Annotated in this window: 58 protein-coding genes, 1 pseudogene and 1 riboswitch (1 of these 60 running past the window's edge); of the genes and pseudogenes, 40 read left to right on the top strand and 19 right to left on the bottom strand. The window is 38.6% G+C overall.

The window, feature by feature from the left end:
- Together sat and cysC are read left to right on the top strand one after the other, a co-directional pair.
- A protein-coding gene (gene sat, locus EP737_RS14940) for a sulfate adenylyltransferase (RefSeq protein ID WP_129728777.1) crosses the window boundary here: on the top strand, positions 1 to 951 show its 3' portion. Its footprint begins 204 nt before the window's first position; only the last 951 of its 1,155 coding nucleotides appear in the window; the start codon falls outside the window, past its left edge; the stop codon is at positions 949 to 951.
- 21 nt (positions 952 to 972) lie between these two features.
- The gene (gene cysC / locus EP737_RS14935; RefSeq protein ID WP_129728776.1) at positions 973 to 1,563 is read left to right on the top strand and encodes an adenylyl-sulfate kinase; all 591 of its coding nucleotides are present in this window, start codon (positions 973 to 975) and stop codon (positions 1,561 to 1,563) included.
- An 11-nt stretch (positions 1,564 to 1,574) separates the two neighbouring features.
- Here cysC and EP737_RS14930 read toward each other — a convergent pair whose 3' ends face one another.
- The 4 genes and pseudogenes from EP737_RS14930 to EP737_RS14915 all read right to left on the bottom strand — a co-directional run bounded on the left by EP737_RS14930 (position 1,575) and on the right by EP737_RS14915 (position 4,329).
- Complete coding sequence (locus EP737_RS14930; protein WP_129728775.1) at positions 1,575 to 2,192, bottom strand: YitT family protein; 618 nt, start codon at positions 2,190 to 2,192, stop codon at positions 1,575 to 1,577.
- A 134-nt stretch (positions 2,193 to 2,326) separates the two neighbouring features.
- Positions 2,327 to 2,533, bottom strand: a complete 207-nt coding sequence (locus EP737_RS14925; RefSeq protein ID WP_129728774.1) for a capping complex subunit for YIEGIA — start codon at positions 2,531 to 2,533, stop codon at positions 2,327 to 2,329.
- A gap of 97 nt (positions 2,534 to 2,630) precedes the next feature.
- Positions 2,631 to 4,126, bottom strand: a pseudogene (locus tag EP737_RS14920) (sodium:solute symporter family protein); the annotation flags it as partial.
- Positions 4,126 to 4,329 (bottom strand): DUF3311 domain-containing protein, encoded by a 204-nt coding sequence (locus EP737_RS14915; protein WP_129728772.1) that lies wholly within the window; start codon positions 4,327 to 4,329, stop codon positions 4,126 to 4,128. The pseudogene EP737_RS14920 and the gene EP737_RS14915, both read right to left, overlap by 1 nt.
- Positions 4,330 to 4,800: 471 nt before the next feature.
- Here EP737_RS14915 and EP737_RS14910 point away from each other — a divergent pair, with 471 nt between their 5' ends.
- The 8 genes from EP737_RS14910 to EP737_RS14875 all read left to right on the top strand — a co-directional run bounded on the left by EP737_RS14910 (position 4,801) and on the right by EP737_RS14875 (position 13,356).
- Positions 4,801 to 5,724 (top strand): DMT family transporter, encoded by a 924-nt coding sequence (locus EP737_RS14910; RefSeq protein ID WP_129728771.1) that lies wholly within the window; start codon positions 4,801 to 4,803, stop codon positions 5,722 to 5,724.
- A 387-nt stretch (positions 5,725 to 6,111) separates the two neighbouring features.
- Entirely contained in the window at positions 6,112 to 6,750 is a 639-nt protein-coding gene (locus EP737_RS14905; protein WP_129728770.1) for a response regulator transcription factor, read from the top strand.
- 14 nt (positions 6,751 to 6,764) lie between these two features.
- Positions 6,765 to 7,865 carry a sensor histidine kinase gene (locus EP737_RS14900; RefSeq protein WP_129728769.1) on the top strand — a complete coding sequence of 367 codons (1,101 nt, stop codon included), beginning with the start codon at positions 6,765 to 6,767 and terminating at the stop codon, positions 7,863 to 7,865.
- A 121-nt stretch (positions 7,866 to 7,986) separates the two neighbouring features.
- Positions 7,987 to 8,922: an ABC transporter ATP-binding protein gene (locus EP737_RS14895; RefSeq protein WP_129728768.1), complete on the top strand. Its 936-nt coding sequence runs from the start codon at positions 7,987 to 7,989 to the stop codon at positions 8,920 to 8,922.
- Positions 8,923 to 8,994: 72 nt separating this feature from the next.
- A complete protein-coding gene (locus tag EP737_RS14890) occupies positions 8,995 to 10,119 on the top strand; it encodes an ABC transporter permease (protein WP_129728767.1) in 1,125 nt (374 codons plus the stop codon).
- Position 10,120: 1 nt separating this feature from the next.
- The gene (locus EP737_RS14885; RefSeq protein ID WP_129728766.1) at positions 10,121 to 11,266 is read left to right on the top strand and encodes an ABC transporter permease; all 1,146 of its coding nucleotides are present in this window, start codon (positions 10,121 to 10,123) and stop codon (positions 11,264 to 11,266) included.
- Between the two features lie 232 nt (positions 11,267 to 11,498).
- Positions 11,499 to 12,416: an ABC transporter ATP-binding protein gene (locus tag EP737_RS14880; protein ID WP_246040267.1), complete on the top strand. Its 918-nt coding sequence runs from the start codon at positions 11,499 to 11,501 to the stop codon at positions 12,414 to 12,416.
- The gene (locus EP737_RS14875) at positions 12,409 to 13,356 is read left to right on the top strand and encodes an ABC transporter permease (protein ID WP_165350812.1); all 948 of its coding nucleotides are present in this window, start codon (positions 12,409 to 12,411) and stop codon (positions 13,354 to 13,356) included. The genes EP737_RS14880 and EP737_RS14875 overlap by 8 nt, the downstream gene beginning before the upstream one ends.
- A 603-nt stretch (positions 13,357 to 13,959) precedes the next feature.
- Here EP737_RS14875 and EP737_RS14865 read toward each other — a convergent pair.
- The 4 genes from EP737_RS14865 to EP737_RS14850 all read right to left on the bottom strand — a co-directional run bounded on the left by EP737_RS14865 (position 13,960) and on the right by EP737_RS14850 (position 16,935).
- The gene (locus EP737_RS14865; RefSeq protein ID WP_129728763.1) at positions 13,960 to 14,253 is read right to left on the bottom strand and encodes a hypothetical protein; all 294 of its coding nucleotides are present in this window, start codon (positions 14,251 to 14,253) and stop codon (positions 13,960 to 13,962) included.
- A gap of 70 nt (positions 14,254 to 14,323) precedes the next feature.
- The gene (locus tag EP737_RS14860; protein WP_129728762.1) at positions 14,324 to 15,436 is read right to left on the bottom strand and encodes a citrate synthase/methylcitrate synthase; all 1,113 of its coding nucleotides are present in this window, start codon (positions 15,434 to 15,436) and stop codon (positions 14,324 to 14,326) included.
- 75 nt (positions 15,437 to 15,511) lie between these two features.
- Positions 15,512 to 16,165, bottom strand: coding sequence for a CoA transferase subunit B (locus EP737_RS14855; protein ID WP_129728761.1), 654 nt, complete (start codon positions 16,163 to 16,165; stop codon positions 15,512 to 15,514).
- 68 nt (positions 16,166 to 16,233) lie between these two features.
- Positions 16,234 to 16,935 (bottom strand): CoA transferase subunit A, encoded by a 702-nt coding sequence (locus tag EP737_RS14850; protein ID WP_129728760.1) that lies wholly within the window; start codon positions 16,933 to 16,935, stop codon positions 16,234 to 16,236.
- 293 nt (positions 16,936 to 17,228) lie between these two features.
- Here EP737_RS14850 and EP737_RS14845 point away from each other — a divergent pair, with 293 nt between their 5' ends.
- The 3 genes from EP737_RS14845 to EP737_RS26570 all read left to right on the top strand — a co-directional run bounded on the left by EP737_RS14845 (position 17,229) and on the right by EP737_RS26570 (position 19,910).
- Positions 17,229 to 18,155 carry a LysR family transcriptional regulator gene (locus EP737_RS14845; RefSeq protein WP_129728759.1) on the top strand — a complete coding sequence of 309 codons (927 nt, stop codon included), beginning with the start codon at positions 17,229 to 17,231 and terminating at the stop codon, positions 18,153 to 18,155.
- Positions 18,156 to 18,963: 808 nt separating this feature from the next.
- Complete coding sequence (locus EP737_RS14840) at positions 18,964 to 19,200, top strand: aspartyl-phosphate phosphatase Spo0E family protein (RefSeq protein ID WP_246040266.1); 237 nt, start codon at positions 18,964 to 18,966, stop codon at positions 19,198 to 19,200.
- Between the two features lie 584 nt (positions 19,201 to 19,784).
- Positions 19,785 to 19,910, top strand: a complete 126-nt coding sequence (locus EP737_RS26570; protein WP_281278899.1) for a hypothetical protein — start codon at positions 19,785 to 19,787, stop codon at positions 19,908 to 19,910.
- Between the two features lie 151 nt (positions 19,911 to 20,061).
- On the opposite strand, the gene EP737_RS14835 is transcribed toward EP737_RS26570, so the two are convergent.
- The gene (locus EP737_RS14835) at positions 20,062 to 20,643 is read right to left on the bottom strand and encodes a TetR/AcrR family transcriptional regulator (RefSeq protein WP_129728757.1); all 582 of its coding nucleotides are present in this window, start codon (positions 20,641 to 20,643) and stop codon (positions 20,062 to 20,064) included.
- Positions 20,644 to 20,863: 220 nt separating this feature from the next.
- Positions 20,864 to 20,942, top strand: a riboswitch (ZMP/ZTP riboswitch).
- Between the two features lie 182 nt (positions 20,943 to 21,124).
- Here EP737_RS14835 and EP737_RS14830 point away from each other — a divergent pair.
- The gene (locus tag EP737_RS14830) at positions 21,125 to 22,321 is read left to right on the top strand and encodes a phosphoglycerate dehydrogenase (RefSeq protein WP_129728756.1); all 1,197 of its coding nucleotides are present in this window, start codon (positions 21,125 to 21,127) and stop codon (positions 22,319 to 22,321) included.
- A 157-nt stretch (positions 22,322 to 22,478) separates the two neighbouring features.
- Here the strand turns inward: EP737_RS14830 and EP737_RS14825 are convergent, their stop codons facing one another.
- Positions 22,479 to 22,727, bottom strand: coding sequence for an HPr family phosphocarrier protein (locus tag EP737_RS14825; protein ID WP_129728755.1), 249 nt, complete (start codon positions 22,725 to 22,727; stop codon positions 22,479 to 22,481).
- A gap of 266 nt (positions 22,728 to 22,993) precedes the next feature.
- Between EP737_RS14825 and EP737_RS14820 the strand changes: the two genes are divergently transcribed.
- On the top strand, positions 22,994 to 23,776 hold the full coding sequence (locus tag EP737_RS14820) for a TIM barrel protein (RefSeq protein ID WP_129728754.1): 783 nt from the start codon (positions 22,994 to 22,996) through the stop codon (positions 23,774 to 23,776).
- Between the two features lie 221 nt (positions 23,777 to 23,997).
- On the opposite strand, the gene EP737_RS14815 is transcribed toward EP737_RS14820, so the two are convergent.
- Positions 23,998 to 24,582 (bottom strand): cysteine dioxygenase family protein, encoded by a 585-nt coding sequence (locus EP737_RS14815; protein WP_129728753.1) that lies wholly within the window; start codon positions 24,580 to 24,582, stop codon positions 23,998 to 24,000.
- 138 nt (positions 24,583 to 24,720) lie between these two features.
- Positions 24,721 to 25,839, bottom strand: a complete 1,119-nt coding sequence (locus EP737_RS14810) for an LLM class flavin-dependent oxidoreductase (protein WP_129728752.1) — start codon at positions 25,837 to 25,839, stop codon at positions 24,721 to 24,723.
- 410 nt (positions 25,840 to 26,249) lie between these two features.
- Here EP737_RS14810 and EP737_RS14805 point away from each other — a divergent pair, with 410 nt between their 5' ends.
- The 12 genes from EP737_RS14805 to EP737_RS14750 all read left to right on the top strand — a co-directional run bounded on the left by EP737_RS14805 (position 26,250) and on the right by EP737_RS14750 (position 37,525).
- Complete coding sequence (locus tag EP737_RS14805) at positions 26,250 to 27,137, top strand: LysR family transcriptional regulator (protein WP_129728751.1); 888 nt, start codon at positions 26,250 to 26,252, stop codon at positions 27,135 to 27,137.
- A 172-nt stretch (positions 27,138 to 27,309) separates the two neighbouring features.
- The gene (locus EP737_RS14800) at positions 27,310 to 28,497 is read left to right on the top strand and encodes a CaiB/BaiF CoA transferase family protein (RefSeq protein ID WP_129728750.1); all 1,188 of its coding nucleotides are present in this window, start codon (positions 27,310 to 27,312) and stop codon (positions 28,495 to 28,497) included.
- Positions 28,498 to 28,581: 84 nt separating this feature from the next.
- Positions 28,582 to 29,667, top strand: a complete 1,086-nt coding sequence (locus tag EP737_RS14795; RefSeq protein WP_129728749.1) for an LLM class flavin-dependent oxidoreductase — start codon at positions 28,582 to 28,584, stop codon at positions 29,665 to 29,667.
- A 42-nt stretch (positions 29,668 to 29,709) separates the two neighbouring features.
- Positions 29,710 to 30,492: an aliphatic sulfonate ABC transporter permease SsuC gene (gene ssuC, locus EP737_RS14790; protein ID WP_129728748.1), complete on the top strand. Its 783-nt coding sequence runs from the start codon at positions 29,710 to 29,712 to the stop codon at positions 30,490 to 30,492.
- A gap of 17 nt (positions 30,493 to 30,509) precedes the next feature.
- A complete protein-coding gene (locus EP737_RS14785) occupies positions 30,510 to 31,280 on the top strand; it encodes an ATP-binding cassette domain-containing protein (RefSeq protein ID WP_129728747.1) in 771 nt (256 codons plus the stop codon).
- Positions 31,281 to 31,316: 36 nt separating this feature from the next.
- Positions 31,317 to 31,700 carry a NifB/NifX family molybdenum-iron cluster-binding protein gene (locus tag EP737_RS14780; RefSeq protein ID WP_129728746.1) on the top strand — a complete coding sequence of 128 codons (384 nt, stop codon included), beginning with the start codon at positions 31,317 to 31,319 and terminating at the stop codon, positions 31,698 to 31,700.
- Positions 31,701 to 31,749: 49 nt separating this feature from the next.
- Positions 31,750 to 32,505, top strand: a complete 756-nt coding sequence (locus EP737_RS14775; RefSeq protein WP_129728745.1) for an enoyl-CoA hydratase/isomerase family protein — start codon at positions 31,750 to 31,752, stop codon at positions 32,503 to 32,505.
- Between the two features lie 13 nt (positions 32,506 to 32,518).
- Positions 32,519 to 33,493 (top strand): aliphatic sulfonate ABC transporter substrate-binding protein, encoded by a 975-nt coding sequence (locus EP737_RS14770; protein WP_129728744.1) that lies wholly within the window; start codon positions 32,519 to 32,521, stop codon positions 33,491 to 33,493.
- Between the two features lie 315 nt (positions 33,494 to 33,808).
- Positions 33,809 to 34,576, top strand: a complete 768-nt coding sequence (locus tag EP737_RS14765) for a class II aldolase/adducin family protein (protein ID WP_129728743.1) — start codon at positions 33,809 to 33,811, stop codon at positions 34,574 to 34,576.
- A 121-nt stretch (positions 34,577 to 34,697) separates the two neighbouring features.
- On the top strand, positions 34,698 to 35,726 hold the full coding sequence (locus tag EP737_RS14760; protein WP_129728742.1) for an ABC transporter substrate-binding protein: 1,029 nt from the start codon (positions 34,698 to 34,700) through the stop codon (positions 35,724 to 35,726).
- 33 nt (positions 35,727 to 35,759) lie between these two features.
- A complete protein-coding gene (locus EP737_RS14755) occupies positions 35,760 to 36,707 on the top strand; it encodes a ketopantoate reductase family protein (protein ID WP_129728741.1) in 948 nt (315 codons plus the stop codon).
- 293 nt (positions 36,708 to 37,000) lie between these two features.
- The gene (locus EP737_RS14750) at positions 37,001 to 37,525 is read left to right on the top strand and encodes a KdsC family phosphatase (RefSeq protein ID WP_129728740.1); all 525 of its coding nucleotides are present in this window, start codon (positions 37,001 to 37,003) and stop codon (positions 37,523 to 37,525) included.
- 103 nt (positions 37,526 to 37,628) lie between these two features.
- Here EP737_RS14750 and EP737_RS14745 read toward each other — a convergent pair whose 3' ends face one another.
- On the bottom strand, positions 37,629 to 37,835 hold the full coding sequence (locus EP737_RS14745) for an ion channel (RefSeq protein WP_129728739.1): 207 nt from the start codon (positions 37,833 to 37,835) through the stop codon (positions 37,629 to 37,631).
- 179 nt (positions 37,836 to 38,014) lie between these two features.
- Here EP737_RS14745 and EP737_RS14740 point away from each other — a divergent pair, with 179 nt between their 5' ends.
- Positions 38,015 to 38,488 (top strand): hypothetical protein, encoded by a 474-nt coding sequence (locus EP737_RS14740; RefSeq protein ID WP_129728738.1) that lies wholly within the window; start codon positions 38,015 to 38,017, stop codon positions 38,486 to 38,488.
- A 303-nt stretch (positions 38,489 to 38,791) separates the two neighbouring features.
- On the opposite strand, the gene EP737_RS14735 is transcribed toward EP737_RS14740, so the two are convergent.
- Positions 38,792 to 39,034: a hypothetical protein gene (locus EP737_RS14735; RefSeq protein ID WP_129728737.1), complete on the bottom strand. Its 243-nt coding sequence runs from the start codon at positions 39,032 to 39,034 to the stop codon at positions 38,792 to 38,794.
- Between the two features lie 245 nt (positions 39,035 to 39,279).
- On the opposite strand from EP737_RS14735, the gene EP737_RS14730 reads away from it, so the two are divergent.
- Entirely contained in the window at positions 39,280 to 39,489 is a 210-nt protein-coding gene (locus EP737_RS14730; RefSeq protein WP_129728736.1) for a hypothetical protein, read from the top strand.
- The gene (locus tag EP737_RS14725; protein ID WP_129728735.1) at positions 39,489 to 40,097 is read left to right on the top strand and encodes a GH25 family lysozyme; all 609 of its coding nucleotides are present in this window, start codon (positions 39,489 to 39,491) and stop codon (positions 40,095 to 40,097) included. Before EP737_RS14730 ends, EP737_RS14725 begins: the two co-directional genes overlap by 1 nt.
- Before the next feature lie 378 nt (positions 40,098 to 40,475).
- Here EP737_RS14725 and EP737_RS14720 read toward each other — a convergent pair whose 3' ends face one another.
- Positions 40,476 to 41,309: a TetR/AcrR family transcriptional regulator gene (locus EP737_RS14720; RefSeq protein WP_129728734.1), complete on the bottom strand. Its 834-nt coding sequence runs from the start codon at positions 41,307 to 41,309 to the stop codon at positions 40,476 to 40,478.
- Positions 41,310 to 41,403: 94 nt separating this feature from the next.
- Here EP737_RS14720 and EP737_RS14715 point away from each other — a divergent pair, with 94 nt between their 5' ends.
- The 4 genes from EP737_RS14715 (at position 41,404) to EP737_RS14700 (ending at position 47,866) form a co-directional block, all read left to right on the top strand.
- Positions 41,404 to 44,490: an efflux RND transporter permease subunit gene (locus tag EP737_RS14715; RefSeq protein ID WP_129728733.1), complete on the top strand. Its 3,087-nt coding sequence runs from the start codon at positions 41,404 to 41,406 to the stop codon at positions 44,488 to 44,490.
- A 275-nt stretch (positions 44,491 to 44,765) separates the two neighbouring features.
- On the top strand, positions 44,766 to 46,043 hold the full coding sequence (locus tag EP737_RS14710) for a glycoside hydrolase family 18 protein (protein WP_129728732.1): 1,278 nt from the start codon (positions 44,766 to 44,768) through the stop codon (positions 46,041 to 46,043).
- Positions 46,044 to 46,407: 364 nt separating this feature from the next.
- Positions 46,408 to 47,208: an N-acetylmuramoyl-L-alanine amidase family protein gene (locus EP737_RS14705; RefSeq protein ID WP_129728731.1), complete on the top strand. Its 801-nt coding sequence runs from the start codon at positions 46,408 to 46,410 to the stop codon at positions 47,206 to 47,208.
- A gap of 382 nt (positions 47,209 to 47,590) precedes the next feature.
- Positions 47,591 to 47,866 (top strand): ArsR/SmtB family transcription factor, encoded by a 276-nt coding sequence (locus tag EP737_RS14700; protein ID WP_129728730.1) that lies wholly within the window; start codon positions 47,591 to 47,593, stop codon positions 47,864 to 47,866.
- Between the two features lie 161 nt (positions 47,867 to 48,027).
- Here EP737_RS14700 and EP737_RS14695 read toward each other — a convergent pair whose 3' ends face one another.
- Entirely contained in the window at positions 48,028 to 48,432 is a 405-nt protein-coding gene (locus tag EP737_RS14695; RefSeq protein WP_129728729.1) for a hypothetical protein, read from the bottom strand.
- Between the two features lie 589 nt (positions 48,433 to 49,021).
- Complete coding sequence (locus EP737_RS14690) at positions 49,022 to 49,543, bottom strand: CBO0543 family protein (protein WP_129728728.1); 522 nt, start codon at positions 49,541 to 49,543, stop codon at positions 49,022 to 49,024.
- A gap of 174 nt (positions 49,544 to 49,717) precedes the next feature.
- Here EP737_RS14690 and EP737_RS14685 point away from each other — a divergent pair, with 174 nt between their 5' ends.
- From EP737_RS14685 to EP737_RS14665, 5 genes are all read left to right on the top strand, one after another.
- Positions 49,718 to 49,927 (top strand): hypothetical protein, encoded by a 210-nt coding sequence (locus EP737_RS14685; protein WP_129728727.1) that lies wholly within the window; start codon positions 49,718 to 49,720, stop codon positions 49,925 to 49,927.
- Entirely contained in the window at positions 49,927 to 50,778 is an 852-nt protein-coding gene (locus EP737_RS14680) for a GH25 family lysozyme (RefSeq protein ID WP_129728726.1), read from the top strand. Before EP737_RS14685 ends, EP737_RS14680 begins: the two co-directional genes overlap by 1 nt.
- A gap of 153 nt (positions 50,779 to 50,931) precedes the next feature.
- Complete coding sequence (locus EP737_RS14675; RefSeq protein ID WP_129728725.1) at positions 50,932 to 52,011, top strand: nitric oxide synthase oxygenase; 1,080 nt, start codon at positions 50,932 to 50,934, stop codon at positions 52,009 to 52,011.
- Positions 52,012 to 52,369: 358 nt separating this feature from the next.
- The gene (locus tag EP737_RS14670; protein ID WP_129728724.1) at positions 52,370 to 53,722 is read left to right on the top strand and encodes an FAD-binding oxidoreductase; all 1,353 of its coding nucleotides are present in this window, start codon (positions 52,370 to 52,372) and stop codon (positions 53,720 to 53,722) included.
- Between the two features lie 649 nt (positions 53,723 to 54,371).
- A complete protein-coding gene (locus EP737_RS14665; RefSeq protein ID WP_129728723.1) occupies positions 54,372 to 54,836 on the top strand; it encodes a VanZ family protein in 465 nt (154 codons plus the stop codon).
- Positions 54,837 to 55,381: 545 nt separating this feature from the next.
- Here the strand turns inward: EP737_RS14665 and EP737_RS14660 are convergent.
- Both EP737_RS14660 and EP737_RS25650 read right to left on the bottom strand, forming a co-directional pair.
- Positions 55,382 to 55,903, bottom strand: coding sequence for a hypothetical protein (locus EP737_RS14660; protein WP_129728722.1), 522 nt, complete (start codon positions 55,901 to 55,903; stop codon positions 55,382 to 55,384).
- 600 nt (positions 55,904 to 56,503) lie between these two features.
- Entirely contained in the window at positions 56,504 to 56,659 is a 156-nt protein-coding gene (locus tag EP737_RS25650; protein WP_165350811.1) for a hypothetical protein, read from the bottom strand.
- Positions 56,660 to 57,375: 716 nt separating this feature from the next.
- On the opposite strand from EP737_RS25650, the gene EP737_RS14655 reads away from it, so the two are divergent.
- Positions 57,376 to 57,671: helix-turn-helix domain-containing protein (locus EP737_RS14655; protein WP_165350810.1), on the top strand; the 296-nt coding region annotated here is incomplete at its 3' end.

Raw genomic sequence — 57,671 nt, 5'->3', positions numbered from 1 at the left:
CTGGCAAATGGACTTCCTTGGTCTTTACCGATTACATTGGCGGTCGATCATGAGAAAGCGACAGAACTTAATATAGGTGAAACGATCAATCTTGTTCACAAAGGTAAAATCTATGGTGTAATGGATGTACAGGAAAAGTTTTTGCCTGATAAGCGTGTAGAAGCTGAGATGGTGTATAGAACGATGGATATGGACCACGCAGGTGTAAGCAAGCTATTTGGCCGATCTGATGTGTATGTAGCCGGCCCTATTACTCTTGTAAAAAGACCCAAAAAAAGCAAGTTTGCCTCTTATTACTTAGATCCTCATGAAACAAGGGAAATGTTTAAAACATTAGGTTGGAGTACAATCGTTGGTTTCCAAACTCGCAATCCTGTTCATCGGGCACATGAATATATTCAAAAAGCAGCCCTAGAAATTGTAGACGGTTTGTTTTTAAATCCGCTCGTAGGAGAAACAAAATCAGATGATATTCCAAGTGACATTCGAATGAAAAGCTATCAGGCCTTGCTTAAAAATTACTATCCGCAGGACCGCGTATTTTTATCTGTTTTTCCAGCAGCCATGCGCTATGCGGGACCTAGGGAGGCTATTTTCCATGCAATCGTACGTAAAAATTTTGGGTGTACGCACTTTATTGTCGGAAGGGACCATGCGGGAGTAGGCGATTATTACGGAACTTATGATGCACAAAAAATCTTTGACAATTTTACAGAAGATGAATTAGGAATTAAACCATTATTTTTTGAACATAGCTTTTATTGTAACAAGTGCGAAAATATGGCATCCTCCAAAACGTGTCCTCATGATTCGGAGGATCATGTTATTTTATCAGGAACAAAAGTGAGAGAAATGTTGAAAAACGGAGAACAGCCTCCTAAAGAATTTAGTCGTCCAGAGGTAGTGGAAATTCTCATTCAAGGCATGAAAGAGACCGATACAAGCAACTAAAAGGATATAGGAAGTGGGGAAATGAGCAACATTATTTGGCATCATTCAACTATCACCAAAAAAAGCCGGCAGCTTATGAATGGCCATAAAAGCTGTGTGCTTTGGTTTACAGGGCTATCGGGATCAGGGAAATCAACCTTAGCAAATGCAGTAGACCATGAATTGTTTAAGCGAGGCTTTAGGAGTTATGTTTTAGATGGGGACAATATCCGCCATGGATTAAATAGCGATTTACGTTTTGGCGCCCAGGATCGAAAAGAAAATATCCGCAGAATCGGGGAAGTGGCAAAGTTATTTGTGGATAGCGGTCAAATTGTTTCCTCAGCTTTTATCTCTCCTTTTGTTGAGGATCGAGATCTAGTACGAAGCATGTTTGAAAAAGATGAATTTATTGAGATCTTTTTAAAATGTCCTATTCAAGTTTGTGAAAATCGAGACCCGAAAGGTTTATATAAAAAAGCAAGGAAAGGAGAAATTCCTGATTTTACGGGAATTGATTCTCCCTATGAGATTCCGCATAAACCAGAAGTAATCATTGAAACCCATAAAGTAACAATTGAGCAGTCTGTAACAAAAATAATATCCTTTCTAGAAGAAAAGAAGATCCTTTAATCAGGGTCTTCTCATTTTTTTCGTAAATTTGCAGATAAGGGACCGATTCTTTGAAATTTAAAGGCGTAAATAAAATCGATGATATTAGTCGATAACAGCTGGCAAATTATCGCATAAATCACAATTTTATAATCTATAACAAGGGCGGTTAATAGAAAAATCAAAAGATTGATGCCCATCATAACCTTTCCAGGACTCCAATTTTTATAGGAGGCAATCATGAGTGCCGGGATGACCATACCGCCGCTTGAGGCTCCCACCCGAATGAGTAAACCTACACCAATACCAAACAGAATGCTTCCTCCCAAAATATCTAGCGCAATATGTACATGGGGAAGAGCAATCATGGGAGTTAGGATACTAATAGTTGTTGAGGTAGTTGCAACTGAAATAATAGTGCGAATCGTCCAGGAATATCCAAAATAATTTAAAGCGAAAAATAAGAACACAATATTGGCTAACCATAACGAAAAACCAAGAGATAAATGAAACCAGTGATTCATCAGAAGTGCTAAGCCTGCTGCTCCTCCGGAAGGGATAGAGTGTGGAAACAAAAATAGGGACATGGACATGCCTTGTAAAAAGGCGCCAAATACTGTGCAAGCATAAGTTAATAAGGTTCTCTTCATAGTAAACTAAAACGATTCCTCAGCTGAGCATGTATACCCTCCACATTCATTCCTCCCTAAATGCTTGCCTTCCTTGTCCATTTTATGAGACAGGATACAAGAATATGTGGGCTTCTTTTTCTGAATCACCGCCCTCAAGCTTGGATAATCAAGTAGTCATTGTTTTTTAATTTAACGACATCAGCTTTTAATGCATGTGCAAGATCTGCAGTTGTTTCCTTAAGTTCTTCCTCATCCTTTAAAGTCATAAACAAGGGAGCTCCTGTAACCTTTCGATTTTCATTTGCTGTTAAGTAAGCCACAATTTTATAGTTTGGTGCAATGGAAGCTTCTCTTCCCATATGTATCCTTGCCCTCCTCACTTTTTGTATTATGTTTCCATTTATTTTCAACCTTATTCACGGAGGTGTCTATTAGAGGGAGCAAACACGTAGTTATGCTCCCTTTCCAATTTTGGTTTTCATGCTTTTTGATGTGCTAAAAAGATACTCTTTAACAGCATTCGTTTGATATTTTGCTTTTGCCACGAAGAAAGGGTTTAAAATAACAATCGTTAACATGTTTGCGGCTAATCCCCAGAAGCCTTCATAAATACCAAATGAACTGCCTGTTCCGTATACAGTAAATGTTGTTGTCAAGCCAATAAGCAGTCCAATTATTGTTGCTTCCTTCGTTTGGTTTTTCCAGAACAAGCTAACAACAATAGCAGGGAAAATCTGAACCATTCCTGACACACCTAAAAGCTGCAAGGATACTAGAGCTGAAGGGAATAATAGTCCAAACAATAACGCAAGTCCGATTACGACAAATACCATAGAACGAGTTACGAGCGTTAATTTAGTACCATTTACGCTTGGATTTATGAGATCACGATAAATGTTGTTTGCAAACAAGTTGGAAGCACCAATCGCCATAATGGAGCAAGGGATCAATGAGGCCAAAGCAATTGTTGCATAAGCTAACCCTTGTGCTACACCCCCGTAGGAAACTTGAATGAGATTTAATAACGCAAAACGTGGGTCGCTTCCTTGAGGCAATACATGGTAAGCTACGAATCCAAGGAAAATAACCAAAATTAGAACTATATTGTATAACGGCAGGAACATGGCATTTTTGCGAACTGCATCAGCACTTTTAGCTGTAAATACCCCTGTTGCTCCATGTGCCCACATAAATAATGCCAAGGCAGAAACAAGAGATGCTGTGATAAACCACGGAATACCTTTTGGACCCGATTCAGGGATCGTCAGCAATTGCGGTGATTCCTTAACAAATGTATCAATCATCGGACTCCAGCCGCCAAAATGGATAATCGGCAAAGAAATTACTAGGAATAACATAATCACCCAAACGAGAACATCTTTAATAATTGCTGTATAGGTAGGGCCTTTGATTCCACTGAAAAATGTATAAAGTGCAACTAACAGGAATGAAGTAATAACGACTACTTTTACATTAATATAACCTGTTCCAGCTACTTGAAGCGTATCTTGAATCCCGGCTAGCTGTAAATCAATATAAGGGATAAGCATTAATACACCGACAATAGCGACCAGAGAGGAAAGGAGTTTACTATCAAAACGTTCTCTCGCATAATCAGCCAGTGTTGTTAGTTTATATCGGTTAGCCACTTTCCATAGTTTCGGAAGGTAAAAGTAAGAAACAAAATAAGCGATGATGCAGTAAGGAATTGCAAAGAACGCAAGACTCCCACCTGCATAGGCTGAGCTTGTTAACCCTAAAAATGTATAAGCTGTATATAAATCAGCCCCTATCAAAAACCAAACTAGCAATCCGCCAAAGCGTCTTCCGCCGACAGACCATTCTTCTACAGAACTTCTCGCAGATTTATCTCGTCCTGCTAAAAATCCAATTAAAACGACCATCAGGACAATACATACAGTAATCAACAAAGCTGTCAAATTTCCTTGCATTAGTCAATGCTCCCTTCCGATTTTTGAATTCGATAAATTCCAAATGTGCATAAAGGTGTTAAAATAATCCATAAAAATAACCAAAATTGAAGAAAGGGTAATCCTAACACAATAGGATCGATCCGATTTACAAAGGGCAATACCACTAACTGGGAAATAAGGGGAATCATCGCCAATAGAAATACTGCAAATTTTTTACTCATTTCAAAACCTCCTGCTTGATAAATACTTGGACTTAATAATAAAATAATTATTCTAGTAGATTTATTATCTGAATAATTAATATTATTAAATAACTTTCAATGTTCAACATAATAACAATTATAGAATCTAATTACAAGTAAAATTTTGAAAATTTATAAGATTCATGCTTAAATAACGTGAAAAATCAGTCGATATGAACAAAAAGGGATAATATAGAGGGGGGGAGTTTGATATGAATAATCGATGAGTAGATTTTTAGAATAAGGTAATCTAGATTATGATATATTTAATAAACTTTATTAAAATTACATAATATGTTGCTTTTGGTTCATTTAGTTTGCTATCATGAGCATTGAGAAGTTGGAAAATAAGGGGAAATTTATGCTTTCCTATAGTGTAAAATGGACATCGGATTAGACTGAAGTAAGAGATTACAAGATAATAAAAGAAAAGAGGTTAACTTTATTTCTATGGCAACTATAGCAAAAACTAGATATGCATATTTCCTTTTGATTTTAGCGAATATGATATGGGGTGGTAATTTTGTAATAGGACGGATTGGAGCAGACTATTTTCCGCCATTTACATTTTCATTACTAAGATGGTTAGTTGCTTTCCTTATATTGACACCATTTATGGTGAAGCGTCTAAAAGCAGATTGGCACATTTTATGGAAATACAAGTGGATTCTGCTTCTTTTAACGGTTACAGGTATCGCGGGATATAATACTATCATTTATTTTTCTTTGCATTTTACAACGTCTATTAATGCAGCTGTTGTGAATTCAATCACTCCATTATTTATTGCTATTTTTTCGATTTTTGTTCTTAAGGAGCGACTTACACTTGTACAAGTAATAGGAATCAGTTTATCTATTACAGGTATTATTTTTATCCTATCAAAAGGATCTTTAGGAGCATTACAAGCTTTCTCGTTTAATATAGGAGACTTATTTGTCTTAATTGCTGTTGTTTGCTGGAGTTTGTACTCAGTTGTGGTTAAAAAATATGCAACGGTACTGCCAGCTCAGACAACATTGTATATTACCTCGTTTATGGGGGCTGTCATGTTGCTTCCATTCAGTATGTTCGAGTTAAATCGACCGGATGTCCATGTTGTCTTTACTCCGATGTCTATTTTTATTTTGTTCTATGTAGGGATTTTAGCTTCTATCATTGCTTTTCTATCATGGAATACAGGTGTACCGAGAGTGGGAGCGGCAAAGTCAGGCATTTTCTTAAATCTACTACCCGTCTTCGCGACTATCTTTGCTACAGTATTCACAAATGAGTCCTTATTATGGTACCAAATTATTGGTGGAATGATTGTTATTTTTGGTGTTTTACTTTCTTCAACAGCACCAAAAACGGTTCAACAAAGAGCTTTACGTTAATGTCCAAAACAAGCTTTGAATGCTATTTAAGTAACTAGATAATGGCAGACGGGGCAAAGATTGATACAAGAGCAGGTGTATTCCACCTGCCTTTTTGCGTGACTATTCTTCCCAAGATTTGAAATGTCTTGGAACAAACTGATAGCGTGCAAGTTCCACAGCAATCAGAAAGCCGCAAGGACTGATTAGAGAGGCTTTGCGACTGTTTGATTTTTATGTTTACAGAGGAAGTTCAGAAATCTTTTCAACAAAGGATAATAATGGAAAACTTGAATGTCTTTGGAATATATCATGTATAATATTTCTATAAAGGCATTATATAGCACGGAGAGACGGAAGGATGTGAACTCAGGTGAGGGAAATAGATTCTTTTCTCACTAAAGAAGCATGAAAATAAAAGTACTGATTGCCGATGATAATTCATTTATTAGGGAAGGTATGAAAATTATCTTGAGCACGTATGATGAATTTGAAGTATTGGAAACAGTAAGTGATGGAAAAGAAGCGTTTGATTATTGCAAACATTACGAGGTGGACGTAGTGCTTTTAGATGTGCGTATGCCGAACATGAACGGTGTCGAAGCAACGAAGCTTATATCCGAACAAACAAAGACAAAGCCGTTAATCTTAACAACGTTTGATGATGACGAATATGTTCTTGATGCAATCAAAAATGGAGCAAAAGGATATTTATTAAAAAACAATGACCCGGAACGAATACGAGATGCTATAAAAAGTGTATACAATGGGAACAATGTTATGCAGGATGTTGTAATGGATAAACTAAAATCAAACTTGAAAGAAAACAAAGCGATAGAAATGAAGATAGATACGAGTCGTTTCACAGAAAGAGAGCTTGACATCATGTCCTTCATTGCAAGAGGGTTTTCTAATAAAGAAATTTCAAAGCAACTTTTTATATCAGAAGGAACAATTGCCAACTATATTACTTCTATCTTAGGGAAGACAGGATTAGGGCACCGAACGCAAATAGCGATTTACTATTTAACGGGAAAAGTAAACTAAGTGGAGCGAAAGAGATGGAATCGTGGATTATCATAAATAAGCTTATTATACTAATCTATCTTGTGCTCCATTATGTTCATGGAAATATACATAAGCCCTGGATTGTATTCGCTCTTCTTTTATACCTTTGTCTGAATATTAGTATTTACATCGTGAAACAAGCTACAGCAAAAAAATCTGGTCTGCTTCTATCCATCATACTTACAATCCTTTTTTATTATGATGCCGATTCTTTATTCATCTTGTTTTTCCCCCTGAACCTGTATGAATTGGTTTCTTATTACATAGATAAAAAATGGCTAATATTTACTATGGCCTTTTTTCCTGTCCCATTCATCATGGAAAGCGTATATTCCTTATATATCTTAGTTGCTGCGTTTAGCTTTACCATTTTTACGATGGCAAGTATATACACGAGTAAGTTGAGGAAGCTTGAAAATCACATGGATGAAATGAGAAAGGATATCCAGAAACTAACAAGAAGCTTGAACGAAAACAACGAATACATGCGACAGTCCGAGTACACCTTTAAATTAGAGGAACGGAATCGGCTGTCGCAAACAATCCACGATCAAATTGGGCATTCCATGACAGGTGCATTCATTCAAATGGAAGCAGCAAAGCGATTGGTGGAAAAAGATACGGATAAAGCAAAGGAATTGCTGCAAAATTCCATTAATATCCTAAAAGAAGGAATAGAAAAAATAAGAGTCACTCTAAAAAACATCAAACCGCCAACAGAACAAATGGGTATGAACCGCATCAAATTACTGGTAGATGAGTTTGCTGCTAAACATGATATGAAAACTATTTTCCGACACAAAGGAAATTTAGAGGTGATTTCGCCTATCCATTGGACAATCATTCATCAGAATGTAACAGAAGCTCTGACCAATACGATGAAATATGCCAATGCAACTGTTGTTTCTATTGAAATACATGTACTAAACACATTTATTAAAGTCGAGGTAAAAGATAATGGAAAAGGCTCGCAAAGAATTAGAAAGGGGCTTGGAATTACCGGAATGGAGGAGCGAACAGCATCCATGAACGGTACAATTATCGCTGATGGCACAAATGGTTTTTCTGTTACAACGTTATTGCCGATACAATGAGTGAACGATCTCATGCGCAAAAAAATGAATATTCTCATGCAAAAAGGATGAACTTATGCACTAACAAAGTTCATCCTTTTTGCTTACAATAACGACATCAAGATAGTTTAGGGGTGAAACCATGAACGTATTAGAAATTAAAAACTTGACGAAGAAGTTTGGGGACTTTATCGCTGTAGATAATATCTCTTTATCCATTCAAGATGGAGAGATATTTGGATTTTTAGGGGCAAACGGTGCTGGCAAAAGCACGACTATTAATATAATTGCTGGACTTTTGCGGAGCAATGATGGTGAGATCAACATACTCGGCAAGAACAGTATCAAAAACAAAAGGTTTGCAAAAATGAATATTGGAATTGTTCCTCAAGATCTAGCAATATACGACGATTTAACAGCATATGAAAACGTGAAGTTCTTTGCGGGTCTATATGGGCTGCGTGGTACTAAGCTGAATGAACAAGTGGAAGAAGCGCTGCAGTTTGTCGGACTTGGTGATAAACATAAGAATTATCCAAGGGATTTTTCAGGTGGAATGAAAAGAAGATTAAATATCGCCTGTGCGATCGCGCATAGACCTAAGCTTATCATCATGGATGAACCGACAGTAGGAATCGATCCGCAGTCCAGAAACTATATCCTTACATCTGTTAGAAAGCTGAATGAAATGGGAAGCACTATCATTTATACGAGTCACTATATGGAGGAAGTCGAAGAAATTTGTTCTAGAATCGCTATTATGGACCATGGAAAAGTAATTGCAGAAGGCACAAAGGAAGAATTAAAATCCATCATCACAAACACGAAAGATATTTGGATTGAGGTCAAATCTACAGAGGATATTGAGATAAGCAAAATAAAAGAAATTAGTGGCGTGCAGGCCATTCATTTTGAAGATAACATAGTTAAAATCAACTCGGATACAGGGGTCAATAATCTAAATAAAGTGATTCATTATTTCATTTCCAATGATATTGAAATTCGTTCATTAGAGGAACAGGAGCCAAATTTAGAAACCGTATTCCTCACATTAACAGGAAGAAACTTGCGAGATTAACACGAATCACGTAATTGGCGGCAAATTCGCTTTGGTTTCTCAGAGCCTGATGAAAAGGGAGGGTACAATCAATTGAATATACTGAGCATTGCTATAAATGAAATCAAACGAGATTTTCGAGATGTGAGAACATTGATTTTTATGCTGGCATTTCCTATCGTTTTGATGTTAGTGCTCGGAACGGCACTTTCTAACGCATTTAATACTAAAACTTCCATTCCTGATATTCAAGTCTTATATAAGGATACAACAACTGATGCGCTGTCTCAATATTTTGAGGCATTCGCAAAAGAAGTGAGTAAGTCGGGCATTCATTTTAAAAAGATTTCTAATCATACAGATGGGAAAGAAGAAGTTAAGCAAAATCATTATGATGGATATGTTGAGATAAACAATGATGGAATCAAGCTGTATGAAAGTGATAGAAGCGGTATTGAAAATAATATTATGGAAGGGATGCTGACCTCTTTTGTAAGTAAGTATAATGTTGCAACTGAGGTAGCAAAAGTAGATCCTGAGCAAGTAAGCACTGTAATTGCAAGCGGTCAGCATGACGACTATATTAAAGAAACGTCTTTGCATTCTGCTAAACAGCCTAGTGCTATGGATTATTATGCCATCACCATGACAACGATGATTGTTCTTTATGGAGCTATGGGTGCCAGTTATTTAATACGCGGTGAAAGAATAAGAGGAACAGCCGACAGATTAGTTGCCTCTCCTATCAGAAAGGGAGAAATTTTCCTTGGAAAAATACTAGGGAGCACTGTACGTAATTCTCTTTGTGTATTAGCAGTTATCCTATTTAGTAAATTTGTTTTTAAAGTAAACTGGGGAAATCATCTTGGGTTTATGTTCCTTGTATTACTGACAGAAGTTCTGTTAGCAATTAGTTTTGGACTCGGCATTAGTTATATAGCGAAGACAGGGGAAGCCTCAAGAACGATTGTCATGGTTGTCGTACAGTTCGCTTCTTTCTTCGGGGGAGCTTATTTTAAAATAGAGAATACTGGTGAAGGAATCCTGCATATCATTACAAAGCTTTCTCCGCTTACATGGGAAAACGCCGCCATTACCAAAATGATTTACGCAAACGATGTATCGGCAGTTATGCCTGCTGTACTTGTAAATATTGGGGTCGCCGGGATATTTTTACTGATTGCAATTATATCATTCCAAAGGCGGGAGGGGCTGTAAAATGAAGGATGTCATTTGGTTAATACGGAACACTTTACGTATTACCTTCAAAAATAAGAAAAATATACTTTTGTACCTTTGCACACCTCTAATCGGGATCTTTATTTCATTTCTATCCTATGGGGGTTCCGGACAAACGATGTTGCAAGTGGGGATTGTCAATAACGACAGCAGCTATATTACAACAGACACGATAAAATTTATCGAAGGCTTAAAAAATGTCAAAGTAGACAAAATTAGCAAATCTGAAATAGATGAGGCTATCACAGCAGGCAAGCTAGATTGTGTGATTACCTTTGACGTTGGATTTTCTCAAAGCATTCAAGAGGGAAAACCTAATCATATTGAGATTACTGCTATTAAAGGTGCAGAAACAACAGGATTTATCAAATCTTATTTATATAATTATATAGACAATCTTATTTCAATCAGTAAGATTACAAAAGGTGATAAGGACGCTTTTGACACAATGTATACGAATTACCAACAGGCTCATTTTCAGTTATCAGAGGCTGTATTAAAAGATACATCAAAAAACAAAGGAATAACATATGGAACAATCGGATATTTGCTTATGATTATGCTTTTATCTGCCGGGAATTTATCAGAAATTATTATTAAAGAAAAAGAAAGAAAAACGTATTTTAGGTTATTATCCACACCGATTGATGCGAAAACCTATGTGTTATCCAATATAATAGTCAACATGATTGTAATGACAAGTCAAATCATCCTTACTTTAATATTAATCACACAAGTATTTCACATAAACATGTATGTTTCCTTTTGGCAAATGGCAGCTGTATTGATGATCTTTGCGTTAGTAGCAATTGGATTGTCATTGATGATAGTAGCCTTTGCAAGTAGTTCTAGTGCGGCGGGAGCTATGCAGAATTTATTTGTTACTCCAACCTGCTTGCTTGCAGGCTGTTTCTTTCCGATCGGGATTATGCCAAAAGCTGTTCAAAGGATCGCTGATTTCCTTCCACAGAGATGGGCGCTAGATATATTAACTAAGCTGCAGGAAGGTAAGCATGTGGGAAGCTTATATTTGAATGTGATCATTTTATTTGCTTTTGCCATTGCTTTTTTCTTAATTGCCATCTATAAATTCGGAAGAAATAATCATACAAGGGATTTTGTGTAATCGATCTTGTGAGCCTGGACTAGGTTTCATGATTTCAAACACACTCTTGGCTTTGCAAGATTACATGATCATAGAAATGGATTAAGGAGCGTTAACTCAGCAGTGGCATACTTTGCCCGCTTCTGAGTTAACGCTATTTACATTTTTCTTTATGGCGAAGAGCCGAGTGAATTTTGTGTATTAGACGAGTTTGCATAGACAAGGTATGATAGAAAAAAGGGGGGATTATCAGATGGAACCAGAAATTGTGCTTGATGTCCGGGGCATAACAAAGAAAATAAAGAATGATGTGCTTGTTCAAAATTTATCGTTTCAGATGAAGAAGGGTGAGATTGTTGGATTACTCGGACCAAACGGAGCGGGGAAAACAACTACGATGAAGATGCTTGTGGGCTTGATGCATATAACAGAGGGAGATGCTTTTATAGCAGGCTATAGTGTGAAAAGCGAGCTGCAGCAGGCACTTGCGAGAGCTGGTGTGATGGTGGAGGCCCCCTCATTTTATCCATTCTTCAGCGGCTATGATAATTTAGCCTATTACGCCCGGATGGCAGAAGATGTTGACGCAGCTCGCATTGATGAGGTAGTACATCTTGTTGGACTAACACAGGCTATTCATAAAAGGGTGAAAACGTATTCTCTCGGAATGAAGCAGCGTCTTGGCATTGCACAAGCGCTCCTGCATAAGCCGTCTGTTCTTATTTTAGATGAACCGACAAACGGATTAGATCCAGCCGGAATTCGGGAGATGCGAAATTATGTAAAGCATATTGCAAAAGAGGAAGGGACTGCTATCCTCGTTTCCAGTCACTTGTTGGCAGAAATTGAACTGATGTGTGAGCGGGTTATCATTATTCAGAACGGGACCTGCATTGAGCAGTATAGTCTATCTGATATGCCAAAATACACTGCCTTTCAGGTGCAAAATGCAGAGCGGGCGTCCGCTATATTGGCAGAATCGTTTCAGTTAAAATCGGAAGATCTCCACATAGAAGAGAGAACATTGATAGTGCCTGTGTCAGAGGAGCAAATCCCGGCAATCGTCCGGCTGCTTGTACAGCATGAGATAAATGTGTATGGCATTATGCCTGTCAAAAAAAATCTGGAGGATATGTTCCTAGAGATGACAGGAGGGAATATTATTGTTTAAATGGGGGTTGCTTGTATATAACGAGCTATTAAAGATTGTGAAACGCAAAGGATTTCTCGTGCCGCTCCTTCTGCTTTTTGTGCCGGTGCTTATTCTGGGAAACTGGGATTATATTGAATATCAGCAGGCGTTACAGACAGGGGACTGGAAAGAAAATATGAAACTTGATATCGCCCGCAAGCAGGAGGAGCTGAGGGCGTTTGGACAGGCAGATAGTCCGACAGCGGACATATTGCGTCAAGAAATTGCCGTGGGTGAATATCAATTAGCGCACAACATCTCGCCGTACAGTGAACACAGTGTATTTGGTTTTATGAATAGTGCTGTGGCTTTAACAAGCATCATTGGTGTTTTGTTGATTTTTTACGCAAGCTCTATTGTTTCAAAGGAGTACAGTATGGGAACAATCCACTTTCTCTTAGTGCGCTCGGCATCCCGAACTAGTATTCTATGGGCTAAATTTGCGGCACTTGCCATGCTATATGTGATACTCAGTGCAGTTCTTATGCTTTATTCGTTTATACAAGGAGTATTTTTATATGGAAAGATTGCTTTTGACTCGGTAGTGGTAACTGCCGTAGGTAACATAGCAGTTACAGAAAGCATGATGATGGCAACGATAAAGGCATATATGCTTGATTTTCTACCAATGTTGTTGTTTGCTGCAATTGCTTTATGCCTATCTGTTTTGCTGCGTTCTAGCGGACCAGCTTTGATTACAACTCTGCTTTTGTTTCTATCGAAGGGATCGTTAGCGCAGTTATTAAGCAAGTACGAGTGGAGTAAATATGTGTTTGTTATGCATACAAATCTTAGAATGAACATAGGAGGACTTGGGGGACTGACTGAAACAATGTTTTCTATTGCAGTTCTGCTTTTTTATACCGCACTGTTCTTTCTTATTGCGTTTTTTGCATTTCAAAAGCGTGATATTGCCTAGCAGTACCGACAATCGGTACTGCTTTTTGTTAGCTAGCTCTAGTAGGTAAAGCAGTTTTTTAAATAGGGCGCTTTTTAAAATTGCTTGAATAAATAATAAATACGATTACTATCAGAATAGCTAACGCCGCATAAATATTGCTGTAATTCAGGCTTTCGTGCTTAAGTAAAAAGGGATTGAGTTGAAGCGTTGCGTTTTTTATTTCTAAAGCCTTACAATTGGAAAAGGCGTGAGGCGGTTTGTAGAATTTTTTCACGTGAATCCACTTTATTTGTCATTAAAACTATTCCCCCTAATTGTTATGAAGACCGACTTATATAAATATAGGAAAAGTCTATCTAAATGTCAAAAGGAGGGAGATTTTATAGAAGTTACACTCTTATGTCTAAGATGTTACGAAACTTCAAACGGGTTACAGCTTACAGATTGGTATCATTTAGATACTGTCTAAAGAATGTTTCAATGGTAGCAAATGTGATTGCTGGAATAGCCATATTCCTAAAATGTCTCGCTACTTCGAATTGGCATCCAGCTAGAGATTTATACTTTCTTAAAGTATAAACGAAAACCACGGGGAGAACATGCTGCTGTCTCACCGTGGTCTTACTGGTAGCTTAATTGATAGTGGGAATATGGAATAATAATAGGCAGGGGAGAAAAGCTCAATTTCCCCGAAGGAGTAATAATGCGCCGAAATTCAACTATTCCCTTTATTTTAATTTTATCACCAATCTTATAATCGATTATTTCATCTGCAATAAGCATTGGAATTGTGCTAACACGATCTCCTTTTATCATAACCCCTTCATAGACATTCATAAAGAAAATGAAATTGATTGTTCCATTTTCCCAATCCTGATATAATCGTTTCTTAAATACCTCGCCTATTATATTCAAGACGTTGTCACTCCTGATTATTTGAATCTCCTACTTAAACACTGCTTGCGAAATGCAGTTCAAACTTTTTTCACGCTTTAAGAGAGCCTTCATTCTCCGTCGGTTGCTTGCCAACATATTTTGCTTCCGGGCGAAAAATAGTATTGTCCATGGACTGTTCTATTGTATGTGCGGTCCAGCCCACCATTCTGCTTACAGTAAAGGTAGGTGTAAACAAGGAAGGAGCCATATTAATAGCTCTCATTACAGCAGCTGCATAAAATTCAACATTTGTATTGAGCCTTCTCCCAGGTTTATATTCATCAAGCAATTGAACAGCAAGTGTTTCAACATAGCTTGCTAGCTCAAGCCATGGATCATCTGCCCCAATCCGTTTCGTAATCTCACTAAGTGCCTCGGCCCGTGGGTCTCGTGTTCTGTAGACACGGTGTCCAAAGCCCATGAGATATTCTTTTTTCTCTAATTTTTGCCGAATCCATGTTTCTGCTTCTTCCTTTTTGGTAATCCCATTTAACATATCGATGACTCCTGTAGGTGCGCCGCCATGCAAAGGTCCTTTCATAGCCCCGATCGCTCCTGTTACCGCAGATACCATATCGGACTCTGTAGAGGCTACTACCCTTGCTGCAAATGTAGAGGCGTTCATTCCATGCTCCATCGTTAAAATCATATACGCTTCAAGCGCTTTTGTATGAGAGGGAGAAGGGCGCTTCCCTGTTAACATATATAAATAGTTTTCAACATGACCGAATTCCATGTTCGGTTCAATCATCTCTTCACCATTTATTTTCCGATAAATCATAGCTGTAATCGTAGGAATCGCAGCTGTTAGTCGAATAGCTTGCTCAACAGTGGGCTTCCAGCCAAATTCCTCCGTTCCTAAAGCCGATATAGCTGTGCGAATTTGACTCATCATCTCCATATTACACGGAAGTAGTTGAATGCATTCAGAGACGTGTGATGGTAAAGCGCGATTGTTTTTTAATAGCTCAGAAATACGTTGCTTCTCATGATCTCCTGGCAAGTATCCGTACCATATTAAATATGCTATTTCTTCAAAGGAAAAATTTAAAGCTAGTTCCTTCGCAGCATAACCCCTGTAAATTAATCTTCCTTGTTCTCCATCGACTAAGCTTATGGCAGTTTCCGCGGCGATTACATTTTTTAAGCCTTTTTGAAACATCTATAATCTTCCTCTCATATAGATATCTTTGTTTCCACTGCATGCTGTCTAGTGCGGGTTTCGAATGTCTATCAATTAGTTTGCTAGTAACAATTCTGGTAAAACAGTAAAGGATGCTTCCGTTTTTTCCTGTACTTCCTCTACTGTAGTCCCTTCTTGCGTTTCTACAAGAACCATGCCGGCAGCTGTAAAGTCAAAGACCGCTAAGTCTGTAATTAAACGATGTACAACCTGCTTTCCTGTTAACGGAAGGGTACATTCTTTTTTGATCTTGGATTCTCCATGCTTGTTGACATGTTCCATAATGACAACAACTCGTTTTGCTCCATTTACAAGATCCATAGCTCCGCCCATGCCTTTAACCATTTTTCCGGGAATCATCCAATTCGCCAAATCTCCTTTTTCGGAAACCTCCATCCCGCCAAGGATAGCAAGGTCAATATGTCCGCCGCGAATCATGGCAAAGGATTCTGCGCTATCAAAGAAGGAGGAACCGGGAACTGTAGTGATCGTTTCTTTTCCTGCATTAATTAAGTCTGGGTCTTCCTGTCCCTCTACAGGGTAAGGGCCTATTCCTAGCAATCCATTTTCTGATTGAAGCAGTACATTAAAATCACTTGGAATTTCATTTGCTACCAGGGTTGGTATGCCTATACCTAAATTAACATTCATTCCATCCTGAATCTCTTGTACAGCACGTTTCACAATTTTTAAACGAATGTCGTTCATACATTTTCCTCCAGTTACAGTCATTTTTAATCCTGAACTTAATTAGCTAATATGAAGTACAAAAAAACTTAAAGCGCTCTGACCGTACGGCGTTCAATTCGTTTGTTGTAATTTGAACCAAGTAAGACACGTTGAACATAAATCCCTGGAGTATGAATTTCATCAGGATTCAGTTCTCCCACTTCCACAATTTCCTCCACTTCTGCGATGGTAATTTTCCCTGACATTGCAGCTAGGGGATTGAAATTTCTTGCTGTTTTGCGGTATATGAGGTTTCCCAGCTTATCAGCCTTCCATGCCTTTACAAAAGCAAAATCTCCTACAATGCCCTCTTCCAAAATATATGTTTTACCATTAAATTCTTTATGTTCTTTTCCCTCAGCAATAGGAGTTCCAACCCCTGTTGCCGTGTAAAAACCAGGAATTCCAGCTCCGCCTGCACGAATTCGTTCAGCTAACGTACCTTGAGGAACCAATTCGACCTCTAATTCCCCGCTCAGGAACTGCTGCTCAAAAATTTTATTCTCTCCTACATAGGAAGATACCATTTTTTTAATTTGGTTGTTAGCTAACAGCAGACCAAGTCCCCAGTCATCGACCCCGCAGTTGTTGCTGACGACTGTCAAATCCTTTGTTCCTCGTTCTTTTAGTACGTGAATTAATTTTTCCGGAATGCCGGAAAGACCAAATCCTCCAACAATTAAGGTTGCTCCATCCTGAATATCTTGAACAGCTTCAGTAAAAGAAGTCATAACTTTACCTTTCTTCATTAAACAATCTTCCTTTCAAATTATAATTGGGTAGCCAGAATTTCATTTTTAAATATATGATTCTCAGCAGCTTTGTACTTTAAATATGTTCATTTTGCAATGAGGCATCCATAGTTGCTTAAGCTGAAGCAGAAGGGTAGTAATAGGATATGCAAATCGCATTTCATACGGCTGTTACTTTTTCTGAAAGTTCAAACTCTTCTATATGTAAGAGTTTACATTTGGTACTTCTATAAGTAAAATGAATAAAAAGAATACTTTGTATGACCAATTCGAATAAACAGGAGATAAAGATGGAGTTAAGAGATTTAAAATCCTTTATTGAGGTAGCCAACTACAAAAATTTTACGAAAGCTGCATCGCATTCCTATTTGTCTCAGCCTGCATTAAGCAAAGCGGTTAAGAAGCTGGAAGAGGAGCTTCATGTAGAACTGTTTGATCGGTCTAGGAGACAATTAAAATTAACCGATGCCGGTAAAATTGTGTATCAACAAGGAATAAAAGCATTATCATCCCTGTCTGAATTAACAACGCTTTTAGATGAGTTAATAAACATAGAAGCGGGCGAAATCAAAATTGGTATTCCCCCCTTGATAGGAACCTTATTTTTCCCTTCTATTGCTAGAAGCTTCAGTGAGCAATACCCAAAGGTCGTCTTAGAATTAGTGGAGCTTGGGGCAAAACTTATTGAGGATTTAGTGGAGGAGGGGCAAATAGACGTAGGGATTATCGTCTTGCCGAGTGATAAATCCAAATTTAATATCAGTCCTTTTGTAAAAGATGAATTCGTTTTATACATTCATAAAGACCACGATCTAGCACAGCAGCCTTTTGTATCACTACAGCAACTACAGGATGAAAAATTTATCCTTTTTTCACGGGAATTTGCGTTACATGACTATATTAGGCGAGAGTGCATAGCCTCTGGTTTTACACCCACCGTCTCTTATCAAAGCTCACAATGGGATTTGATTATTGAGCTTGTCGCCTCACAATTGGGAATTGCCATTCTTCCTAAATCTATTTATTACAAACAAAATAATCCTAACATTAGGATTATTCCATTAAGAAATCCAACTCTAATTTGGGAAGTAGGGATTATAACAAAAAAAGATTCCTATCATTCATTTGCTTTGAGAGAGTTATTAAAGCAGCTTACGAAAGGGACTGTATATGACTCGTCCTCGAGCTCGAATGTAAAGAATATACCTGACAAATGAAGTTACAGAACGTATCATGTTCTCAATCGATTTCCCCTATCAATGCCAAAAGATTGCTTCGTTTATAAGGAGTGTAGATACATAAGGAAAACTAAAGCAGTCCAGCTTGCCGAGAGAGCGAGATGGGCTGCTTTAGTTTTTTACAAGGTGTATTAGTGAAAACGACACAAAAAAATAAGGTGAAAAACGAGAGTGCAGCATCAAAATAATGCCTTATAAAAATAAGGAAAGAAGCCGTTCATTATGTAAAAAACTTTCCTTTTTTCATTATATTTCAGACTGTTTAGACTTTTTTAAAAATTTATAATTTTTAGTATTTACAAGATTCGACTTTCTTTGTATTATAAGAACAAGAAATACATACACATCAAAAACATTAGAAAGGGAGGTGATTCCAATGGGATAGAGAAAGGCGAAATGTACATAAACATGTGCATGGGACAAGACCAAAATCATTTAAAGACACGGTGCGTTCAGCTGCTTAAATGAGGCGGAGGTGCATAAGGTAAAACATTGAGTACAAGAAATCATAGGATTTTGTGAAGAATCTCTTTTATCCTACAATCCCCTGTCCGAATACGTGATAAAATGAAAATAACTGAAAGGGTTTCAGATTAATGGAAGACGAAATAGTATAAGCGACCTTGTGACTCCTAGGTGGATGATCAAGGTCGCTTACTTATATATATGAGAAATAATCCATTTTTTCTTAGTTTTGAATTTATCCAGTTCCATAATCTTTTAATAGTACTTATTCATACAATATTCGTGGATTTCATTTCCATTTTCTCTTAATCGTTAACAACCTTTGACTTGCAAAAGGGGATGTGACAATGACATGGATATTTTCACGCTCGAACACTTAATTAAAGAGAAAAAGACCCAGCTCTTAAATATAGGTGAACGCTATGGACTCAATCATCGTAAGACAATTCAATGCAGCCAAGAGCTAGATCAGCTATTAAATTTATATATGAAAGAACAGAACACAGTTGCACACGCAAATTTACCTCGTAACTATCCACCTATATATGATTTCCGTTGAAAACATTTTCGTAAAAATGCCACAAGAGGCTCTTCCGCCTTATCCTTAGCTTGGTGGGCATGCAGCAGAACCTCTTTTGAGATAGATATTGATTCTTCCTCTTCAAGATCAGAAACTTTTTTAGGTATGTTTTGCAAAGTTTTTCGAGAGGATTTTTATCACATCTTTTTTAGTTAAAAATGTAATAGCGTACTCTTTCATGCAACAAATGTATAGATAGGAATGTATGATAAAAATTTTATATTGTTTTCATTTTAATCTTATAAAACACACACCCATTTTTAATAAAGGCCAATTATTCTAAAGGTATTGAAAAGGGGAAAGGTTTAAATTTTAAAAGTTCCCAGCGGGTGGTGATGAAAGTGCCAGCTATGTACCTAAAACGGATTTGGACGCCTTTAGAATGGTTTGGTATATCCTTTTTTAAGGACCAAGAAGACGGAAGGTATTATTACAAAAAACAGGGTGGGAATCTAAAGCGTTTTGGAAAAGCCTTATAGGGTAATTTTGATACTTATGTTTTTGAAGAGCGTTTCATAATTCCCCTTTTTCTGTCAAAGGAGTTAGCTGTTAGCCAAAGCTAGGTGCAAGCAGATGCGTCTCATGTATTGCATTCAACTCATACATTCACAGCAGGCGGACAAGCCATTTCTGCGCATATGCAGCAATTGGCCAAACAAGCGTTTTTAGCTTTATATATTACAGAATGAAAAGCGTGAAGACACTGATTCAGAAGATATATCTGTTCTTTGAATCAGTGTTCTTTTTTGATTAAAAAAGTATGAGTTTGGATATATGAGGTTACAACTTATCAACTGAATGTTTTAAGATCGAATCTCAATGAGTATAATAAATGACCCCTCATCCTAACGAACGTGTCATAAATGCAATTAAATCCTGCACTGTCATTTGGCTGGGCTCTTGCATGATCGTGTTTTGTACCCGCATCCCATACATGAACATAACAAGAGTTTCTGCAACCTTCGCGCTGTGAACTTCTGCGGGAATCACTTTGTGCATCTTTCCAACATCGATCCATCTCGTGCACGTCTCCAAGGTGAACTTGTACGCATCCTGAACCATTGCTGCTACCTTCGGGTTATCCATTTGGCTCAGCAGGTAAATGAAAATTTTATTCGTAACATCTTGGTGATTCGTAGATTGGAGCATACCTTCAGAAATAAGCCGCAGTGGATCATCCAGTCCCGATGTGTTCGGACTCGTTACCACCTCAGTAAAGCGTGCATTCATTTTTTCAACACGTGATTTGAGCACTAAGCCGAGAAGTTCGTCTTTCCCTGATACATAATGGTAAATAGCACCCTTGGATAATCCTGTGCTCCGAATGATATCCTGCAGAGTTGTCTGTCTGCAGCCCTTTTCTTGAATAAGTGCCTCGGTGGCATCCAAGATAATTTGAAAACTCGTGTTGGCAGCTGTCATGTACTTTTTCCTCCCTACAGTATGTAAACTGACCTTTATTATATTATAAGCATCTTAACATACCGACTGACGGTCTGTAAATGTTTCTTATCCAAATAAATGAGCCTCTTCTTAAAGGCGCTAAGAGAGGAGACTGATTCAGGTAGTATTTGGAAAGAAAACAATTTTTAAATAAAAGGTTGAGGATTGCTGAAGAATTTGCTAAGATAAAAGAAATTAAAGGGCTATGTGTAACTGGCGAAACGCGGAGAACCGTGGGGGAGCACATAGTATCGTAGCCGTTCGCCTGGGCAGAGGTAAGGGAAATATCCCTTGCCTCTTTCTGCTTATAAGGAGAGGATATTGACAGCAATTGTAATTTTTAAGCTTCAGGATTCAGGTTTCAGCAGCCTTGAATAGTGATAAGTTTCTTTGCTTAAAATCTTGTTTGTTAATTTAGGGATTCACAAACTATTATTTGTTAAACAGAGGAGAGAACAATATGAGCACACTTACTTTAGAAAAGGTAAAAACAATTAAAACTTTGAATAATATTGCCGAGAGCGGATTAAATGTATTTCAAGATGGCTTCGCTATCGACAATGACAGTGACAATCCAGATGCTATTCTTGTCCGCAGCTTTAATATGCATGCAATAGAGTTCGGTAATGATTTAAAAGCAATTGCACGGGCTGGAGCAGGTGTTAATAATATTCCGCTTGATAAATGCACAGAGCAAGGTATCGTTGTTTTTAATACACCTGGTGCTAATGCTAATGCTGTAAAAGAAATGGTATTAGCTTCAATGCTGGCGGCATCCCGTAACCTTTTTGACGGTGTGGCATGGACAAAGACGCTGGAAGTAGAAGGCGAACAAATTCCAAAGCTTGTAGAAGCAGGAAAAAAACAATTCGTCGGAAAAGAAATTAAAGGAAAAACTTTAGGTGTCGTTGGTTTAGGAGCGATCGGTGCTCTTGTAGCAAATAGCGCGCTTGATTTAGGCATGGATGTAATTGCGTTCGATCCGTTTATCTCTGTTGACGTAGCTTGGAACTTATCCCGTAATGTACAACGTGCTATGAAGATTGAACAATTGTTTGCTAATGCTGATTATATTACTGTACACGTTCCATTAACTGCTGATACAAAAGCAATGTTTAATCAAGAAACATTTGGCATCATGAAGCAAGATGTTTATATTTTGAACTTCTCACGCGGTGAGCTTGTGAATGAGGCAGATATGGAATTGGCGCTTGAGAACGGAAAAGTTGGTAAGTATATTACAGATTTCCCGAATGAAGCAGTATTGAAAATGAAAAATACAATTCCAGTTCCGCATCTTGGTGCTTCTACAGCAGAATCAGAGGAAAACTGCGCGATTATGGCAGCTCGTCAAGTAAAGGAATTCTTAGAAACAGGAAATATTAAAAACTCAGTGAATTTCCCTAACGCTTCCCTTCCTTATGTAGGAAAGCAACGTGTGGCAGCTTTCCATAAAAATGTTCCTAACATGGTAGGACAGATTACATCAGCTATCTCAAGCTATGATTTGAACATTGCTGATATGGTTAACAGAAGCCGCGGAGACTATGCATATACAATGATTGACATTGATAACGAAGTAAACAGCGATATCCTTCCTAGCTTGGAAAACAAAATCAAACAAATTGCAGGTATCGTTACAGCTCGTATTATTTAAGTAAAGATTATTATATAGTTTATAAAACATCTCAGTCTTGTTTTTTATTTCTGCTAGATGTTATCAACTAACAAAGCCGCTCCTTTTGGGGTGGCTTTGTTAGTTTCTAGAGCGTTTCTTTGATATATTGGATGTGTTATCGATCTTAGATTTTAGCTTATAATTTGTTAACAACAGCTGTAATCGCTTCTTGCTCATCGGTCCCCATAGCTACTACTGTTACCTCTGCTCCTTTTTGTAACGGTAGAGATAATAACCTGAGTATACTTTTTAAATTAATCGTTTTGTTATAGACAGGGGTGTATAAGGTCATTTCACTTTGGAATTTACTTGCCTCTCGGACAATTTCTGAAATTCGCTTTAGATGGTGATAGTCTCCTTGCAACAATATGGTTTGTTTCACCATAAGTATCCCCCCTTATCAAAATTTTGATTAGTGTAGCGGATTTAAAAGTGGAAAAACATTGAAAAACCCCTAAAATGGTAAATGTAGGATTTTATTTAGTATAAACGTGATGAGAATTTCTGACAGGATTTTTGTGAGATAATCCTACAGTATTTTTTGCGCTTTTAAGAAAGTATGACTGAAGCAATTAAAAATCTTGGTTCTAACGAGAGAAAAAGGACGAGTAAACTATTGAGATAGGTCTGAATAAGGGGGAGTGTGCAATAATGAATTATATTCGTTTGAAGACAGGACTTAATATTCAGGATATTGAAGATAGAGTACAATACAATCCAGAAATTATCGAGCTGCATTTAACAGAGCATGATTTATATGAGCCGGAAATCATTACACAACGTATACAATTATTAAAATCTCAAGGAATTCGTGTGTACCTGCACCAACCAATGACCTATAAGGGACAGTACTTGGATATTATCAGCTCAAACCAAGATATGCGCGATCATTATAACTGGTCCTGCAAAGCACTAGCAGCCATTTGTAATCAGGAGGATATTCAATGCGTCATTCACTGTCACTATACAGCATCAGAAAACACGGATTATCAGAATGCAATGAAAAGGAAGGAAACTAGAAAACGAATTGAAGAGGTATTACATATTTGTCATACAGCTTTTCTTTGGGAAGACTCGGTAAAAGGCATTTTCTCGGCTGAAAATCCATTCCTATTCTCAGAAATAGTGGAACCATTGAATTTACCTTTAACTATTGATGTCAGTCACTCTTTTATAGCATTACAAGGAGATAATCAAGGTTTAGAAAGACACCTAGAGAAATTTCATGTTTTTGCGACATACTTTCATCTTGCAGATAGTATGGGAATCATTCATGATGCACTGCCGTTAGGTACAGGCCGAATTAACTGGAGAATGGTTAAACCTTACGTGAACGATAAAGATTTTATTTTTGAAGTTGATTTAAGATCTTCTAATTTTACTGACTGTACGCCAATGGTTGTGAGCGCGGAGTATTTTCAGTGGATAGAATAAAGCTGCCCTTAGGCGAAGACAGAAGCGTAGTTGCACTTATACTGTATTCCTAAAATTTCTCACTACGTCGAATAGTCTTCCAGCTAGAAATTTACGCTTTCTTAAAGTGCGAAAAAAGCATAAAATACTCCCCATCTATGGATCTTGGGGAGTGTTTTATGCTTATGATCTAAGTGCACTTAGGGGGGAGATGACATGATGTTATGATTATTATGAACGATTTAGCTGTAAATCGGGCTACTGTTTTTATGTACTGTAATCACATCGCTCGTTGCGTGGGTGTCCTGATGATAAATATGCCTTTGTTGTTTGCCTATATCTGTTCCATAAACATGAATAGTAATAGCGGGCTGTTCGGATAGATTACGGACACTATGTATATCCGCATTAGGCGGGTATACAAATGAAATATCATTACGGTTTACATGCACTACGTCAATCACCTCTAACGTATAGTCTTGTTCACCTGCTGCACTAGGAACTTTACGATATCTGGTTTCTTCAATAGTACCCTCATATATCCCCACAAGTCCCCAAACTAAATGGTCGTGAATAGGGGCTGTTTGTCCGGGGCCCCAAACAAATCCAACAATCGAAAATACTTCATCTTCAGGCTTATATAACAGAAATTGACTATATTTATCTGGGCTGGGCTTTTTATACTCTGCAGGCAGTAGGTCTTTTGTTTGCAAAAGCGTTTGGAAATGGGGCTTGAGACGTTCTACGATCTCTTTTTCCGTTATTGCATCCTTTAGTATTTCTCTTACTGAATCCTCAAATTTGATTAACTGATCACGGATTGCCATGGCGGTTCCTCCTTAAATTAGGTTCATTTTCGATACTTTGAATCTCTTAATCCCTCAATTGGCGTAGCAAGTGAGACTGTTCATATACTATGTTGAAATTAATTCTAGGGATAAGCCTTAGCTCCAATTCTTGAAAGGTTATCTAGAATACTGTCTAGCGGATAACTTCTGATGCACTCTTGGTATTACGTAATCTCCAACCTCCTGAATTGTTTCAAGAAACGGATAACCACGAAGTAGAATCTTACTGAATCCTAAATCAATATACTCTATAATGCGATCAGCTACTTGGTCAGGTGTCCCTACTAATGAGATACCATTTCCACCTACAACACTTGCTACGCCTGCCCATAAGTTTGGACCGATACGAAAACCATTATCCCTAGAGGCGCTTACAAGTTTTTGCAAGCGTTTATTCCCTTCGGATTCACCGGATTTCGTTTGTTTTTCTTTATAAGCAAAATGGTTTTGACTTACACTTTTTAATAGTTTATCGGCTTTTGCCCAAGCCTCTTCTTCAGTATCACCTAAAATAACTTGCAGCGAGACACTATAATCCAAGTGGCGTTTTTCTTGTACAGCTAGAACTTTGATCTCCTCGAGCTGTTGTTGCGTAAGTTCTAGTGTCTCTCCCCAAAGCATATACACATCGGCTTCTTTGGCGGCTGTTTTTTTTGCTGCTGCCGACGATCCCCCGAAAAATATTTTTGGGTGAGGCTGCTGCAACGGTTTATAAAATAAAGATGCATTCTTTAAAGTATAAAAATCTCCGTGATGATCAAAGTTATCTTCTGTAAACAACCGTTTTAGAACGTGAATAAACTCTTGGGTTCGTTTATAACGTGTACTATGGTCTAAGAAGTCGCCATCAGCATTTAACTCTTGGGGGGATCCTCCTGTCACAATATTCACTAGCGCTCTTTTGTTAGAATAATAATCTAGCGAAGCGAATTGACGAGCAAAGGTCGTCGGGGAAATAAACCCAGGTCTTGCAGCAAATAGAAATTTAATCTTTTCAGTTGCTGTAATCAAAGCAGAGGCAGTAACGATAGAATCGATGCATGTATTGCCAGTTGGCAAAAGAACGGTATCAAACCCTTTTTTCTCAGCTTGTTGAATAACAGTTTTTAAGTATTCAAGTGAAGGCTCTCTATCGGAGATTGTTTTCCATGGATCTACTCGATTGGAATGTGCCGTATTACTAAAAATGGATTGTGAGTCACCGTGAGTTGGTAAGACAGTGATAAATTCAACCATATTATTTCCTCCTTAAATTAAAGTTAATCAATCAGAATAGTTTGTTATAGAGGGCTCATAAATATCATAAAGGCAAATATTTATTTTGTATAATTGAAAAAAAGGAACTGTAAATTCATTTAAATTGAACTGACTATAAAGCACTCATTATTTCGAGAGCATCTAATCTAAGAATAAAATTACCAATTCTTACTTGACTTATCGGAAAAATGGTAATAACATTTTTAAGTAAGAGAATATATAAGCTGACTAGACAACTGGAGGCCTTAAAGCAGTGAAAAGTATCACAGGCTTTGTCTAGGAGGATTATCTAGCTTCTTTTAGAAGCTGCTAAAGCCTATGATCTTTTCATTCTAAGGATCATCGGCTTTTTTACGTGCATTTCATAATAGAATAATTGGGGTGAGCAGATGGATTTAAGAACAGTTAAAACATTTCAAACGATCGCCCGACTCGGAAGTTTTCAGCAGGCAGCTGAAGAATTGAAGTATGTCCAATCAACAGTCACAATGCAAATTCAAAAGCTTGAGTCGGATCTCGGGATTAAACTAATAGAAAGAGGCAAGAAAATTCATTTAACAGAAGCCGGTAGACTATTCTATGAAAAGGCAGATGTGTTATTAAGACATTTAGATTATGTAAAAGATACAATGCATGAATGGCTGCACGGTGAGGCTGGCAAGGTTAGGATAGGGGCAATTGAGCCAATGGCTATTTACCGATTGCCTAACATACTAGCGCCTTTCAGTAAACGTTATCCAAAGGTGCAAATAAGTATTCAAGTAAACAATACACAAACCTTAACCAAAATGATTAAAGAAGGTGAAATTGATATCGCAATTTGCAATACTCCTATTTTGGATCATACAACTCTATTCGAGCCTCTTTTGCTTGAGGAAGTGTCCCTATTACTACCGGAGAATCACAGGCTAGCACATAAAGACAGAGTGTACTTGTCTGATTTTAAAGAGGAGCAGCTGTTATTAAGCGCTTTTGTTTGTAATTATCGAATTAGTTTAGAAAAATCATTACTAGAAGCTGGGGTTAATCCTAATATAGGATTGGAGATAAATAGCATGGCTGCTTTGAAAGAGTACGTCCAAGCTGGTCTAGGGATTGCTGTGGTACCCGATATTATGGTTGCTTCTCCGCCTAGCGGTACAATTGCAAGGAAGATAGCAGACTTAAATGTTGGGGTAATGACGGGTATTTTAAGAAAGGCAAATGCTACGATTACAAGCGGGACATCTATTGACCGGTTAATTACTTCTATAAAGGAATCATTTGCTTTAAAGTAGAATTCAATATTTTTGAATTTCTCATTCATATTTATCAATTATACAAATTAGATAAAGTAAGCTATAGTGTATTAAAACATAGAATTCCGATTAGTTCACTTGACTAGATGGTTTGCATTACTATCTAAAGTTGCTAAAAGAATGGCTGTAGGTAAGAGGAAGGAGCGTTAGGATGAATCAAAGCAATATACGACCACTAACTGGCATACGTGTTCTAGAGTTTGGCCAAATTGCAGCTGGACCTTACACTGGTATGCTGTTGGCGGATTTAGGGGCAGATGTGGTAAAGATTGAAAGACCCAACGGTGGGGATGGCATGAGGCTTTGGCCGCCATTTATTTACAACAATGAGAACGAAGGCTATAGTGCTAATTTTTCATCTTTAAATCGTAATAAGAGGAGTGTTGTAATTGATTTTAAGAATAGGGATGAATTACAAATACTAAAGAAACTTTGTTTAGAAGCAGATGTGATTATTGAAAATTTCAGACCAGGTATCTTGGGAAAATTTGAATTGGATTATCATAGCCTTGCTGAGGAGAATGCTAAACTTGTCTATTGTTCGATCTCGGGTTATGGCCAGCAAGGACCATATGCAAAAAAAGGGGCCTTTGATGTAACTGTTCAAGCCATTAGCGGGTTAATGAGCGTAACTGGAGAAGAGGAAGGCTCACCTGTGAAGTGCGGTGTTCCTGTAGCTGATTTTTCTGTTGGATTATATGCAGCATATACAATTGCAGCAGCTATTCATAAGGTTCAGCAGGATGGCAAGGGAACATATATTGACTGCTCCATGTTAGGGAGTGTACTAGGGATCTCAGCATTACAAACTAGCGAATACTTTGGTAATGAAAAAGCGCCTAAACGTTTAGGAACCGCCCATCCTCGCAACGCTCCTTATCAAGGCTTTTATGGGAGTGACAAACCTTTTGTCATTGCCGCAGGAAATGATAAATTGTGGAAGGAGGTGTGTGAAGCAACCGGCTTAGAAGAATTATTTATAGACTCCAGGTTTGTTACCCAGACGCTGCGTGCCAAAAATCAGAAAGAATTAGCAGCTATTTTACAGAAGGTTTTTGTTACAAAAACTGCCGAAGCTTGGATTCAGGAATTTGATCGAAGAGGAGTGCCATCAGCCCCAATCCATGACTTCCAGGAAGCTTTGGCAAGTCCTATCACTCAATCGCTGGATGTTGTAAAGGAGTTACCTTTACCTAATGGAACACAATTAAAAACAGTAGGCTTTCCTGTGAAAATAGAAGGATATGAATTTGAAATATATCGTACACCGCCTTTAATTGGTGAACATAATGAGGAAGTGCTACAAGAATGGTTGGAAAAACCTGCAATTAATAGTTGAACAGCTCATGCAGCTGCAATTGTAGAAAATATTAGATTAAAACCAAGTATTTCGATAAAAATAATTAATATTGGAGGAGTTTAAATGGTTGAGTTTCTTACCATGTCGCCTACAGCTGGAGATGGGAAATATGTTGGAGTTCCATGGGAGATAGAGCCTTCTTTTCACTATAACCATCAAATTGCAAGGGTAACGGAACAGACAGGATTTTCATCTTTATTATTGCCGGTAGGAGCTGAATGCTTAGATGCTTCAATCGTTGCGGCATCCTTAATTCAATCAACTGAAAAGCTTAAGTTTTTATATGCAGCAAGACCTGGCTTTATTAGTCCTACTGTCTTTGCTAAGCAATTTGCTACATTGGATTATTTGTCAAACGGCCGCGCTATGATTAATGTTGTAACGGGCGGTTCATTAGAGGATTTAGGAAAAGATGGAGATAGCTTGCCTCATCACTTGCGGTATAAGAGAACAGAAGAGTTTGTCCATATTCTAAAACGCTTATTTACCGAAGAAATTGTCACTCATAAAGGAGACTACTATTCTTTTACAAACACATCACTATTCCCTAAACCAGTTCAACAGCCGCGACCAGAAATTTTTATGGGAGGAGCATCTACAGCCGGTAAAAGGGTTGCTGCAAAATTGGCAGACATATATATGCTGTGGGGAGAAACGCTTGAAAATACAAAAGCTCGCATTGATGAAATGAATCAATTGGCCGCAGAGGAAGGAAGAACCTTAAAATATTCTGTATCCTTTCAAGTCATCCTTGGAGAAACAGAAGAGCTAGCCTGGGAGCGCGCTCATCGTTTAATTAGTAAAGTAAGTCAAGAGAGTATCGCACAAAGAGAAAGATATAGAGTAAAAGATGAATCGGTTGGACATAAAAGGTTAGAAACGCTAATGAAGGATGCCAAAGATAATAATTTTGTTATTGGACCTAATCTTTGGGCAGGATTGACACAAGTACTAAGCGGCAATTCTATTGCGTTAGTAGGAACACCAGACCAAATTGCAGATCGAATCGTTGAATATGTGAATTTAGGGTTTGAAAAAGTGCTTTTAAGGGGCTTTCCTCATTTAGAAGTAATTGAATCAATCGGGAAGGAAGTAATCCCAAGGGTGCAAAGCAGGTTGAAAGAAAGTCATGCACATGTTCAGGTGTAGAGCTTTGCTGCGATATGAAAAAGTAAAAGGGAGGGACAGAGAATGGATAAGGCTAATACCAATATCTATAAAAACCGAATAGCACCCTGGATGTTACCAGTACTACTAATAGTCCTTTGGCAATTGTTCTCGTCTGTTGGACTTATTTCCAAAAAAACCTTACCGGCACCAGTGGATATTTTATATAGTGCGATTCAGTTGATCCAAACTGGTGAATTACTAGAACACATTAAAGTAAGCTTCCATCGAGCATTTATAGGCTTTGCAATCGGAGGGAGCATGGGGCTCATACTTGGTATTGTGAATGGGGTATCCCCCGTTGCCGAAAAGCATTTAGATACCACTATTCAGATGTTTCGGAATATTCCGCACTTAGCTTTAATCCCGCTTGTAATCCTATGGCTGGGGATAGGAGAAGAAGCTAAAATCTTTCTCGTTGCAATTGGCGTTTTCTTTCCTATCTACGTAAATACCTATCACGGTATTATCTCAGTAGACAAATCATTAATTGAAATGGGAAAAGTGTATGGATTAAGCAGAGATAAATTACTATTAAGAGTCATTTTTAAAGGAGCTCTTCCCTCTGTTCTAGTGGGAGTTCGCTATTCCCTCGGCATTATGTGGCTCACTTTAATTGTTGCAGAAACAGTGGCAGCTGATTCAGGTATTGGATATATGGCAATGAATGCTCGAGAATTTATGCAGACCGACATTATTATTGTAGCAATCTTGTTATATGCCATTTTAGGAAAACTCGCTGACTCTTTGGCGAAGTTATTAGAATTTAAGTTGTTAAAGTGGAATCCAAATTATCGAAAATCCTAATCTGAGGGGTGAAGAAATTGAAATCTAGTGACAAAGGAATTCACCTAAAAATAAAAAACTTAAAAAAAGCATTTGGGAATGTTGAAGTGTTAAAAGGGATCAATTTAAGTATACCCTCCGGCGAATTTGTAGCAATTGTTGGGAAGAGCGGGTGCGGAAAAAGCACGTTACTAAGACATATTGCCGGATTAGAAAAAGAAAGTGATGGGGAAATATTTCAAAATGGCGAGAGATTAGGTTCCATTAATAAACATGCACGATTTATGTTTCAAGATGCCCGTCTCCTTCCTTGGGAAAGGGTTTTGGAGAATATCGGGGTAGGCTTAGGTTTAAAGGATAACTGGAAGGAACAAGCTTTATTATCTTTAAAGCAAGTTCATCTTGAAGAAAGAGCGAGTGATTGGCCTTCGGTATTGTCAGGTGGACAACGCCAGCGCGTAGCACTTGCAAGAGCTCTAGCTACTAAACCTAAACTTTTATTATTAGATGAACCACTAGGTGCGCTTGATGCGTTAACACGGATCGAGATGCAGGAATTAATAGAAACAATATGGAAAGAGCAGCAATTTACAGCTGTGCTAGTAACACACGATGTTGCAGAAGCAATTACACTTGCTGATCGCGTTATCTTAATTGAGGATGGGCAGGTGTCTATGGACATGCGTGTTACGTTACCAAGACCGCGTGAAAGAGGAAGTAACGCTTTTGGGAAATTAGAAAGCAAGGTACTATCTCAAGTTATGAAAAAAAATCAACAGCCGCTTTTAGAAGACGTTACTACAGTATAAAAACTAAAATTTCTTAATGAAAAGGAGAAGAGCGAGATGATCATTGCAATGGCCATCACAGGAGACCAGGAAACAATTGTACCTATTATTGAAGGAGAAACTATTCGTTTATACGATACAGAAACGGAGCATGTAAGTGACTTTGAAAATCCTGCTAATAACTTAACTACTGGAAAAAGGAGCGCTGTTATTAAGTGGGCCAATAATAAGGGAGTGAAAGTATTATGCTCCCCGCCGAGTATGCTGTGTGAATTATCCTATGATTTAGCAAGACAAGAGCAGTTTCAGTACTACCGAGTAAAACCTCATACAAGCTTTTCAGCACTGCAAAGTCTTATTAAGGAAAACGGCTTGGAATTAGTGGCAGCGTTGCCGCTAAATGAAATTGAACCAAGTGTTATAGCACCAGCCAAGCAATAAAGTGAATTTATTTGGTATATATGCAATCCACATTTGCTAAGGAGAGATTATGAAACATTTAAAAGTTACGATTCATAACGAACATTCAGTTAAAAAAATTGTCAATATATCTTTAAACTCTCCTCATAATCTTAACGCGATTCATTTAGAGTTATATGAAGAATTAACTGGTTATTTAGATGCAATTTCTGCAGATAAAGAAGTAGGTGCTCTTATTTTCAGCAGTGAATTGGCAACCTCATTTAGTGCTGGTGTAGATGTGAAGTTTGTTCAAAATCTAACCAATCAAGAGGCTAGTGAATTTTTTAGCAAGATATCTAGTTTATTAGAGAAAGTTGTACATTTGCCCATTCCTACAATCTCAGTATTGAGTGGGTATACATTTGGGGCTGGAGCCGATCTTGCCATTTCATGTGATTTTCGTATTGCTAGCAAGTCAACAACCTTTCGATTTCCAGGCCCCCAATTTGGTTTGATTCTAGGTACACAACGTTTAATCCACGAAATTGGACATTCTAGAGCTCGATTTTTAACTTTATCAGGAAGCAGAATTGATGGGCAAAGAGCGTATGAATACGGACTTGTGCATGAGGTGTATGAAAATGAAGCAAAGGCAAAAGAAAATGCTCTAAAACTAGCAGAAACAGTACTGACTGTTCCAGTGCATGCAGTTCAACTATTGAAAAAGATTTGCAATGAACAGCCAAAGGATGCAACCGATTTAACCAGAGAATCTGTTCTAGAAGGAGATTTTAATAGCCGATTCAATGCGTACATAACACAGACAGCGAAAAAAAAGAGTTAGGGTGAAAAGTGAGATGATGAAAAAACGAGCAGTGTATATATTAATGACTCTCATTCTTCTTGTACTAGTGGTAAGTGGCTGCGGGGAGAGTAAACAAACAGCTGGAGCAAGTAATACCGCTGAAAAAGGGGTATTACGGATTGGGTATCAAAAATCTGCACCAATGCTGCTATTAAAGAAGAAAAAGCTCTTAGAAACAAATCTAGGTAAATTAGGTTATGAAGTGAAGTGGTATGAATTTAATACCGGCATTGCTGTAGCAGAGGCATTAAGTACCGGAAGTATCGATTTCGGAGGGTTAGGAGATTCTCCCTCTTTATTCGGTAAGGCTAGAGGCTTGGACTTTGTCTATGTTGCAAGTGAGCCCTCTGTCCCACAATCTGAAGGGATTTTGGTGAAAGACAGCTCCTCCATACAAACAATTAAGGATTTGAAGGGAAAAAAGGTAGCCTTCAACAAAGCCTCAATTTCCCAATACTTGCTATTAAAAGCTTTAAAATCTGAAGGAATGACTATTGATGACGTTGAGCCTGTTTACCTCAATCCGCCAGAGGCCAGCATAGCTTTTTCTCAAGGACAAGTAGATGCATGGGTTACATGGGAACCATATTTCACAACAACCGCAAACCAAGGTGGCCGAGTTTTAGTGAATGGAACAAATTTTGTATCGTTACGTTCGTTTTATATAAGCAGTAATGCCTTTACAAAGGAGCATCCAAAAGCTATTAAACAAGTAGTATTGGAGCTTCAAAAGATTGGCAAGGAAATTAATGAAAATCCATCTGAAGCAGCAGAGCTAGTTTCTGAAGCAACAAAAATACCAGTTTCAACTTGGAAAGAAATATTAAGTAAAAAACCGGCAGATATTCAGTTTATGGATGAACAGGCAGTGCGTGATCTTCAGACTCAGGCTGATGATCTACTTGAAATGAAGTTAATTGGCACGAAAATCCAAGTTGCAAAATCCGCTTGGACTCCAACTAAATAAGAAGCAGCTGTATATCAACACAATCCGTATAAGGGGGTGAAACTTTAATGGATTGATAAAGAAAACTCGCCGATTGGCGAGCCCTGCCTTTGGGCGAAGACAGAGGCATAGTTGCACTTACACTTTGTTCCTAAAATTTCCCGCTACGTCGAGTTTGCTTCTGGCTGGAAATATATACTTTCTTAAAGTGTGAAGAAGCTTTTGGAGTATACAAGCGAGAAGGTAATACAAATAACAAAACAATAACTAAAGAATACAGAATATTCAATCTTTAAATGTGATAACTACTAAACTTATAAAAAAGGGGAAAAAAGCATGCCAACAAAAACAAGTTCAATTTACCAAGAGCCAGTATTTCATACTGTAGAGGAAGAACGTCAACATCGCAAGGAGCGATTAGCAGGGGCATTTAGAATATTTAATCAGTTTGGATTTAATGAAGGGATCGCAGGACATATTACTGTTCGTGATCCGGAGAAGACGGATCACTATTGGGTCAATCCATTAGGAGTACATTTTGGAAAAATGAAGGTAAGTGATCTTCACTTGGTAAATCATGAAGGGGATGTCGTAATTGGTGATCGGCCAATTAACAAAGCAGCTATCGCCATCCACTCGCAAATACACCAAGCGAGACCGGATGTCATTGCAGCGGCTCATTCCCATTCCCTTTACGGAAAAGCATGGTCAGCTTTAGGAAGGCTTTTAGATCCGCTTACTCAGGATTCATGCGTATTTTATCAAGATCATGGATTATTCGATGATTTCACAGGAGTTGTACTTGATAAAACTGAAGGAGAACGTATTGCAGATGCTCTTCAGCAGTACAAAGGGGTCATATTACGGAATCATGGCCTTCTAACAGTTGGACATAGTGTAGATGAGGCCGCTTATTGGTTTATCGCCATGGACCGGGCGTGCCATGCACAATTGCTTGCAGAAGCTGCAGGTAAACCGATTGCCATTGATCATGAAACGGCTCTATTGACACACTCTCAAGTTAGCAGCCCATACAGCGGATGGTTTAATTTCCAACAATTATGGTATAAATTGCTGGAAGAAGAGCCGGATGTTTTACAATAAAACGTTTATTGAACACGATATATGAGAAGCTTGGGCATGAATACGAACCTATTCATGCCTAAGTTAAGCGGTGATTAGGAAACAATAAGTCTATCAATGTAGTAGGAGGGGGAATGTATATATGCAAAAGCTACATTGGCTAGGAGAATTTTTGCGCAAAAACATAGTTCAGCGTTCTTTGCTGCTCGGTATTGCTTCAATCGGGAGTCTCGCGATACTAGCTGGTTGTGGATCTGCTGATCAAACAACAGCTAAGACAGAATCAGTTGACCTTTCAAAGGTAACTTTAGTGTTAGGCGATCAAGCTGGCATGACGAAAGCAAAAGTAGAGGCTTCTAAAGTCCTTGAAGGAACACCTTATAAGGTCAAATGGGCTAGTTTTCAAGGTGCTGCACCTTTATTTGAGGCTGTGAAAGCAGGATCAGTAGACACAGCACCGGCTGGGGATACACCAGTATTAGCTGCAGCGGCTTCAGATGTTCCCATTAAAATTATTGCCACAAGTGTGTCTTCACCAGAGGCAGTCGGAATATTAGTACAAAAAGGTTCCTCAATTAAAAAGGTCGAAGATTTAAAAGGAAAAACAGTTGTTGTTTCTTCTGCTAAAGGGAGTATTGCGCAATATCTGCTCATTGAAGCTTTAAAAGAAGCTGGCCTATCCACCAAGGATGTTAATGTGAAATTTGTTCTTCCAACAGATGCGGCCGCAGCGTTTCAGGCTGGTGAAATCGAAGTGTGGGCTACGTTTGACCCTTACTTAGCAATTGCAGAGAAAAATGGCGGAAGACTGTTACGCAGCGGGAAAGATATTAATACTGGATTAGGATTTATCACTGCTTCGAATGCAGCCTTACAGGATCCTGGAAAAAGAGCCGCCCTCGAAGATGTGATCAAAAGAATCTCTAAAGCATGGGAATGGGAAAACAAACATAAAAAAGAATATATCAATATATACTCCGATATCACAAAATTACCTAAAGATGTCTCAGAAACAATTAATGGAAGAGTAAATGCTGAGGTTAGAGCCGTGACGGATCAGGATATTACCGCGGTGCAAAAAGTAGCAGATGTGTTTATGGATGAAGGTGTACTTGCGAAGCCGGTAAAGGTAGCTAAAATAGTTGATAAAGATATATTTAAGAATCAGTAGTATTTGGATACATACTCGAGAGGTGATGAGCACATGAAATTCTTAGTTGTGGGAGCTGGAGCGGTAGGGGGCTATTTTGGCGCAAGATTAGCGGAAAAGGGAGAAGATGTGACGTTTCTTGTTCGAAAAAATAGAGAAGATCAACTACGTGCAAGAGGGCTAGTTGTTCACAGCACACATGGAGATGTAATCCTTCAGCCAAAGACAATCCGCAGTGGTCAAACGGGAGCATTTGATGTAATTCTTATTGGCACAAAGGCATATCATTTGGAACAAGTGATTGAGGATATTCGGCCATTTGTTCATAAAGATACGGTACTGATTTCTATGTTGAATGGGATTGAACAGATCACGAAGCTTCGTCAAGCCTTTTCAGACCATTCGGTAATAGGCGGAGTTTGTTTTATAGAAGCTACCTTGTCGGAAACAGGAGATATTATTCAAAGAGGTGCTTCTCATCGGTTTATATTCGGGGAGTGGAACGGGGAAAAAACAGAACGTATTCTAGCAATAGAACAGGCATTTGCTAATACAAAGGCTCAAGTGAGCGCAGTTTGCAATATTCTGCAGGAAATGTGGCACAAGTATTTATTTATTACAACAGTTTCCGGAGTTACAACACTATTTCAGCAGCCTATTGGTCCTATTAGAGAGGTGCCAATGGGGACAGAGCTGCTACAAAATCTGCTAGCGGAAATTGCTCAAATTATGAGGGCGGCACAAGCAACAATTGCAGAAGACATTGAGCAGATACAATTCACAAGAATATGTGAGATGAATTACGATATGAAGTCTTCTATGCTGAGAGATATGGAGAAAGGACTTCCTGTTGAAGGTGACCACCTGCAGGGATACTTGCTGCAATTGGCACATGAACACGGCTTGCAAGCCCCTACTCTGCAGAGCATCTACGTGAATCTAAAGTTATACGAGAAAAGGTTTCATAGTAAAAATTCCATCGTCAGTGCAACTCGGGTTTAACAGTGAAGGACTCAGACAGGCTTCTATTAGATTGGGGTTAGTAGATAGTGCTCAGAACGAGGAAAGGAATTTTTAAGTATTTTTTTGGATAATCATATATAATTACAAACAGGCTTTCAGTTTAGAGATGGTGAAAGTAACTTACTGTCATTAGAACGGCATGATGTAGCTATTTTTACGAATTAAGAATAAGCAGCACATAGCTAACCCGCAAATATAGTTTATTTGTGTAGCTGGAAATGCTGAAATTCATGCTAAGAAACGACATAATAGGAATTGTAGGAGGATATCCCATGCAAAAAGTAAAATTACTTGTTTTAGATGTAGATGGTGTCCTGACTGATGGGAAGCTTTACTACGGCAGCTCTGGAGAAGAATATAAGTCTTTTCATACACAGGACGGGTTAGGGATTAATCTTGCTCGTCATAGCGGAATAAAGATTGCATTAATTAGCGGCAGAAGCTCCAATGCTGTTAAGAAGCGAGCAGCAGAATTAAAAATAGATGTTTTTTATCAAGGTATTCATGACAAGGTGCAGGTATTAAATGAAATTATGGCTGACTTCAATATAAATTTGGAGAATGTATGCTATATGGGAGATGATTTGAATGATCTTCCTATCCTTCAAATCGTCGGATACCCCGCAGCGCCGCAAAATGCAGTACCTTTGGTTAAGGAGAGTGCTCGCTTCATTTCAAAAGCAAATGGAGGAGAAGGCGCAGTGAGAGAGCTCATTGATCATATTTTAACTGAAGGATATGATTATAAATCCTTGTTACATCATTACTTTAATGGAATGATTACCTTTACTCAATAATACTGTTCCAAGGAAAAGATGATGTTTTTACAAAACTTGCACTTTCGTTGCCTCATAGCCGCAAACTATACACTTGCATTCTGCTTGTGTTTTGCGGTTTTTTTCATTGCATAGCACACGTATCATAATCGCCAAAACCAACTGTAGCAAGCGTTGTAAAGACCCAGTAAACAGCGGTTAAATACGATTTGAATGTTTGCGGCTCTATCCAAAGAGCAACATACGCAGCAACTAATATGTATAAGGTGACAAAAAGCAAAAAGATTTTGTTCCTTGACTTCACTAGATAATATAATAATTTCTTTATCATTTTCCGACAGAAGACCCCCACTTCAAGCACGTGATGGGCGTAGCCCAGTGGTAAGTGGGGGATGAATGTCGGCTAGGCGAATCGCCTAGCATGTTTGAATAGGAAAACTCTACTAGACAAACGTACGTTCCTTTGGTGATATATAATTACCAAAATGAACCAGAAGGGAGGAGGAGGGAATGAAGAAGTGTTATTTTTCCAATCGAATCTATAAACACACGATCCCTCACGATTTGAATCAGGAACTCTTTCATTCTCTCCGTCTCTATAACAGAGCCATGCGCACGGCTTATGCTTGGCAGACAAAACATCTACGCACAGGGAGCAAACCGTATGAAGGCAGTCTTCATCTTGCGATTAAGGAACAATTTCAAATGGACGACTATTATGCGAATAGTGCAGTCCAACAAGTAAATGCCCTTCGTACATCGCAAAAGGAACTACAAGCGTTGTATGTCAAACAGGTAGACAGTGTCGTGCAATCGATTCAAAAGAAATTAAAAAACGAACGCAGCAAGCTGACGGCATTGCGAAACATGAAGCAATCGATTGTGGATGGAAAACCGAAATTGCATAAGAGAATGGGGTATCGGGTGCATCAAACAGCTCCCGGTGCGGTATATGCGCTTCATCCTGTCTCTATTTCTCCTTAGAAGGAAAACGAAGCGGATGCCCCATGAGAAGCCTGTTGAACGGCTCTGTATTTCGCTTCCTAGGAAGAAGATACAGAATTCCCCACCTCAAGGAGCGTTAGCGAGTAGGTGGGGTAGTTCAATGTAATCCCCATCATAGCTCCCCCTAACTTCTAAATTATCGATTATATTTATACTTCCCAATTTTTTTAGTTGAGTATAACTATTAAAGGAACTTTTAACCAATTTAGGTGCAAGTATTAAAAGAAAAACAGCCGTATTGTAACAGCTGTTTTGGCGTTAGCAGACATTTTAGAAATATATTTATTCAGTGCCTGATGTTATTTTTGTGTAATAAGCAAGTATAAAAATAATTACAGGAGGAAGTGCCGCCAATCTAAACCACCCCTCTGCACTTCCGAAATACACAGATAGGGCTGGCAATAAAAGCGCAATGCCGCTCGCTAATAATGCCTTCCACGATTTTTTCCATACACCCCAAAACAGTAAAAATAATGAAGCTCCAATCAAGACCCAATAAAGAATAGCTACCAAGAAGAAATCCATATTTGTTCTCCCCTTTGTCCAACTTTCTGTATCTATCTATAAATTATATGTTTATATTCACTATATGCTCCGTCCGCTCAATAGGAAATTAACAAATAACATGCTCATGCTCAAATAAAAAGAGGATCGTAAACTTAGGTGATTGTCCTATCTCTCACTAGTCCTATGCGACATAGTATATAGAACAAAGCTAGTACGTTTTTTAATATCACAAACGTGCCGCTAATCAAAATAGGAGGATCACTATGAAACTTACAAAAGAAAATATTTTGAAACGTCTTCGCAACTGGAAAGCATGGGTTGCGCTATTTGCGTTAATTGGGATGATTGCAAAGTCCCTTGGCTATGCGGATTTTGAGGGGCAGCTTGGGCAAATTCAGGAGGTTATCTATACGGTAGGTGTTATACTGGGTTTATGGACTGACCATGAAACAGTGCAGGGAGAGGATACTTGATGGGAAAAATAGCTGATTTTTCACATCACAATTCGATTGATTGGAGCAAAGCAAAGGACGAGCTAGATCTTGCTATTATTCGTGTGCAATATGGCTCTTCTTTCATTGATACAAAATATAAACAATTCGTAGCTGGATGCAAAAGCTACAATATACCATTTGGGCATTATGCATATTGCCGCTTTGTGAGTGTAAATGATGCAGTGGTAGAGGCGAAGGATTTTATAGCTCGTGCAGATAAGGCCGCTAAGTTCTTAGTAGCAGATGTAGAGGAAGTGAGAGTAAAAAATCCAACAGATCTTATCCCTGCTACGCAAGCATTCATTGACACTTGCAAGGCTGCCGGCTGGAAGGTCGGCTTATATACAGGACATTTCTTTTATAAAAAGTATGGTATGAGCCAAGTAATAGCTGACTTTTTATGGATTCCTCGTTACTCCTCAATTGATATTGGACAACCTACAGGGGCTAAGCCAGATATGGCATGCGATGTATGGCAATATACAGAAAAAGGAAGGCTCGCTGGTGTAAACGGGAATGTGGACTTAAATTTACTTATTGGAGACAAACCACTCGAATGGTTTACTGGTGCGCCGCTAGGGAGCTAATGGCAGTACCTTATACAAAGCCATTCTTTCCAGCACTGCTTTTTGATAAGCAAAAGCTCTTGAAGAATTTGAGAGTAAAGGTATTCAAGGATGAAGAAGTTGCTCTTAAGGCCATGCAGAGCAAAGCAAATTTATCGTAGAACCAAAGAACCATAGCATGCGGTAAACGAAATAAAGAAATGAAGCCCTTTCCTCAAACGGAAGGGCTTTTTGACACTGTAAGAAAGTATAAATTTCCAGCTAGAAGTGAATTCGGCGTAGTCGGAAATTTTAGCACTACAGTATAAGGGCAACTACGCCTCTGTCTTCGCCCAAGAGCAGGGCTTGCCAGTCGGCGAGTTTTCTTTATTCTACCTCAACCTATGTGCAGAGTGCTCCTTACAATTCATAATGGTTACGAAGTAAATAAGCAATCCATTTACAATGGGGGTGATTGCGAATATTTTCTAGTAACCCTTTCACGATTGCAGGTCCAAAGCTCGGTTCAAGCAGCTGTTGCTTGAGCAGGATTACCGATTCTTTTTCAATACCCTCTTCGATTTCTGCTATTTTTTGCTCCATAATTTCAAGAATTTGCTCCTTTGTTACCTCTTCATTCATCGGTTGCTTACACATTTGGAGCAGCTCTTGTGAAATGAATGGTATCGTTGTATGTCTTGCCAGTACATTTGTTTTTTCCACAAGCGATCGAGCCAATAGCTCCAAATCCAATGGTACGTTATAGAATAAAAATAGATGGGAATAAATACTCATGAAGCCTTTAATACAATACATAATATCATATTTTGTCTGATCGGCCTCTTTACTATATAAACGTTCAATCATCGCTAAGATATTTTTTTCAATCAATCTGTCGTAGTAATGAAATTTGAAGATGAGTTCTTGGTTAAATGATTGTGCTTGCTCTTTAATGAGAATTTTCGCGAAATCAGAATGTTTATAAAAAGAATTAAATGCTGTGTAATAGAACTCATATAAAAGTTTTTGATCATCACTCGCATCTCTGACCACGTAGTCAATATCAGATGTGAGTTGGATCATGAAATGATCGATTAGGGCTAAAATCAATTCATCCTTTGACTTAAAAGATAAATAAAAAGCACCTTTAGAAATACCGCAATACTCAGTTATTTGTTGAACGGATGTGGCTTCGAAGCCTTGTTTTGCAAAAAGCTCTAGCGCCTTTTCCATAATTAATTGTTTTTTAATCATCTTCTCGCTCCCAGGTTATATTGTTGACAAATGACTGATTAGTCATTACTATAAATGAGTGATCTAGATAAGTTAATTAAAGGTAGGTGTAGCAGTGAAAGGCTTAGTTAATTTTGTCTTAAGGAATAAACTAGCTGTTTGGTTACTTACAATCATTATCACTGTATCTGGTATTTATTCAGGTACACGCATGAAGATGGAAACAATTCCGGATATTTCAATCCCTTACTTAATTGTGACGGATGTCTATCCAGGAGCAACTCCTAGGAAGGTAATGGAAGATGTGTCCATCCCCTTAGAGAAAGCAGCAGAGAATCTTGAACACGTAAAATCAGTTAACTCAAATTCCTATTCTAACATGGCAAGTATTCAAGTGGAATATGAATACGGCGTAGATATGGATGAAGCAAAACGCGCATTGCAATCTGCGTTAGATGCCGTGGAATTGCCAGAAGGAGCACAAAAGCCGAAAACTACAGCAGTTAGCATGAACATGATGCCGGTTGTTGCCTTAAGTGTAAGCAGTTCAAAAGAGGATATTGTTGAATTAACGTCAACCGTAGAGGAAAGCTTACTTCCAAAAATCGAGAAAATCGATGGTGTTGCGTCTGCGACTATGACAGGTCAGCATGTTGAGGAAGTGGATCTTACTTATAACAAAGCCAAAATGGCTGAGCTTGGCTTAACCGAGGATAAAGTAAAGCAAATGATTCAAGCGAGTGACCTCTCTGTTTCGTTAGGGCTTTACAAATTTAAAGAAGGTGAACAAGCTGTAGCTATCGATGGTAAGTTCATGACGGCTGATGAATTAAAGAATATGCTTATTCCTGTAACACCATCAGCAGCAAATCCATCACCATTTGTGAAGCTAAGTGACATCGCTACAATTGATGTGGTTGGTAAAGTGGAATCGGTTTCACGTACAAATGGTAAAGAAGCCATTGCGATTCAAATTGTCAAAGCTCAGCAGGCTAACACTGTTGATGTTGTAAACAAAGTGAAGAAGCTCGTTAAAGAAGAAAAGGCAAAATATGATGATCTTGTTATCGATGTAACACTTGATCAAGGTGCACCAATTGAAAAATCCGTTTCAACGATGGTGGAAAAAGCAGTATTTGGCGGTTTAATCGCTGTATTAATTATTCTGCTATTCTTACGCGATCTTAAATCAACAATTATTTCCATTATCTCTATTCCAGTTTCCATTTTCATGGCATTTATGTTGTTAAACTGGATGAATATTACGCTAAATATTATGACGCTCGGGGCGGTTACAGTTGCCATTGGTCGTGTAATTGATGACTCTATCGTAGTAGTTGAAAATATTTACCGACGTTTGCATTTAAAAGAAGAGAAATTAACAGGACGAGCACTTGTACGCGAAGCGACAATTGAAATGTTCAAGCCGATTCTCTCATCAACATTAGTAACGGTGGCCGTATTCGCACCGCTTATGTTCGTTGGCGGTATGGTCGGTGAGCTATTCACACCATTCGCGTTAACAATGACGTTTGCACTTGGAGCTTCGTTAATTGTTGCGATTACGATTGTTCCTGCATTGTCTCACTTCTTATTTAAGAAGAAGTTATACGGCGAAAAAGCAGCAAACAGCCATAAAGAGGCTGGTGCATTATCTAATTGGTATAAAGGGGTCCTAGAGAAGGCACTTAACCATAAAATCATTACTTCATTGCTTGCTGTTGTTTTATTAGTCGGCAGTTTGGCATTAACACCATTAATCGGTTTTAGCTTTATGGGAAGCGAAGAAGAAAAAGTGATGTACTTAACGTACACACCAAAAGCAGGTGAGCTGCCGGAGGATACATTAGCTAATATTAAAGTGGTCGAAGAAAAGATGCTAAAACGTGATGATATTGATATCGTTCAATTATCCGTAACGAAAAATGGCGATTCGACGGCGGCCATGATGGGTGGCGGAGCAGGCGGCGGTGCATTGATGTATCTCATCTTTGACCCTGACATGAAAAACTTCCCAGAAGTTCGTGATAAAATTGAAAAGTATGTAAAAAACATAGGACAAACAGGTGAATGGAAGAGCCAAAACTTCTCTTCTACGTCCGCTTCTTCAAATGAGGTTAAGTACACATTTTACAGTGAAGATTTAGATAAACTGAATCAATCTGTAAAAACGGTAGAAAAAGAAATGAAGAAGGTTAAAGGTTTAAAAGATGTTTCCTCTAGCGTAGAAGATGCCTACGTTGAGTATACATTCAAAGTAGCACAAGCTGAATTGCTGAAGTATGGTTTAACAACGGGACAAATCGCCGCGATGTTAAGCCCTGCAAAAACACAAGATGTGTTAACAACGGTTAAGAAAGACGGCGACACATTAAATGTCATTGTACAGCAGGACCAATCTGCACAGCCAAAATCAATTGATGATATGTTAGCAACACAGGTACCGACAGCAACTGGTGCAACAATGCCGCTTTCGGAGCTTGTGAAGGTTGAAAAAGGTACAACGTTAAATACACTTGCACGCAGTAAAGGTGAATACTACGCAACTGTTTCAGGAACAATCATTGGTAATGATGTTTCAAAGGTCACACCGAAGATAGATAAAGCAATCGATAAATTAGACTTGCCTAAAGGTGTTACAGTTGATGTTGCCGGTGTAACGGCAGACATGAAGGAAACATTTACACAGCTTGGTATAGCTATGGCTGCCGCTGTGGCAATCGTGTACTTTATCCTTGTTGTCACATTCCGTGAAGGTGTCGCTCCGTTTGCGATCCTGTTCTCGTTACCATTTGCGGTTATTGGTTCATTTGTCGGCTTATTAATCGGTCGTGAAACAATCTCTGTCTCCGTCATGATGGGTCTATTAATGTTAATTGGTATTGTTGTAACAAATGCCATTGTCCTTGTAGACCGCATTATTCATATGGAGCGTGACGGAATGAGCATGCGTGAAGCAATTCTCGAAGCTGGCGCAACGCGTCTACGTCCAATTCTAATGACAGCAATCGCAACGGTTGGCGCGTTAATCCCATTAGCAGCGGGCTCAGGCGGTGGCGGTTTAATCTCGAAAGGTCTTGGTATTACAGTAATTGGTGGTTTAACAAGTTCGACGTTATTAACATTAATTATTGTACCTATCGTTTATGAAGTATTATCTAAGCTATTCAAGAAAAACCGTAAAGAAATAGAAGAAAACTAATTGTTCAGCCCTGCAAGGAATGCATCTTGCAGGGCTTTTTCTTGCATTTTAGGAATACAGTGTAAGTGCAGCTGCGTCTCTGTCTTCGCCCAGAGGGCAGAGCTTGCCAATCGGTGAGTTTTTCGTTATGAATTTCCCATAAACCTAGGCAGCTTTCATGTTAACAGAGAAAAGGATAATGGGAATGATGCAAGCAAGAATTTAGCAGGAATTCAAAATATCTATATTACGGATATCATAAAGTATATAAAAGCAAAATGTCAGGAGGAGCGTCCGTGCAAATACATGTAGTACAAAAGGGAGATACCTTATGGGCACTTTCAAAATATTACAATGTTGATATAAAACAAATACTCGCGGTAAATCAACTAGGAAGCTCTGGGAGTTTAGTGGTCGGTCAATCACTGGTCATTCCTACGCCTGGTTTAATACAATATACTATTAAAGTGGGTGATACCCTTCCAGCAATCGCCCAGCGATACGGGGTCACGGTGCAAGCTATTTTACAAACAAACAGCCTTACGATTTATTCGCCGATTTATATAGGGCAAACCTTGCTTATTCCCAAAAGGATCCAGACAAAGATTGAGGTGAATGCTTATACTACTAGTATTAGTGATCAAACAGGAAAAGACATCAAAAATGTAGGACGGTATCTTACGTATATTTCCCCATTTACGTATGCTTTTACAGATAACGGAACTATTGTCACAATAAAAGATACGTCTATTTTAGCAGCTTCCAAAGCCCAACATGTAGCACCTCTTCTTGTCCTCGCAAATCTTACAGGTGGAAAATTCAGCTCTGATCTTGCAGCAACGATCCTTCGTAAGCCCAACTTACAAAAAACGCTCATTACAAATATAGTTAAAACAATAAAGGCTAAAGGCTACAAGGGTTTAAGCTTTGATTTTGAAAATGTATATCCAGAAGATCGTAAAAACTATGAGGATTTCTTAAAAAAAATGGCAACTGAACTACACAGAGCAGGGCTCTTCCTTTCTGCAGCAATGCCGCCCAAACTTAGTGATCAGCAAACGGGATTACTGTACGAAGCACAGAACTATGCTTCTCAAGGGAATATCTTAGACTTTGTGACCCTTATGACTTATGAATGGGGCTGGGCTGGCGGGCCGCCATTAGCAATCGCTCCAATTAACGAGGTACAACGGATATTAAATTTTGCGATTACAGTCATTCCGCGTAATAAAATCCTCATGGGGGTCCCTCTATACGGAAGAGACTGGAAAATTCCGTGGGTGAAGGGAACACAGGCGAAGGTAGTTAGTCATCAAGAAGCAATTCGCTTGGCCGCAAAGTACGGCGTCACCATCTATTACCATGAAACCTATCAATCTCCCTACTTTCAATATACTGACGAAACAGGGCAGCAACATGAGGTATGGTTTGAGGATGCACGCAGCATACAAGCTAAATTTGATACAGTTAGACAATATGGTCTTCGTGGTATCAGTTATTGGAAGCTAGAAAATCAGTTTGCACAACAGTGGGCAGTTCAGGATGCGAATTTCTTAGTACAGAAATTGGTATAAGGTGCTTACACTATCGAAAAGGATAAACTTCCAGCTAGAAATGATTCGATGCAGTCGGAAATTTTAGGAAGACAAGGAAACAAAAGCTCTGTAATTTTGCTGCGGGAAATGAATAGAATTCAGGCTTGAAAGCGTAGGGCACTGATTCAGGGAGCATATTTGCTCTCGGCTTCGGTGTCCTCTTTTAGTGTAGCGCAATCCTACACACTCTATCATGCTTCCGGCGCATTAAAATGAGATGAATGCTGGTAGTTTGGAAAACTTGGCCATCTGTCCTATCACGCGTTAGCTGTCTTTTACATAGTATAAGACAAGCCAGTCTATGAGCTTTTTTCATATTGCTGGTAAAACAAGAGAATAGGAGATGGTGTCAATAGTTAAGATTTATATCGATGCAGGTCATGGAGGACAAGATAGCGGAGCGGTAGGAAATGGATTGCAGGAAAAGAATATTGTGCTAGAAATCGCGCGCCAAATGAATCAAATTTTAGTGAAAGAATACGAAAACGTGCAAACAGCTATGACACGCATGGATGATACGTTTGTATCCTTATCAGACCGTGCAAGTCGCGCGAACGCATGGGGAGCGGATGCCTTTATTTCCATTCACTGTAATAGCGGCGGCGGGAAAGGATTTGAGTCTTACCGTTATAGCGGTGCATCCGATTCACGTACAATTGCTTTTCAAAATACAGTACACGATCATGTAATGGGATTTTACCGTCAACAGGGCATTGTAGACCGAGGCAAGAAGTCCGCTAACTATGCTGTTCTTCGTGAAACAAACATGATTGCTGTTTTGACAGAAAACTTATTTATGGATAATGTAGAGATAACAAAGTTTAATGATTTGAATTTCCTTATCGGGGCAGCCCGTGCTCACGCGGAGGGAGTAGCAGCATTTTTCGGATTGAAAAAGAAAACTCAAATCGTATATATTTATACTGGGGGATACGCTGGAAATGCACTTGTAGAAGTGCATGATTACTTGTTCCGTACAGGGGATGGCTTCGATTGCAAGCGCGGGGAAGACGGTTCCATTATCTTCTTAATCGGTCCGTTTGATACGTCGCAACAGAATTTTAAGGACTGCAAAAATTTCTTAGATTCAAAAGGACACTACAACAAACTTCTGTCGCCTGAAGAAGCTGCAGACTGGCGATAAGAAAGGCGGGCACGGTCCGGACGAAGCCCATTCATGGAAGCTTTCTGTGTGTTCTTCGACACAAAAGTCGCTTTTTTCCTTTTGTGTCGAAGATTATTCTGGAGACTGAGGCAAACCGGGGGGCTAGAAAATGTCCCAAAAAGTTATACTTAAAGTGAACTAAGCGAAGCCGCCTTTTAGAGCGGCCTTTTCTTATTCTTTCATAGATTATTGTTTTAGAGGGCATCTACACCTCTGTCTTCGTCCGGGGAGCAGGGCGAAGACAATTAGTGAATCTTCTCTATATTTAGAAAAAATGTTTGGAAACATTTACACGCTTAATTATTTTTTGATATTGTTGTATCATGATAGAAAGGTATGAAAAGGGAAGTGAGGTAACGAGATGAACATTGAAGAATTTAGGGATAGTGCAGAGATGTTAAAAGTAGTAGCTCATCCTACCCGCCTTGCACTTATAAAAGTTATGATTGAAAAAGGACCATTAAATGTAACTTCTCTTTATGAAGAATTTGGCATGCCTCAAAGTACAATTAGCCAGCATCTAGCAAAATTAAAGGCTGTTAATGTCGTATCAGGAACGCGTAAAGGCTTGGAGATTTACTACGAGTTAAAGGACGCGCGAGTAGCAGTCATTCTCAATGCGTTAGCTGGTGCTTAAGACATCATTACCAGCTATTTCTCAAGAAAGATTTACATGTTAATATAGGCCAAAAGCGAAAGCATGAGGGCGTTGATTCAGAAAGGATAGTTGCTTTTTGTTTCAGTGTCCTCTTTTGGTTTAGAAAGGGATGGAAAAACAAGCTGCTGTAAACAACAACATTAAGCCTCGATAGTTTTCTTAGTCTTCTTATAGCAGTAATCGATACATTCATAAAAGGAGAGGAATAGCGAGATAACCGTTATATACGTCGGGAATGAGTAAATCAGTTTCCAGCCATGGTAGGTAAATAAACCTAATTTTATATTGATGTATTCAAAAAACACCGCAAATATAGCCCAAACTAGAATATAAAAGACAATTTGAACGCCTCTTGGAAGAAGAATATCATAAAGGTAGACGCATAAATAACCAAAAGGAAGATAAACTCCATCTAACAGTAAATCAAATACTTCATATTTCTCCGAATCATTTAAACGATAAAAGTCATAAGGCGAGATAGCAGCGATGCTGTGATCAAGAACCTTAGGGATTGCTACACTTAATAATAGGATAAGAATAGTCATCGATGCAGGGAATCTTTTAGGTAATTTAAATAAAATACTACTCAAAAGGAGGATAATGATTATAAACCATTCATTTTCATCGAAGTGTTTTGGAAAAATAAACATGGATTAAATGAGCCCCTCTTTACATAATGTTTTTCGATACCACTGCCATAAAAGGTATGACATAGATACGATAAAAGACCACTTGATAAGTGAATAAGAAAAATTCCAATTTTTTTCAATAATGGTATCTAACAAAATAAAACAAAATTCAACTGAAGCTATTATAAGTATGGCTAATAAAAGGAGAGCGTACTTTTTTACTTTATGCTGAATAAGCATTGAAATATCAAAGAACCAAATAACGAGTAAAGGATAAAGGATAAGCAGGCCAAGAGTCTCGGTCCAAAAGTTTCCTAAATCCGTTGAAAGCTTTAACCATTTAAGATTGACAAAAACCATCCAAGCGATGCTGTGAGTAATTAACCAAGAGATCATCCAAAGGAAAAAAATCTCAAATATATGCATTCGTTTCGAAGTAACACAAAAAGAAATCAAAAGTAGTAAGGTTATGGCTATAAAAATTGGGAAGACCATTTCGTTCACCCTATTTCAATGTTTTCATAGGTACATCAAAGACATTCCATAAAACAATCATCCAAATCATTGAAAGGCCCCAGGCTAAAAGCGGGTTTTTATGATGAAGCCGCAGCATGGAAAACATTACAGCATCAAATGCTAATGACCACCACATATTCCATCCGTGATAATGATGTAGCAAGTTAAAGTGAAGATCGATACATTCGATCGTAGCATAAAGAAGGATCCAGAAAGCCTGCCACAACAGCTGCTTCCACCAAATATGCGGGTATTTCCCGAGATATATTAAGATTGTAGATGGATATACAATCGCCATAACCATGAGGTTAATGACGAGATGTCCAAAGAAAATGTGTTCTCCAATTACGGTTTCCTGATACTCCCACATACGATGAGTGTACAGGAGAGCATTCTTTAAGAGGTCGCCGCCAATAAAGAACAGGATTGTTGGATAGTAAGCTCTCCAGTTCCGCCAATCCCCCCATTTTATTGCTGCAGCCAAAAATAACATAGTGTATATAAAGTGCATCTACTATCTACCTGCCCTTTACTTGAATAACTTAATTATGCCAAATAAGGAAGGTTATTAATCCTAGAACTTGGGCGGTTATCCTGTAACTTATTAGCCTTGTCTTGCATAGTATAGGACAAGCTAGTACATTTCTTTCGTTAATGTACAGCTAATAAAAACAGGGGGACTGCCATGAAACTTACAAAAGAAAATATGTTCAAACGTCTTCGCAACTGGAAAATATGGGTTGCGCTATTTGCGTTGGTTGGGATGATTGCGAAATCTCTTGGTTATGCGGAGTTTGAGAGACAACTTGGGCAGCTTCAGGATATTGTATATATATTAGGTATCATGTTAGGAGTATGGACTGATCATGAAACAACGAGAGGAGATGCTGCATAATGGGAAAAATAGCTGATTTCTCACACCATAATTCAGTCGATTGGAGCAAGGCAAAGGATGAGCTAGATCTTGCTATTATTCGCGTACAGTACGGATCTACCACAATTGATACAAAATATAAGGAGTTTGTAGCTGGCTGCAAGACATATAATATTCCTTTTGGACACTATGCATATTGCCGCTTCGTGAGCATCAATGATGCGATTGTAGAAGCGAAGGATTTTATATCTCGTGCAGATAAAGCTGCAAAATTTTTAGTAGCGGATGTCGAAGAAATGACAACAAGGAATCCAGCAGACCTTATCCCTGCTACACAAGCCTTCATTGATACCTGCAAGGCCGCAGGTTGGAAGGTCGGATTATATACAGGTCATTCCTTTTACCAACAATACGGAATGAATCGAGTAAGAGCCGATTTTTTATGGATTCCTCGTTTTGCTGCAAATGATATTGGACAACCTACAGGACTTAAGCCTGACATGCCTTGTGATCTTTGGCAATATACTGCAAAGGGAAGGCTTGCTGGGGTAAGTGGAGATGTAGACCTAAATATGCTAGTCGGAAATAAAACCCTTGCATGGTTTATCGGAACTAGCGGCAAGCCAACTGGAGAGATTCGTTATATCTATACAGGCGGCTTCGCTGGCGCTGCACTTGGGGAAGTGCATCATTATCTGTTTACAACCGGGCATCATTTTGATGTAAAACGCGGCCCTGACGGATCTCTCATTTTCCTGATCGGTCCATTCGATACAGGCATGGAGAATTATGCAGATTGTAAAGCATTTTTAGATAGTCATGGCCATTACAATAAACTGCTAACACCGGAGGAAGCTGCAGACTGGAGATAAAAGAAAGAAGCCTTCTCGCAGAGGCTTCTTGGATAATTTAGAATTTGAGTTGAATGAATTTATCAACATATTTTCAACAAATAGGGTTTAATTTTATTCAATCCCTCTATGATAGATAATATTAGTACATAATCTATCATAGGGGGATTTATTTTGATTAACGATTTACTTCAGGAAGCAAAAGAATTTATTAGTTCTTGCTATCAAGAATTAAATAAAACGGAACAGGAACAAGAAGCTAGGTTAAATGAAATTAATAACCAAATACTAAGCCAAGGCTTTTATGAACACACAACTGCAGAACTAGAATATGGTGCCAAAGTAGCTTGGCGTAATAGCAACCGTTGTATCGGAAGGTTATTTTGGGATCATTTAAATGTTATTGATAAGAGGCACTTAAACTCAGAAGAGGAAATGGTTGAAGCTTTATTTGAGCACATCGAATATGCAACTAATCAAGGTCGTATACGACCGACAATAACAATTTTTTCACAGAAAAATCCTAATAAAACGGTGCGTATCTGGAATCACCAATTAGTTCGTTATGCAGGCTATCAAACGGAACAAGGTGTTTTAGGAGATCCTCACTCCTTAGCTTTTACCGAGACATGTATAAATTTAGGTTGGGAACCGAAGTATGGAAAATTTGATGTCTTACCGTTAGTCATTCAAATAAATGAGAATCCTCCAAAATTAGTCGAGATTCCAGAAAAACTTCTGCTTGAGGTTTCCATTCGTCATCCTCATTATACATGGTTTGAAGATTTAAACTTAAAATGGTATGCAGTACCGATGATTTCGGATATGATTCTAGAAATTGGCGGCATTACCTATCCGGCAGCTCCCTTCAATGGCTGGTATATGGGCACTGAGATAGGGGCAAGAAACCTAGCAGATGAATTGCGATACAATATGCTTCCTCAAATAGGGAATTTAATGGAATTAGATATGAAAACTAATACATCTTTGTGGAAGGATAGAGCGCTCTTAGAACTGAATGCAGCCGTTTTGCATTCTTTTAAGGAAGATGGTGTTAGTATAGTAGACCATCACACGGCAGCTCAGCAATTTAAAAAATTTGAAGAGAAAGAAATAGAAAATAACAGGGCCGTTTCAGGTGATTGGACTTGGCTCATCCCACCCTTATCACCAGCTACAACCCATATTTTTCATAAGCCCTATCATAATAAAATTATAAAGCCCAACTATTTTTATCAGCCTAAACCTTATTAATTTTTGAATACCTGCTACAATGTAACTTACTGTTTCAAAGTCTTGATTTTGCAGAAGCAAAGAATCCTTGTGAAGATGAATTGTAGGACTGTCTAAAGTTACATTACTTGCTGTTCAAGAAAGCAGTGGTAACAACTGAAATGTTTGAAGAATTGTTCTGAGAGATAAACTGTGCTGTTAGTCCTGTTATGGTGAACCATGCGACAAATGATAAATACACATGGGATATTACTTCTGCCGCAAAACCTTCGGGACATTTCGAATCCCTTATTTCTCCCTTATACAGCATGTGTCTTTTCGAAAGGTTTTTCATAGTATATAACATCTTCTCTACATCGTCTGAGAAAGGGGTTATATTTTGGAAAGGACAAAGCTTACCGGGAGAATCGTTACACCTGACGATCGTGAATATGAGCTGGCAAGAATCAATAATGACTTAAGCAGCCCAAAGTTCCCAAGGATCATTGTATTTTGTCAGGAGATCGAGGATGTATTAAATGCATTGAAATGGGCAAGGGAAAATCATGTCCCATTTCGGGTAAGGAGCGGCCGGCATAGCTATGAAAATTTTTCCTTAGTAAATGATGGTCTTGTAATTGATATCAGTGAAATGTACAAAATCAAAGTCGATCTTGAAACAATGACTGCCAAAATAGAAGCTGGCGCTAATTTGGGGCAGGTATATCATACATTATGGGAATACGGGACGACTATCCCTGCAGGAACCGAAAGCAGCGTTGGGCTTGCAGGCCTTACGCTCGGCGGGGGAATCGGTATGTTAACTCGATTGTTTGGACTGACTTGTGACAATCTGCTTGAAATTGAAATGGTAAGAGCGTGTGGAGATAGAGATGCTAAGCTGATTAAAGCCAACAAACATCTCAATAGTGATCTATTTTGGGCTTGCCGCGGAGGCGGAGGCGGAAACTTTGGCGTTGTTACATCCTTTACATTCAGGATTCATCCTATCTCGACGGTATCCATCTTCTCCATTACATGGGAGTGGGAGGATTTCGAAGCTGCCTTTGATGCATGGCAGCATTGGGCACCTGAAACGGAAGCACTCCTTACTTCAGAAATTGAACTAAAATCAAAGGAAGCAAACCAAATTATCGCTCAAGGTGAATTTGTTGGAACGTCATCAAGATTAGAACAGCTTCTATGGCCATTAACGACAACCGGTTCGCCAACAAGTATATTGATAAGAGAAGTCCCATACATTGAAGCTGTGCGATTCTTTGAGGATTCGAGTGGAAACATACCAGCCCCCCGCAAGCGATCAGGCTCTTTTGTGAATAAACCTTTTCCAATGAAAGCGATCTTAACAATGAAGGACTTTTTAGCAAACGCTCCAAATGAAAAGTCTGGCATTTGGCACCAATCTCTTGGAGGAGTGGCAGGCCGGATCGCTCCAAATGAAACAGCTTTCTATTACCGAGATGCCATTATCGCCCAGCAATACTTCGCTACATGGAACGAACCTTCAGAGGAACGGCAAAATGCCCGCTGGATAGAAGCATTAAGGGATGCTTTGTCGCCATATACAACGGGTGATTACGTGAATTGGCCAGATCAGTGCATTAGAGATTGGCCAACAGCGTACTATGGAGAAAATTTTCATAGACTTCGAGAAGTGAAAACTGAATATGATCCATTTAATGTGTTTAAATTCCCTCAAAGTATCCCGCCTTTTAATAGATGGTTTTGGTGATCCATAAAGCCTCTCTGTAACTTAGCGACAGAGAGGCTTTATTATGCGCTCTCCCAGGATGCTAGAATATTTCTGGTTCGTTAACTGAAATATCAGCGTGCGGAGGGAGTTTTGATGTCAAAAGACACTGATATAGGTTTGTAACAAAGGTTAAGGAACTGTAAATCTTTTTTTGAAAGGTCTCCTCCTTATATAGAAAACAATATGCTACCATTAAGTTAGGGGGATGATAACGTGAAGTATTTCAAGAAATGGAAGAAGATTTATTACGGAGTTCTCCTTGCTCACAACGAGTTGATCCTACAAGGGTGTTTGGATGACAATTTGAGGAAGAACATTCAAAATAAGATCAGTTATTATCATAAAAAGGTCCAAGCCATCGGTGACTAAATATGGGATGGGCGCTTTTTTCACACTTTCAGCAAGTATAAATTTCTAGCAGGTAGACAATTCGACGTAGCGAGAAACTTTAGGAATAAAGTATAAGTGCAACTATGCTTCTGTCTTCGTTCAAGGGCAGAGCTCGCCAATCGGTGAAGGCGTTCTAAAGCTGAACAGAGTACAGTCTTAGTGGAAGTGATCACTTAACAATTTACTACACTTCTCTGCCTAGGCTATGAAACTTAAAGGTAAAGAGGAGGGAATCTATATGGTTAATAGGTTTTGGCTGCTAATGACCATTCTGTGGTGTATGGCGATTTATTTGTTTACTGCTACGCCATCATTTACTAGTCAGAATACTAAAGATGTAGTTCAAGAGACTGTTCAGACTTCGTATCATGCACCTCATAAAGATACTAATGATACGAAGTTCTATCTAACAACAGATTCTCTTAATCAGATTATGAGAAAATCAGCACATGTTGTGTTATTTGGGATGTTAGCTTGCTTAACCTGGAACACACTTCGTTTTAAGAGAAATCGCTACATCCTGTCATGGCTTTTTGTAACTGTGTATGCAGCTTCAGATGAATGGCATCAATCCTTTGTTCCAGGCCGTGGTGCAGCTGTGCACGATGTGGTATTGGATTCGACTGCAGCCTGCGTGCTTCTCTCAATTATATTCTTATGGCAGGCAAAGAGGGGGAAAAGGCCTCAGGGTATCATAGCTTAAAAAGAAGAGGAGTCCGATTAATTATCGGGCTCTTTTTCTTTTACACTGTAAGAAAGTATAAATTTCTAGCTAGAAGGCTACTCAACGTAATCTGAAGCAGTGTAAGGGCAACTACATCTCTGTCTTCACCAATCAGCTAGTTTTGAAAGAAATTTACAGGAAAGACACACCGTGTTCACAGAAGGTAGTTAGTATAGAATTACAGTTTTGGATAAAGAAGAACGAAAGGGTGATCAAAGTGCCAACCATGTACTTGAAACCTGTGTGGACTCCGCTAAAATGGTTTGGTATATCCGTTTTTAAGGATCAGGAAGACGGAAGGTACTATTACAAGAAGCGGGGAGGGACCCTGAAGCGTATAGGAAAAGCCTCCTAGAGTGAAGTTTTATCAAAAAATAGGGAAGAACATCCCTTCCTCAATCATGTGAAGGGAAATTGAAGCAGGGGTACTCTTGCAGCAAAATCTGTTAGACGAACTATAAGCAAGGACAAAAGCCGTTTCTTTTCATGAAATCAAAACAAAAAGGAACGGATTTTTCCGTCCTTTATTTATTCTGGTCGCCCCATTCAGTTATTCCGTAAAAATAGCCGTCACCGTCGCCGTTATTCATTACAACGTCAAGGTCGTGGAAGTATCGGTGAAGTTTCCGAAGGTCGCCTTTGTTTTCATTGGCTTTAAGATTTTCTGCCAATTCCCGAATGTCTTTGAAATCCGCTACCAAGTCGGCGTCCCCGTTGTAATTTATTTGATTTAGTTCCAAAACAATATCTTTTGCTCTTTCATGAACGGCTTTCCAATTGGGCGAATCAATAGCACCCCAACCCGTCAAGTCATTCAACGAACTATGATTCGAAGAAACAAAGCCCGTCGGCATATCCGCCTCGATCGATGGTGTTGACTTTGTTTGAGTCGGAGAGTCTTCATATGCTCCTTCTTGTGTTGTTGCTTTTGCCACCGTGTCCTTGCTATTGAATGAAGTCGCTATCCCGTAAAAGCTTCCAATGATTACGACCCCAATACAAATCCAAAATATTGTCCAAAATGTTTTATTTTTCATAATGGTCATAAGCACTTCCCCCTAATGCAAGTTTCTAAGTTATGTACATATTTCCATTATAAATAGTAATTTGAATATTTTGAAACAATATTACTTGCGATCAGATATAAAGCAGCGGTATACAAGCTTACATAAGCATACGCTGTGGGTTGTTGAGGATTGATAGCAGGAGTTAGTATTCGCTTGACAATAACGCATGTACAACGGAACAGGGGAGTATATCTTTCTAGCGTTTGCTAGCGGTATGCAGAAAGAACTACGGGAATCTAGCGTTATACAGCAGTAGCTAGCGACAGCATGTAGGGTCGTAAAGAATACGGGAGTTAAGCACACTCTTCTTTCTTTTGGTCTACGAATCTGTGCGAGGATCAATACGAAGTGTAATCGAAAGATAATACGAAGAAGCTACAAAGCTAGCGAAGAGAATAAATGGAGAAGCGATCCTTCTTTCTCTTCTCATGAATGAAACGAAGCAAGCGGCGAATGAGGATCGATCATAAAAAGTAGCTAGATACATGAGCGTTATTGGATCGTTAAAAGTTGTGATCCCCAAGCAAGGGCAGTCGGGGCTACATTATTACCTTTAAATCACTAGCAATGTTTTTTTACTCAGGACGTACCCATTAATGGCTCAAGGGATGAAAGCGACACAAGCTCGACAGTAAACCTGCGGCTCATATCTTCTATTTCCGCCAAACCGTTACGATAGACGAAAAGAATCCGATACCATTTTGCGTTGTAAATAACAATATCTCCACATTTCAAACAAAGCCCTCCCGATATTTTTAATCTGTTAACTAATTTTAGCATCTAAATGTAAAGATTTCGTAAGATTTATGTAAAAAAGCGCACCGCATAGCGCCATAAGAAAAGAGAGAAAGCGCCTATATTATAAGGAGTGCTGCCTTGATCTATTCACATCGGCTCATAGATCATTACTATTTGCTGCGCCGAGTATTAGCGATTAAATGTAGGGAATGTAAATACACGAAGCCGTTAGGCAAGTGTCAGGCTTGCCCGCTAGTACAAGCGTCAATTTAAAAAGACATGTTATTTCCTGCGTAGAAGAACGAAAGGAACACAGATAACAGAAGTCAAGACATGCAAAAAACTGCTGTATCCCTTGCAGCTCTAAGGGTGAAGGCGAGGGGAATTTTACGAAAGTCTATAAGGGCACAGTGACAAAGCTACTTAAACGCCTAGCAGATAGCGAAGCAGGTGTAATCTTTCGATGCCTGTCGTATATCCGCTACAAAGTATACGCGCTTGTAGAAAATCCGCATGAAGAGGATTTAACAGATTTTCTGAAAAGAAGTCCCCTTCCTCAAGGAATGCGAAGGGCGTAGCTCAAATGAGTAGGTGGGGGATGAATTTTCAGTAGGCGTAAGCCTATTTCTTTCTCTTCTTTGTAGTTGGTTATTGAAAACAGAACACACATTCGTTATAATAGTATTACCAATACATGGAAGGTGGTGTTGAACATGGCAACTAGGGAAGATGGAACTCATATAAAAGGAACAAAAAAATCTTTACCAGATGGTTGGATCACTTCTGGTTTTCGTTTTTCTATTGTTCCTACTGAAGAACAAGCGATACGCCTAGAACGAGCATTTGGGTGTGAGAGAAAGGTTTACAATGTATATATAGCTGGTTTGTATGAACATTTGGAAGGGATTGGATTTGAAGGTGGTTTTATTCGTTATAAGGTTCCTTCCTACACAACGATTACTGCTCAATACGATTATTTAGATAAAAGCAATGATTCTTTTGTCTACAA

It is taken from the genome of Ectobacillus funiculus (genome assembly GCF_004138295.1).
GTDB lineage: Bacteria > Bacillota > Bacilli > Bacillales > Bacillaceae_G > Ectobacillus > Ectobacillus funiculus.
The sequence above is the reverse complement of the archived record's forward strand: the minus strand, read 5'-3'. Positions and strand labels throughout refer to the sequence as shown.

Coding starts and splice junctions, on each gene's coding strand:
- EP737_RS14860 (WP_129728762.1), bottom strand. CDS start 15,436: ATGTTTCAAAAAGGCTTAAAAAATGTAATCGCCGCGGAAACTGCCATA.
- ssuC (WP_129728748.1), top strand. CDS start 29,710: ATGGATAAGGCTAATACCAATATCTATAAAAACCGAATAGCACCCTGG.
- EP737_RS14660 (WP_129728722.1), bottom strand. CDS start 55,903: ATGACCATTATGAAAAATAAAACATTTTGGACAATATTTTGGATTTGT.
- EP737_RS14805 (WP_129728751.1), top strand. CDS start 26,250: ATGGATTTAAGAACAGTTAAAACATTTCAAACGATCGCCCGACTCGGA.
- EP737_RS14830 (WP_129728756.1), top strand. CDS start 21,125: ATGAGCACACTTACTTTAGAAAAGGTAAAAACAATTAAAACTTTGAAT.
- EP737_RS14845 (WP_129728759.1), top strand. CDS start 17,229: ATGGAGTTAAGAGATTTAAAATCCTTTATTGAGGTAGCCAACTACAAA.
- EP737_RS14735 (WP_129728737.1), bottom strand. CDS start 39,034: ATGGATTTCTTCTTGGTAGCTATTCTTTATTGGGTCTTGATTGGAGCT.
- EP737_RS14685 (WP_129728727.1), top strand. CDS start 49,718: ATGAAACTTACAAAAGAAAATATGTTCAAACGTCTTCGCAACTGGAAA.
- EP737_RS14720 (WP_129728734.1), bottom strand. CDS start 41,309: ATGATTAAAAAACAATTAATTATGGAAAAGGCGCTAGAGCTTTTTGCA.
- EP737_RS14820 (WP_129728754.1), top strand. CDS start 22,994: ATGAATTATATTCGTTTGAAGACAGGACTTAATATTCAGGATATTGAA.
- EP737_RS14795 (WP_129728749.1), top strand. CDS start 28,582: ATGGTTGAGTTTCTTACCATGTCGCCTACAGCTGGAGATGGGAAATAT.
- EP737_RS14730 (WP_129728736.1), top strand. CDS start 39,280: ATGAAACTTACAAAAGAAAATATTTTGAAACGTCTTCGCAACTGGAAA.
- EP737_RS14930 (WP_129728775.1), bottom strand. CDS start 2,192: ATGAAGAGAACCTTATTAACTTATGCTTGCACAGTATTTGGCGCCTTT.
- EP737_RS14775 (WP_129728745.1), top strand. CDS start 31,750: ATGAAACATTTAAAAGTTACGATTCATAACGAACATTCAGTTAAAAAA.
- EP737_RS14705 (WP_129728731.1), top strand. CDS start 46,408: ATGGTGTCAATAGTTAAGATTTATATCGATGCAGGTCATGGAGGACAA.
- EP737_RS14880 (WP_246040267.1), top strand. CDS start 11,499: ATGGAACCAGAAATTGTGCTTGATGTCCGGGGCATAACAAAGAAAATA.
- EP737_RS14835 (WP_129728757.1), bottom strand. CDS start 20,643: ATGACAGCTGCCAACACGAGTTTTCAAATTATCTTGGATGCCACCGAG.
- EP737_RS14765 (WP_129728743.1), top strand. CDS start 33,809: ATGCCAACAAAAACAAGTTCAATTTACCAAGAGCCAGTATTTCATACT.
- EP737_RS14750 (WP_129728740.1), top strand. CDS start 37,001: ATGCAAAAAGTAAAATTACTTGTTTTAGATGTAGATGGTGTCCTGACT.
- EP737_RS14740 (WP_129728738.1), top strand. CDS start 38,015: ATGAAGAAGTGTTATTTTTCCAATCGAATCTATAAACACACGATCCCT.
- EP737_RS14745 (WP_129728739.1), bottom strand. CDS start 37,835: ATGATAAAGAAATTATTATATTATCTAGTGAAGTCAAGGAACAAAATC.
- EP737_RS14770 (WP_129728744.1), top strand. CDS start 32,519: ATGATGAAAAAACGAGCAGTGTATATATTAATGACTCTCATTCTTCTT.
- EP737_RS14915 (WP_129728772.1), bottom strand. CDS start 4,329: ATGAGTAAAAAATTTGCAGTATTTCTATTGGCGATGATTCCCCTTATT.
- EP737_RS14700 (WP_129728730.1), top strand. CDS start 47,591: ATGAACATTGAAGAATTTAGGGATAGTGCAGAGATGTTAAAAGTAGTA.
- EP737_RS14925 (WP_129728774.1), bottom strand. CDS start 2,533: ATGGGAAGAGAAGCTTCCATTGCACCAAACTATAAAATTGTGGCTTAC.
- EP737_RS14910 (WP_129728771.1), top strand. CDS start 4,801: ATGGCAACTATAGCAAAAACTAGATATGCATATTTCCTTTTGATTTTA.
- EP737_RS14755 (WP_129728741.1), top strand. CDS start 35,760: ATGAAATTCTTAGTTGTGGGAGCTGGAGCGGTAGGGGGCTATTTTGGC.
- EP737_RS14825 (WP_129728755.1), bottom strand. CDS start 22,727: ATGGTGAAACAAACCATATTGTTGCAAGGAGACTATCACCATCTAAAG.
- EP737_RS14895 (WP_129728768.1), top strand. CDS start 7,987: ATGAACGTATTAGAAATTAAAAACTTGACGAAGAAGTTTGGGGACTTT.
- EP737_RS14800 (WP_129728750.1), top strand. CDS start 27,310: ATGAATCAAAGCAATATACGACCACTAACTGGCATACGTGTTCTAGAG.
- EP737_RS14780 (WP_129728746.1), top strand. CDS start 31,317: ATGATCATTGCAATGGCCATCACAGGAGACCAGGAAACAATTGTACCT.
- EP737_RS14905 (WP_129728770.1), top strand. CDS start 6,112: ATGAAAATAAAAGTACTGATTGCCGATGATAATTCATTTATTAGGGAA.
- EP737_RS14760 (WP_129728742.1), top strand. CDS start 34,698: ATGCAAAAGCTACATTGGCTAGGAGAATTTTTGCGCAAAAACATAGTT.
- EP737_RS14810 (WP_129728752.1), bottom strand. CDS start 25,839: ATGGTTGAATTTATCACTGTCTTACCAACTCACGGTGACTCACAATCC.
- EP737_RS14815 (WP_129728753.1), bottom strand. CDS start 24,582: ATGGCAATCCGTGATCAGTTAATCAAATTTGAGGATTCAGTAAGAGAA.
- EP737_RS14690 (WP_129728728.1), bottom strand. CDS start 49,543: ATGCACTTTATATACACTATGTTATTTTTGGCTGCAGCAATAAAATGG.
- EP737_RS14855 (WP_129728761.1), bottom strand. CDS start 16,165: ATGAACGACATTCGTTTAAAAATTGTGAAACGTGCTGTACAAGAGATT.
- EP737_RS14680 (WP_129728726.1), top strand. CDS start 49,927: ATGGGAAAAATAGCTGATTTCTCACACCATAATTCAGTCGATTGGAGC.
- EP737_RS14665 (WP_129728723.1), top strand. CDS start 54,372: ATGGTTAATAGGTTTTGGCTGCTAATGACCATTCTGTGGTGTATGGCG.
- cysC (WP_129728776.1), top strand. CDS start 973: ATGAGCAACATTATTTGGCATCATTCAACTATCACCAAAAAAAGCCGG.
- EP737_RS14725 (WP_129728735.1), top strand. CDS start 39,489: ATGGGAAAAATAGCTGATTTTTCACATCACAATTCGATTGATTGGAGC.
- EP737_RS14695 (WP_129728729.1), bottom strand. CDS start 48,432: ATGACTATTCTTATCCTATTATTAAGTGTAGCAATCCCTAAGGTTCTT.
- EP737_RS14850 (WP_129728760.1), bottom strand. CDS start 16,935: ATGAAGAAAGGTAAAGTTATGACTTCTTTTACTGAAGCTGTTCAAGAT.
- EP737_RS14900 (WP_129728769.1), top strand. CDS start 6,765: ATGGAATCGTGGATTATCATAAATAAGCTTATTATACTAATCTATCTT.
- EP737_RS14885 (WP_129728766.1), top strand. CDS start 10,121: ATGAAGGATGTCATTTGGTTAATACGGAACACTTTACGTATTACCTTC.